The sequence below is a fragment of the Streptomyces sp. NPDC088197 genome, assembly GCF_044741185.1.
Taxonomy (GTDB): Bacteria; Actinomycetota; Actinomycetes; order Streptomycetales; family Streptomycetaceae; genus Actinacidiphila.
The window spans coordinates 56,059-112,485 of sequence record NZ_JBIUSD010000020.1 but is presented as its reverse complement, the minus strand read 5'-3'; the positions used below and the strand labels follow the sequence as shown (position 1 = coordinate 112,485).

Sequence of the window (56,427 nt, the reverse complement as noted above, 5' to 3'; positions counted from 1 at the left end):
GTCCAGGGTGTCGCTGACCACGACCCCGCCGTAACCCAGCTCGCCGCGCAGGATGCCGGTGACGGCCGGGCCGCTGAGCGTGGCGGGCAGACCGTCCTCGCCGGGTACCGGGGAGCGCCCCGCGGTGATCGCGCGGACACCGGCCGCGGCCCCCTCGGCGAAGGGCCGCAGGCTGCCCGTACCGGTGAACGGCCCCAGCGCGGCGGCCACTCCGTGCGTCTGGAGGTCGGTCACGAAGACCCGCGTCTCGTCGGCGCGGGTGCCGGGCCGTACAGCGAGGTGCAGATTGGCACCGGCCGCCATGAGTTCGGCCGCCGCGGCGCTGCCGCCACCCGGCCGGTGCGGCTCCGGGTGACCGGTGAGGGCGTCGGGGAGCGCCGCGCGCAGCGTGTCGGACGCCTTGCGCGCCGCCTGGCCGCGGGCGTGCACCGCGACGCCGGGGGTACCGCGTTCCAGGCCGCGCAGGATCCAGTCGGGAAGTCTCTCGTCCGCGCCGTCGACGGCGGGCAGCAGGCACGAGTCGACGAGCACGGCGAGCCGGTGCAGCGCGTTCACGTGGTGGTCCCCCTTCGGGGCGCGACAGAGGCGGATGTCCCGAGCCCCGGCGATATCCCGAGGCCCGCCGAATGGTACAGACCAATGCCCGGAGGCGGCAATCACCCCAGGTCCGCGTCCCCTCGGTGACCCCCGCGCCCACAGCCGGCCCCACGGCCGCGGACCGCTCAGCGGCCCCCGGACAGCAGCAGCGGCGCTCCGCCCGGAGCGGACGGCGGGCGGCCGTTGGCGGCGGGCACGGCGGACAGCGGCGACGGAAGGGCCTCCAGCAGACCGCGCGCGGCCAGTTCCGGCATCACGCCCTCGCCGAACCAGTACGCCTCCTCCAGGTGCGGATAGCCGGAGAAGATGAAGTGGTCGATGCCCAGCGCGTGGTACTCCTCGATCCGGTCGGCGACCTCCGCGTGGGCGCCGACCAGCGCCGTACCTGCGCCCCCGCGCACCAGCCCGACGCCCGCCCACAGATTCGGCGAGATCTCCAGCTTGTCCCGCTGCCCGCCGTGCAGCGCCAGCATCCGCTGCTGGCCCACCGACTCGCTGCGGCCGAGCGCCTGTTGGGCCGCGGCGACCGTGTCCTCGTCGAGGTCGGCCAGCAGCCGGTCCGCGGTCGCCCACGCGTCGCGCGCCGAGTCCCGCGCGATGACGTGCAGCCGGATGCCGAATCTGACCGTACGGCCCTCGGCCTCCGCCAGCCCCCTGATCCAGTCGATCTTCCGCTTCACCTGCTCGGGCGGCTCGCCCCAGGTCAGATAGACGTCGGCGTAGCGGGCTGCGACCGGCCCGGCGGCCTGAGAGGAACCGCCGAAGAAGATGTCGGGGCGGGGCTCGGGCGGCAGCGCCACCAGCCCGCCCGCCACCTGGTAGTGCTCGCCGTCGTAGTCGAACGGCTTGCCCTCCCACACCCCGCGCACCACCGACAGGAACTCCGCGGTGCGCGCGTACCGGCTGTCGTGGTCGAGATGGTCGCCGAACCGCTTCTGCTCGGTGGAGTCGCCGCCGGTCACCACGTTGAGCAGCAGCCGCCCCCGGCTGATCCGCTGATACGTGGCCGCCATCTGCGCCGCGAGCACCGGCGAGATCACCCCGGGCCTGAAGGCGACCAGGAACTTCAGCCGCTCGGTGTGCTGGGTCAGCGCCAGCGTCGTCAGCCACGCGTCCTCGCACCACGTACCGGTCGGCGTCAGCACCCCCTCGAACCCCAACTGGTCGGCGGCGCGCGCGATCTGAGCCAGATACTCGATGTCGGGGGCGCGGATGCCGGAGACCGGCGTGATCCGGGAGCGCTTCACGCCTCCGTCGGTGTAGACGTGGCGGTCCACCAGGGTGCGGCCGTCGCCGCCGGTGGGCAGGAACCAGTGCAGGTGTACGGACATCGGGCGGACGCCTTTCGATGGGCGGGATCCGGTGCGGTCCGGCGGGATCCCGGCGCGCGGCACGGGAGGTCCGCCGGATCACCGCGGGGACGTCCCGAGGGGACCGGCGGGGCCGGAACGCGAAGAAGAGCTACGGAAGCGCGGGGGAGGGGAAGCGGCGCGAAACGTCAGCGACCGCGACAACACGCGGCAGACGCCACCCGCAGGAGGTCGATGTGACCACGCGAGGTGAGCATGCAGGGACGCGGCATACAACGACGGTAGTCACGCGTCCGTCGGCAGGTCAACGCCGTCTCACCTCGCGGATGGCGGCGGATGGCCGCGGAAAGCGGCTGATCGCGGCGCAAGCCGCCCGCCGGGCCGGAGCCCGCCCCCCCGCCGCCGGGCACGGGGACCCCGGCGACCCGCCGCGCCGACACCCCCGCCGCCCCGCGGAATTGAGTGACCATGGACGTATGGCCGACAACCTCACCTCACGCGTCATCGACATCGCGACCGGCTCCAGCGAGACCGTCCACGACCTCACCGACGCCTGCGCGTCGTTCCTGCGCGAGGCGGCGGCCGGGCGCGACGGGCTGCTGAACGTCTTCGTGCCGCACGCCACCGCGGGCGTGGCCGTCATCGAGACGGGCGCGGGCAGCGACGACGACCTGCTCGCCGCGCTCCAGGACCTGCTCCCCGCCGACGACCGCTGGAGCCACCGCCACGGCAGCCGCGGGCACGGCCGCGACCACGTACTCCCCGCGCTCGTCCCGCCGCACGCCACCTTGCCGGTACTGGACGGCCGCCTGGAACTCGGCACCTGGCAGTCGGTCGTCCTGGTGGACACCAACGTCGACAATCCGCGCCGGCAGGTCCGGCTGAGCTTTCTGGGCTGACCGGCGGGCGCTCGCCGAGAAGCGCTGACCCGCACGCCGCGCCGCTCCGCCTGGAGCGCCGCCACATCCCGACGCCCCGACACACATCGCGCCAGTCATATCAGCCTTTTGCGGCGGATATGACTGGCGCGATTTCCGAAATACCGCGATGTGTTGTACCTGGGCGCTCCGCTTCTTCTGACGGGATATCACGTGTGGTGTTGACCGTTGGTGAAGGCATGCGGAAAACTCGGCACGGCTAATACGGGGCGAGTAATATACGAAGGCGGTAGAAAGCGGTGCGGCGGCGACGATTCCTGGGCTTAGCGGCGGTCGGTGGCTCGATGGTGCTGGCGGTGACCACCCTCGGCGCGTGCGGGAACACCTCACCGCGGAGCAAGGCCATCACCCTGCACGTGGTCGCCACCGACTACAGCGGTCTGAAGACCGCGAGTCCGGTGGCCCAGACCTGGAACAGCCTGGCCCGCTCGTTCGAGGAGCGGAATCCGAACATCACGATCGACGTGCAGTTCGTGCCCGTCGCCGACGCCGACGCGCAGGTCGCCACCATGGTCGAGGACGGCCAGGCGCCCGATCTCGCGCAGCTCGACTCCTTCAGCGCCTTCAGCGACGGCAAGCAGCTCTACAGCGCGGACGAACTGTTCCCGATCAGCATGCAGTCCGCCTTCGTCCCGTCGCTGACGGACGCCGGTTCCGTCAACCACGTGCAGTACGGCATCCCGTGGGTCGCCTCCACCCGGATGTTCTTCTACAACAAGAAGCTCTTCGCCCGCGCGGGCATCACCCGCGCCCCGGAGACCTGGGCCGACATCAGGCGCGACGCAGTCAAGCTCAAGGAGCACGGCGTCCCGGTGCCGTACGGACTGCCGCTCGGCCCGCAGGAAGCGGAAGCCGAGACCATGATGTGGATGATCGGCAACGACGGCGGCTACACCGACAACGTCGGCTCGTACAACCTGGACTCGGTGCGCAATGTCGACGCCTTCGTCTGGCTGAAGAAGAACCTCGTCGACGCCGGTCTCGTCGGCCCCAAGGACCCGGCCAGGACGAGTGTCAGCGATGCCTTCAGCGACTTCCTCGCGGGCCGCACGGGGATGCTCAACGGCCATCTGACGCTGCTTCCCTCCGCGAAGGCGGCCGGAATCGACATCGGAGTGGCGCCGCTTCCCGGAAGGACGGGCCCCAGTTCGCAAGCGCTCGGGAACGCCGACTGGATGATGGCCTTCCGGCAGAAGGGACACCGGGAGGCCGACGCCAAGTTCCTCCAGTACATATACAGCGAAGAGAATTTGTTGAAATTCCAACAGGAGTACAAGTTGCTCCCGGTCACGGTGAAAGTCGCGGAAACGGTCAGGATGGATCCGCGGTACCGCGATCTCGTGCCATTCATGAACCTGCTGTCGGACGCGGCGTTCTATCCCGTCGCCAAGGCGTCCTGGGCCCCGGTCAGCGCCGAACTGAAGAAGGACATCGGACAGGCCGTGCACCGCGACCCCAAGGTCGTACTGGCCGGCCTCCAGCGCGACGCCCAGCGCAGCGACGGCGCCAGGTAGTCCGAGGCGCGGACGAGGGCGCCGCCGCACGGCCGGTCAGGCGCCCAGCACCTCCGCCAGGTCGTACCCCACCGGCTCCTCCAACTGCGCGTACGTGCACTCCGCGGCCTCCCGGTCCGGGCGCCAGCGGCGGAACTGCGCGGTGTGGCGGAACCGGTCGCCCTGCATGTGGTCGTAGGCCACCTCGACCACCCGCTCGGGGCGCAGCGGGATCCACGACAGGTCCTTCTTGCCGGTCCACCGGCTGGGACCGCCCGGCAGCCGGTCGGCGGCCTGCGCCTCCTCGCTCGCCCACTCCTGCCACGGATGGCCCTCGACGGACGCCATCCGCAGCGGCTCCAGCTCCGTCATCAGCGCCTCGCGGCGGCGCATCGGGAAGGACGCGCAGACGCCGACGTGCTGAAGCATCCCCTCGGCGTCGTACAGACCGAGCAGCAGCGAGCCGACCACGGGACCGCTCTTGTGCAGCCGCATCCCGGCCACCACGCAGTCCGCGGTGCGCTCGTGCTTGACCTTGATCATGACGCGCTCGCCCGGCCGGTACGGCAGATGCAGGGGTTTGGCGACGACCCCGTCGAGACCGGCGCCCTCGAAGCGGGAGAACCACTCCTTGGCCGTGTCGATGTCCTGGGTGGCGGGCGCGGTGAACACCGGCGCCGTCGCCTCCCGCAACGCCTCCACCAGCACCTCGCGCCGGTCCCGCTGCGGCACCGGCAGCAGCGTCTCGTCGCCCACGGCCAGCAGGTCGAAGGCGACGAAGGACGCGGGCGTCACCTCCGCCAGATGGCGGACCCGGGACTCCGCCGGATGAATCCGCTCCAGCAGCGCGTCGAAGTCCAGCCGGCCGCCCCGCACGATGACGATCTCGCCGTCCAGCACGCAGCGCGGCGGAATCCGCTCCCGCAGCGCCTCGACCAGCTCGGGAAAGTACCGGGTCAGCGGCTTGCCCGAGCGGCTGCCCAGCTCGATCTCGTCGCCGTCGCGGAAGACGATCGCCCGGAAACCGTCCCACTTGGCCTCGTAGAGCATGCCGGGCGGGACGGCCGCGGCGGACTTCGCCAGCATCGGCCGCACAGGGGGCATCACCGGAAGGTCCATGCTGGTGATTGTGCGCGGCCCCGCCCGGGGGCGCCCGCCGACGGGCGCCGCCCGGCCGTACGGCCTAGCGTGGTCGCATGGCCGAGACGCTGGAACTGACCGTCGGCGAGCGGGCCGTCCGGGTGTCCCACCCGGACAAGGTCTACTTCCCGCAGCGCGGATTCACCAAGGCCGACCTGGTGAGGTACTACCTCAGCGTCGGCGACGGCATCCTGCGCGCGGTCAGGGACCGGCCGACCACACTGGAGCGCTACATCCACGGCGTGGAGGGCGAGTCCTTCTTCCAGAAGCGGGCCCCGAAGAATCTGCCCGACTGGATCCCCACCGCCCGGATCGCCTTCCCCAGCGGCCGGTACGCCGACGAGATCTGCCCCACCGAGACCGCCGCCGTCCTGTGGGCCGCCAACCTCGGCACCTTCACCTTCCACCCCTGGCCGGTGCGCCGCGCCGACACCGATCACCCCGACGAACTGCGCATCGACCTCGACCCGCAGCCCGGCACGGACTACGGCGACGCCGTACGCGCGGCGCTCATGCTGCGCGAGGTGCTGGACGGACTCGGCCTGACCGGCTGGCCGAAGACCTCCGGCGGACGCGGCCTGCACGTCTTCGTGCCGATCGCGCCGCAGTGGACCTTCACCCAGGTACGGCGCTCGGCCATCGCGATCGGCCGCGAACTGGAGCGCCGCGCGCCCGACCGGATCACCACCGCATGGTGGAAGGAGGAGCGCGGCGAGCGGATCTTCGTCGACTACAACCAGACCGCGCGCGACCGCACGATCGCCAGCGCCTACTCCGTACGGCCGTTCCCGCACGCCCCGGTCTCGGCGCCGCTGCGCTGGGACGAGGTGAGCAGCGCCGTGCCCGAGGACTTCGACCTGGGCACCATGCCGGGGCGGTTCGCGGAGGCCGGCGACGTGCACGCCGACATGGACGAGCACGCCTTCCGGCTGGACGCGGCGCTCGAACTGGCCGACAAGGACGAGCGCGAGCACGGCCTCGGCGACCTGCCCTACCCGCCGGAGCACCCCAAGATGAAGGGCGAGCCCAAGCGGGTGCAGCCGAGCCGCGCCAAGAAGGCCGCGTCGGACAGCGACGCGGACGGGTAGCGACGCGAAGCGGTGGCCTCCGGCCGCGCGATTCAGTCGAACGTCTCGACGTACTCCTCGGTCGGCCCCAGCTCCGGCCGGTCGCGCAGCTCGACGCGGTCGCCGAAACGCTCCAGCTCCAGCACCGTGACGGTGTTCTCGCCGGCCGTCAGCAGCGGCGCGGGCACGTAGAGGGTGACCTGCGGGCCGATCTCCCAGTACCGGCCGAGCAGCGTGCCGTTCACCCAGGCGAAGCCCTTGCCGAAGCCGGGAAAGGCCAGGAAGGTGTCGGCCGGGGCGTCCGCCGTGAACCGGGCGGTCGCGAAACCCGCGTCGCCGGACGGCGGGGCGACCGACGGCGCGCGCTCCACGACGGCAGCGGGCCATTCGTCCAGCGGCAGTCCGTGGACCGACCAGTTGTGCACCAGGCGGCGCTCGACGCGGACCCCGCCGAGGATGCCCTTGCCCTGGCCGAGCAGCGGACCGTAGTTGATCCGGCCCTGGTTCTCGACCAGGAGTTCCAGCAGTACGGGCTCGCCGGCGCCCTCGACGGTGAGCGAGCCGGTCTCCCGGTCGAGCACACCGGCGGGCGCGCCGTCCACGAAGACCTGGGCGCGGTCGTGCAGCCCGTGCACGGTGATCTCCCGCGGGCCGCGCGGCAGACGGGGGCGGGCGCGGTAGAGCACCAGCCCCGAGGGCTGTTCCAGCTCCTCGAAGCTCAGCGGATGCGGGGACGCCACCGGCCGCGACAGCGCGGTGAGCGCGTCCAGCAGACCGGCGCCCCGGACCACGGGCAGCGCGCGAGCGGTGAGCGGCGGCGCGGTCGCGGGCAGCGGCCGGGAGGCTTCGGCCGCGCCGGTCACCGCGAGCAGCCGGTCGCGCAGGGCGAAGAACTTCGGGCCGAGGCCGCCGTGTTCGGCGACCGGCGCGTCCGAGTCGTAGCTGGTCACGGTCGGCTGGAGCCTGTCGCCGTCGTGGTTGGCGCCCGCCCACAGACCGAAGTTGGTGCCGCCGTGCGCCATGTAGACACTCACCGAGCCGCCCTCGTCCAGGATCTCGGCGAGCGTGGCCTCCGCGCTGTCGACGGTCCGGATGTGGTGCTTCTCGCCCCAGTGGTCGAACCAGCCGTTCCAGAACTCGGCGCAGACGAACGGCTCGCCCGCTCTGCGCGAGCGCAGCAGTTCGGCGGCCTGCGCGGCGCGGGACCCGAAGGTCGCCGTGGTCAGCGTGCCCGGCAGGGCGCCGCCGTCGAGCATCAGGTCGGTCGGGCCGTCCGCGGTGTAGAGCAGTTCGGTGATGCCCCGCTCCACCAGCGCGTCGCGCACCCACGCCACATAGCCGTGGTCGTCGCCGTAGCTGCCGTACTCGTTCTCCACCTGCACGGCGACCACCGGCCCGCCGCGGGCCGCCTGGAGCGCGGCGACGCGCGGGATCAACGCGTCGAACCAGCGCGCCACTTCGTCGAGGAAGGGCCGGTGCGAGGAGCGCAGCCGCATGCCGGGCGTCCCGGTCAGCCACGCGGGCAGGCCGCCGTTGTCCCACTCGGCGCAGATGTACGGGCCGGGGCGCACGATCACGTCCAGGCCGGTGTCCCGCGCGAGCGCGACGAACCGCTCGATGTCGCGCGGGCCGTCGAAGGACGGCCGTCCCCGGCGCGCCTCGTGGAAATTCCACGGGACGTACGTGTCCACGGTGTTGAGCCCCATGGCCGCGAGGCGTTCCAGCCGGTCGGCCCACTGCTCGGGGTGGACCCGGAAGTAGTGCAGCGACCCTGCCAGGACGCGGTGCGGCTGCCCGCCGCGCAGGAACGTGCCGTGCGGATACGACAGCAGGGGCGCGGGTCGGCCGTTGGCGTCCGCGGGTGCGGTGGTGGTCGGAAGGCTCACAGCACCGAACTGTGGCACAGATTGTTATCGATGCCAACGCGGTGCCTTCAGCCGGTCCGGGGCGGGACCACGAGCTGGAGAGCGCCCCCTTTGGGCGGGTGCGACCGCTATCATCGGCGGCAGCGGATCAGCCGGAAGGGACCCATGAAGAACCAGAGCGCGCGCGACGCCTCCCGTCCGCCCGGCATGGCGGATGTCGCACGGGTCGCCGGGGTCTCCGCGCAGACCGTCTCGCGGGCCCTGGCCGGTCACCCCAATGTGCAGGACAAGACCCGCGCCAAGGTGCTCGCCGCCGTCGACCAGCTCGGTTACCGCAGGAACAACGCGGCGCGCATGCTCTCCTCCGGCCGCAGCCGCACCATCGGCGTGGTCACCCTCCAGACCAGCTTCTACTCCCGCACCGCCCTCACCCTCGGCATCGAACGGGCCGCTCAGGAGGCCGGTTACGCGGTCAGCACCGCCACCACCGCCTCGCTGGACACCTCCGCCATCGAGAGCTCGATGCTGCGGCTGGCCGACCAGCACGTCGAAGGCGTCGTGCTCGCCGTTCCGCTGATCCATGTGAGCCGCCAGATCGAGCAGCTCACCAGCGCCGTGCCCACCATCACCGTCGACGGTTCGCGCACGTCGGCGACCGAAGTGGTCGCCGTCGACCAGTCGGCGGCGGCGCGGCTGGCCACCCGGCACCTGCTGGACCTGGGCCACGAGACGGTCTGGCACGTCGCGGGACCCGGCGAGTGGCTGGACGCGGCGAGCCGGTCGCAGGGCTGGCGCGCGGTGCTCGAAGCGGAGGGCAGGACGGTGCCGCCGGAGCTGACGGGCGACTGGTCGCCCGCCTCCGGCTACCGCAACGGCCTCATCCTCGGCCGGATCCCCGACGTCACCTCGGTCTTCGTGGCCAGTGACGAGATGGCGTTCGGCGTGATCCGCGCCCTGCACGAACTGGGCCGCAGGGTGCCGGAGGACATCTCCGTCGTGGGCGTGGACGACATCGCGCTCGCCGAGTACTGCTCGCCCTCGCTGACCACGGTGGCCCAGCCCTTCGCCGAGATGGGGGCGCTCGCGGTCTCCCACCTCATGCGGTACATCGCGGACCCGGACGCCACCTTGGAACCGGCCTCCGTGGAGCCGACGCTGGTCGTCCGCGCCAGCACGGCGCCCGCCCGCCGCTGACGGTCAGGCGCCGGCCGACGGCCTGAGGGCGTCACCACGCGCGGGGGAGTACGTCCCCCTGCCGTCCGTGCCGACGCCTGTCCGCGTTCCCGGACCACACCGGCCGCACGACCGCCCGATGTCGGCCGCTATCACCTGTGCAAGAAGGTCTGTCGGGCTCTGGTGTTATCGATGCCATCGCCGCTACAGTCTCCACCACTCCCGACTCGCTCCCGGCTCTTCAAGGCCCTAGGTGGTACAGGAATGACCTCGCGCTCGCCCCGATCACCCCACCGTGGAAGGCGGCGGCGGCAGCGGTCCGCGACCGCCGCCGCCCTGCTCGCCTCGCTCGCCCTGCTGTCGGTCGGCGTCACTCCGGCGCTCGCCGCCCCGCCGCAGACGGCGGCCGACCCGGCCGCCGCCGCGGGCACCCCGATCGACCCCGCCCAGTACACGCTGGTCCAGGCAGACTCCGAGTCGCCCGCCTACCCCGCGCCCCCGGCCCTGGACGGCACGGCGCTCGCCGCGTTCGACAACGACCCGTCGACGCAGTGGACGGCCGCCTACGACGTGGTCGGCGGCGTCGGCGTCGCCAAGACCCCGATGCCGCACTGGATCACCCTCGACGTCGGCGGCTCCTTCACCCTCACCGGTGTCGACTACTCGGTGAAGAACCAGGCCAACGGCCCGGTCAAGGGCTACCGGATCTTCGTCACCGACGACGCGGCCGTCGCCAAGGACCCGAAGGGGAACTGGGGAGCGCCCGCCGCGACCGGCTCCTTCCACCAGCCGACGAGCAACACCGAGGTGCAGACCGTCGTCTTCGACAGGCCCGTCACCGGCCGCTATGTGAAGGTCGAGGCCGAGAGCGCCGTCAACGGGTCCGACAACGCCTCCGCCTCCGAGATCAGGGTCCGCGCCGTCGGCGACACCACGCCCGCGCCCGTCGACCCGCCGCCCCCGGCCGACCCCGCGACCCCCGTCGAGATCAGGCACGGCGCGCTCAAGGTCACGGTCGCCAAGGAATTCCCGCAGGTCATCTCGTACGCGCTGAACGGCGGCAGCCTCGCGGGCCAGGCGTCCGTCCTGCACACCTTCGACATCAACGGCGCCGCGCACACCGCGACCACGAAGATGTCCGCGCACGGCGACACCGCGACGTACACCTCGACCTTCGCCGACCTGCCGAACGTCACCATCACCTCGACGATCACCGCGACGGCGAAGAAGACCGTCGTCTTCGCCGTCCGGAAGATCACCGGCAGCGCCGCCCGTACCGTCAACCAGTTCTCGATCCCCGGCCAGTCGCTGCTGTCGGTCGACTCCTCCGACCCGCACGCGAGCCTGGCCCGTACGAAGATCTCCACGGACTCCACGACGACGGCCGACCAGTTCCTCACGATCAGCGCGGCGGCCAAGCCCGACAAGGCGTCCGTCGGCACCCCGTACGGCTTCGTCAGCAACTCCACGCTCGCGGGCGGGCTGATCACCGACGCGACCGACGACGCCGCGCAGGACAACAACGACAACGGCAACACCCGGCTGCAGTCGCGGATCGTGGACGCGGGCGGCGGCGCGCGCCGCGCGGAGCTGTCCGTCGGCACCTACACCTACGCGCCCAAGGGCGCCACGGACCGGCGGGTGGCGACGTACGCGCTGCCGCGGACCACGGTCGTGCTCTCCGGTGACGCCAACGGCGACAACAAGGTGACCTGGGAGGACGGCGCGCTCGCCTACCGCGCCGCGATGACGCGCCCGCTCGGCGCCGACCGGGTGCCCGAACGCGTCGTGCAGCACATCCCGTTCAACTTCGCGAGCCAGGCCACCAACCCGTTCCTCAAAACGCTCGACAACGTCAAGCGGATCTCGCTGGCCACCGACGACCTCGGCCAGTGGGTGCTGGAGAAGGGCTACGCCAACGAGGGCCACGACTCCGCGCACCCGGACTACGGCGGCGACTACAACGTCAGGGCAGGCGGCCTCACCGACCTCGACAAGCTGGCTTCCGTGGGCGCCGACTACAACTCCGACATCGCCGTCCACGTCAATGTGACCGAGGCGTACCCGCAGGCCAAGAACTTCAGCTCGGGGCTCATCCAGGGCCAGGTCAACGGCTGGGACTGGCTCAACCAGTCGTACCACATCGACCAGCGCACCGACCTCGGCAGCGGCGCCGTCCTCGACCGCTTCAAGGAACTGCGCAAGCAGGCGCCCGGCATCAAGACCGTCTACATCGACGCCTACTACTCCAGCGGCTGGCTCGCCGACGAACTGGCCCGCCAGCTCCACGCGATGGGCTTCGAGGTCGCCAGCGAGTGGGCCTACAAATTCGAGGGCGACTCGATCTGGTCGCACTGGGCGAGCGACAAGAACTACGGCGGCGCCACCAACAAGGGCATCAACTCCAACATCGTCCGCTTCATCGCCAACTCCGACCGCGACGTGTGGAACGTCGACCCGCTGCTCGGCGGCTCCGACATCAAGGAGTTCGAGGGCTGGACCGGCCAGGACGACTACGACGCCTTCTACCGGAACATCTGGACCGACAACCTGCCGACCAAATTCCTCCAGCACTACCAGGTCACCACCTGGGACTTCGGCGTCTCCGCCGACCTCACCGGCGGTGTCCACGTCGCGATGGCGGGCGGCAAGCGCCAGGTGACCATGGGCGGCGCGCTCGTCCTCGACGGCGACAGCTACCTGCTGCCGTGGGGCGAGGCCAAGCGCGGCAACGGCACGTCCTCGCCGAGCGACGCCGACAAGATGTACTACTTCAGCGCGTCCGGCGGCGCCCACACCTTCGACGTGACACGGCAGTTCGCGGGCACCAAGCGCTTCACCCTCTACAAGCTCACCGACCAGGGCCGGGTGAAGGCCGGTGACCTCACCCCGACCGGCGGCAAGGTCACGATCAGCGGCGACAAGAACCAGCCGTACGTGCTCGCCCCGCAGTCCGGCAAGGCGCCGCACACCAACGTCGACTTCGGGCAGGGCACCGGTCTGAACGACCCCGGCTTCAACGCCGGCGACCTCACGGCCTGGAACGCCCGCGGCGGCGCGACCGCCGTACGCACCGCCAACGGTGACAACGTCGCCCGGCTCGGCGCCGCGGCCTCGGGCATCTCGCAGCAGGTCAAGGGCCTGACGTCCGGCAAGACCTACACCCTCAGCGCCAACGTCGAGATCGCCAAGGGGCAGCGCAGGGCCACCACCCTCGCCGTCACCGGCGGCAAGCAGCCCGCCGCGAACACCTTCGACACCACGCCCGCCGCCAACCAGATGGCCGCGGACGCCAAGCAGGGCACGTACTCGCAGCGCGCGTCGGTGACCTTCACCGCGCCGTCCAACGGCAAGGTCACCGTCGCCGTCAGCGCGGTGGCGGGGGGCGCGGCCGTCACGCTGGACGACATACGCCTGATGGCCGACACGACGCTGCCGCTGCCCAAGAAGGCGGCCGGTTCTGGCGGGACCGTCCTCGCGCGCGACGACTTCGAGGGCAACCAGCCCGGCTGGGGACCCTTCGTCAAGGGCGACGCGGGCGGCGCCACCGACCCGCGCACCAGCATCAGCGACCTGCACGCCCCGTACAGCCAGAAGACCTGGAAGAACACCTACTCGCCGTACAACTCAGGGACCCTCAAGGGCCAGGCGGTGGACGACGTCATCGGCGGGAACCACTCGCTCAAGGCCCACGAGGAGAACAGCGGTCTGGTCTACCGGACGGTGCCCGCGACCGTGCCCTTCGTGGCGGGCCACACGTACGCGGTCTCCTTCCGCTACCAGACCAACCTCGACGGCCAGTGGGCCTGGGTGACCGGCGCGGACGTCGTCGGCGGCGGAAAGGTAGCCTCGAAGGACGTGACGCGCGACGTGCTCGCGCCCGCGCTCGACACGGCCACGTACTCCAAGGAGATCGTCGCGGGCTGCGGCGACACCTGGGTGGGGCTGCGCAAGCTCGGCGGCGCCAACGGCACGGACTTCGTGCTGGACGACTTCTCGGTGACCGACCTGGGCCCCGCCCCGGCGGGTCCGGCGTGCGCGAGTGTGACGACGCCGCCGACCGCCGAGCTGAGCCCCGGCGTGCCGAGCGAGTACGTGACCACCTTCACCAACAGCGAGCTGACCGACGCCACCGGCGTCGTCCAGCGGCTCGACGGTCTGCCCGCCGGGTGGACCGCGGCGGTGAAGACCGAGCACGGCAACAGCTTCGCCACCGTGAAGCCCGGCGCGTCGGTGAGCACCACCTGGCTGCTGACCCCGCCCGCGGGAGCGGCGGGGACCGCCGCCTCCTGGAAGGCCGTGGCGGGCTACACCGACGACGGGGCCACCAAGTCGGTGTCGGCGGACGCCAAGGCGACCGTCGCGACCCGCGCGCTGCTCTCGCCCAGTTCGATGACGGCGACCGCGGACTCCGAGAACCTCTCCTCGGGAGCCGCGGAAGGACCGGTCTCCAACGTGCTCGACGGTGACCCCGGCACCATCTGGCACACCGACTACACCAACTCCGAGGCGCCGTACCCCCATTGGGTGACCCTCAAGCTGGGCGGCCCCGCCGACCTCGACGGCTTCGGCTACCTCGACCGCCAGAGCGGCGGGCAGAACGGCCGGGTGGCCGGCTACGAGGTCGCCGTCTCCGACAACGGCACTACCTGGACGACCGTCGCCCGCGGCACCCTCGTGGACTCCCCGTCGACCCAGGTCATCGCCTTCGACCGGGTCCGCGCGAGCTATGTCCGCTTCACCGCGCTCAGCGCGCTCAACGGACTGCCGTTCGCGGCGGCAGCCGAGATGCGGGCCTACGGCAGTTACGCCGACACGCCCGTCGGTTATCCGCCGGATCCCGCACCGGGCGCCTGACCACGGCCCGAACGGGCACCACGCGGGGCGCGCCCCCCTCCCTGACCGGGGAGGGGGGCGCGCCCCGTCGTTCTCGGGTCAGTTGACCAGCGGGAGGAGCTGAAGGCGCTCGGCCGCCGAGATGAGCGGGTCCACGTCGACCGGCTCCTCCGTGACGTCGTCGATGACGGACACCCGCACCGCGGGCACGGGCGCCGTGTCGATGGTCGCCGCCAGGTCGAGCGCGAACAGCACGTTCACCGGCCGCGCCCCGCGCGAGTCCTCGTGGACGCCCGCGAACCGCAGGATGCGCCAGCCCTCGTCGTCCCAGTGGTCGAGCAGGGCGGAGCGGACGACGGGAGCCGTCGCCTGCCAGGCCAGGGAGTTCTCCAGCAGCTCCACGGACGCCGCGACCGGCACCCGTTCGCCGGAACCGCTCAGCGGATGCCCGAGGACCCGCAGCCGCAGCTTGCGCAACGGCCGCAGCCACCGCTGGTCGAGGTCGGAGGACAGACCGAGCAGCACCGCCGCGGCCACCACCAGGACGACGGCCGACGGCACCGGATCCCCGCCGATCCGCGACCACCACGTACGGTCGGCGGCCACGGCGGCCAGACCGCCCACGACGACCAGACCGGCACGGGTGAAGGACCGCCAGCCGACCGGCCCCTCGTCACGGGCGCTGCACCCGCAGGACGACTCGGGCGCCGTCGCCCGCGCGTACCCCAGATACGCGGTGAAGCCCGCGCCCAGCACCGCCGTTGCCACGGCGGGCGCCACGGCCTCGGGAACGGCGAGCAGCGCCGCCGCGATCAGCAGCTCGACCGCGCCCACCGCGCGCAGTGCCCGGGTGGCGCGGTGGCCGTTGCCCAGGACCCGCACCAGGACCGTGTTCGCGGCCAGTTGGGCCGTACGGCGGCCGAAGAGCTTCGGCGCGCCGGTCACGGCGAGCAGGACCCCGCACAGCAGCGGCGCCAGACTCGGGATGACGGAGATCATCGCGCTCCCTCCTAGTGGCCGACGGTCACGCGGGCGATGTCGACGGTGTCGTCCTCGGGACGCCAGGCGCCGAGGATCTGCGCCGACTGCCCGATCCGCACCCGCGACAGGTCCGAGGTGAGCGCGCCGCCCAGGTAGGAGGCGGTGGTCGTCTCGGTGACGATCCGGCCCACGACGGCGTGGTTGTTGCCGTGCGTGAGGTGCAGCCGGTCCTTGGCGATGCCCTGGATCTCGCAGAAGAGATTCACGATGTTGACCCACACCGCGTCGGCCGCGATGGTGCCGTCGGGCATGTCGACACCGCGCGCGTACAGGCCGTCGCCGACCTTGATCTCCGCCGCGGTGGTGGGGCGCAGCTTCCAGACGCTGGTGGCGTTGGTGAGCTGGATGAGGTGCTGGTCGCCGTAGGAGCCGGCGACCTCCAGCACGGTGCCGTTGATCGCGGTGATCCGGCCCTCGGCGAACGCCGACTTGGAGATCGCCGGGTCGAGCGACGGCATCGGCGCGGCGAAGGCGGCGTCCGCGTCGATGCCGCCGAGCGCGGTGGCGCCGACGATGGTCGCACCGCCGAGCGCGGCGGTGGTGAGGAAGCGCCGGCGGTCCATCCGGCCGCGGCCCGCGGGATTCTGGTCGTGGCTCATGTCGGTCCTCCTCACTCGTAGATGTAGACGGGGAGCTTGCCGGAGCTGAGATTGCCGATCGCGGAGAACGCGGCCGGGGTCAGGTCGATGACCCGGTTGGTGCGGCAGACGCCGTTGCAGCACGCGGACTCGCCGCAGAAGCTCTTGGTGCGCGGTCCGCAGTCGGAGACCGTGACGCAGACCGTCGCGCCGGAGCACTGGTGCTTGACGTTCATCACCGAGCCGCAGCCGCGGCGCGCGATGGTCTCACCGCACAGGTCGGGCCGGGTGATGTCGAAGCACGCCTGGGAGGCGTTCGGCCACGCCGCCTGGTGGGCGTTGGACTGGCAGGTGCCGCAGGCACCGGTGCCGGTGCTGCCGCAGGGGCCCCAGGCGCTGCCGCAGCAGAACCAGGTGGTCTCACCTGCCCAGAGACTGGTCGATCCGCAAGCCATGTCGATTCCCTTCGCTCGCGCGCAGGTGTTGTGACCTGCGCATGACAACACAAGGTGCGTGCCGCGCCATGCGTGACACGTGACACGGGGCCGCCGGTGGGGACGGCGGCGGTGCTGGGTGTTCGGCGTCCGGGATGCGCGCGCTCGCGGGGGAGGTGGGGCGACGGGCGGGGCCGCGAGGCGGTGGGGCGGTGTGGCGTGAATCGCGCGGATGTGCGAGGCGCGTGGTGCGCTCGATGCGTGCGGGGACAGTGGGGGGTTCGGGTGCTGCGAGTGCTGAGGGCGGCGCGGGTCCTGTGGGGGGTCCGGGGCATGTGGGGACGCCGGGAGAATTGCATGCCCATGACAAGGTGTGCGTCGGATGGGTCGGCAGTGATGGTGGAACACGGCCATGATGCGCGCTTCTACGCGCGTCCGCCAGAGGGCGGGAGACACGAGAGGCCCTTGGGGCGGGCGGCACGAGCCGTACGGTGCGGGGTACCGGGCGATGGCCTCGGGCATCACGGCCGCGGCGCGGCGCGCGGACGCGTGGGCCGTCTTCCGCGGGGTGCCCGGGATGTCGTGATCCAGCCAGCCGCGGCCACGGCGGCTCGCGTACGCCTACGATCTGCCGCCCGCGTATCGGGCGCGGTCGCTGGGGGTGTCGCCCGGCGGTGAAGGGCTACCGGGTCGCCCGCTGAGCGCCACCGCCTGATCCGTCGCCCGATCCGGCGCCGGGCCCCGGGACCCCGGCCGCCCTGCCGCCCGGTCCGCCCTGGCGTCGGGTCGCCGCGCTGCGGCCCACGGCCTCCACCAGCGGCAGCACGCGGTACGGGACCCGCTCGCGCAGGGCGATCTCCGTACGGGTGCGGACCACGCCCGGCAGTTGGATCAGCCGCTGGATGATGTCCTCCAGATGGGCGTTGTCGCGGGCCGCGACCCGGGTGAGCAGATCCCCGCCGCCGGTGATCGAGAGCGCCTCGATGATCTCCGGCACGGCCGCGAGCGCTTCGCCCACGTCGTCCAGGCGCCCCTGCGTCACCTCGATCCGCACGAAGGCCAGCACCGGGTGGCCCAGCGCGGCAGGCGACACGCGTGGTCCCGCCGTGGTGATCACCCCGTCCCGCTCCAGCCGGTCGAGCCGGGCCTGGAGGGTGCCGCGGGCCACGCCGAGTATGCGGGCGTACTCACGGACGCTGGTGCGCGGCTGCTCCAGCAGCAGCCGCAGGATGCGGGTGTCCAGTGCGTCGACGGCCATGGGCCACTGGTCTCCTCATGGTCGATGACAGGGCACCCTCACCGTACCAATGGCACAGCACCGAGCGACCAGTTTGAGCCACTGCCCGCTCGGGTGCTTTCCTGGTGGTGACGATGGCGTTGCGGTCCTCCGCAACGCCTTTGCCATGTCCGGCGCCGACCGCCGCCGGGCACCCGTACCGGACAGGGGTGGAACCGCACACGTGAAGAAGTTGTTCGTCGCACCGGATCCGGGCCGCGCGCGGCTGCGCCACGCCTCCCGCGCCGTCCTCGGCATCGCGCTCGCCGTCACCGCGGCGGGCCTGGCCGGATTTCCGCTGCCCGCGATGTGCGGCGGCGGTCTCGCCGCGCTGCTCGCCTTCTTCGTCGTCGCCGACGCCCGCGTCGGCCAGCAGGCGGTCACCACCGCCCTGATGCCCCTGACCGGACTGCCGGTGCTCACCGCCGCGGCCTGGCTGCACCCGTACCCGCTCGCCCGCGACGCCGCCTTCGTCGCCGTCGTCCTCGCCGGGGTCTACGTCCGCCGCTGGGGCGCCCGCGGCCACGCGCTCGGCGTCTTCGGCTTCATGATGTTCTTCATCGCGCAGTTCCTGCACGCCGTCCCGGCCGAACTCCCCGAGCTGTACGCGGCGATCGGCCTCAGCCTCGCCGTCGCCGCCACCGTCCGCTTCGGCCTGTGGTGCTACGAACGCGGCGCCGCTCCCGTACCGGCCATATCTCTTGTCCAACCGCCCGGTCTGCGCAGGCCGACCACCCGGCAGGCCGTCCAGGCCGCGACCGCCGCGGCCGGAGCCCTCGCGCTCGGCCAGGCACTGTCGGAGGACCGCTGGTACTGGGCGGTCGCCACCTCCTGGTGGATCTTCGTCAACACGGCGTCGCGCGGCGAGACCCTGGTGCGCGGCTTCCGCCGCGTGCTCGGCACCGCGCTCGGCATCGTGGCCGGATTCGCCCTCGCCCTTCCCCTGCACGGCGCCCCCGTACCGTCCGCCGTCCTCGTCGCGGTGTGCGTCTTCGGCATCTTCTACAGCGCGGCCGTCTCCTACTCCTGGATGACCTTCTTCGTCACCGTCATGGCCGGTTCCCTCTACGGGCTGCTCGGCGTCCTGCACCCGGCGCTGCTCCTGCTGCGCCTCGAGGAGACCGGGGCGGGCGCGCTCTGGGCGGCCCTCGCCGTGCTGCTGGTGCTGCCGGTCACCACGCACGCCGCCACCGACGCCTGGATCCAGCGCGCCCTGGAATCCGTACGCGACTTCACCGCGCAGGCCGCCCGGCACCTCGCCGGTGAACCCGGCGCCGACCTGGCGGGACGCGCCGCCGAACTGGACCTGGTACTCGGCCGGGTACGCGCCTGCCTGGCGCCGCTGGTGCACCCGCTGAGCCCCCTGCGGGCCCGCAGAGCGCGGGCCGGTCACGTACTGCGCCTCCTCGACGCCTGCGCCCACCAGGTGCGCGGCCTCGCCGAGGTCGTCGCCCACCCCGAAGCGGGCCACGACGAGCGGCTGTCGGCCGCCTGCCGACGGGTCGAGGACGCCGTGCGCCGCCTGGTCGTACGCGGTGTCGAGGCACCGGAACCGCGGCCGGAAACGCCCCGGGACGGCGCGGGACATCCGCACGCCGAACGCGCGCTCGGCCACCTGCGGGTCCTGGAAACGGCGCTCACCGACCTCGCGGCCCCCCTGCACGCCGACCCCCGGGCGCCGCTCGCCGCCTGACCAGTGGGACCCGGGGGCGACGCGGCCGCCGTCAGGTACTAATCTCAGCCGCCGTACAGACATCAGGCGGAAGAGGTACGGCAGTGGCCGGGCACGTTTACATCGGGTCGTTCACTTCGGCGGGCGGGCGAGGGCTCACCACGGCCGCCGTCGACCCGGACACGGGAGCGCTCACCGCGCTCGGCGACAACGCCGAGGTGCAGAATCCGTCCTTCCTCGCCCTGTCCGACGACGGGCGGACGCTCTACACGGTCGGCGAGACCGAGCCGGAGGGCACCGCCGCCGCGTTCTCGCTCGCGGACCCGGCCGCGCCCCGGCTGCTCGGCGCGCCCGTTCAGGTGCACGGCGGCTGGCCCACCCACCTCGCCGTCCACCGCGGCCACCTGCTCACGGCCAACTACGCGGAGCCCGGCAGCGTCAGCGTCCTGTCCATCGGCGAGGACGGCGCGCTCGGCGGACTGCGCTCACTGCTGGAGCACGAGGGCGACGGCCCCCACCCCGAGCGCCAGACCGGGCCGCACGCCCACGCCGTGCTGACCGACCCCAGCGGACGCTGGGCGGTCAGCGTCGACCTCGGCACCGACTCGGTGCGGGTCTGCGAACTGGACACCGACAGCGGCGAGCTGGAGATCGAGCGCGAGCTGGGACTGCGCTCCGGGATCGGCCCGCGCCACCTCACCTTCCACCCGGCCGGCCACCACGCCTATGTGATGAACGAACTCGACTCCGTCGTCACCGTCTGCCGCTGGGACCCCTCCATCGGCAGCCTGCGCCCGCTCGCCGAGGTCCGCGTGCTCCCCGACGGCACCGAAGGCGAGAACTACCCCTCGGAACTGGTCGTCTCGCCCGACGGCCGCTTCGCCTGGGCCGCCAACCGCGGCCACAACAGCATCGCGGTGCTCGCCCTGGACGAGACGGGGGAGCGGCTGGAACTGCTCGACACCGTGAGCTGCGGCGGCGACTGGCCGCGCCACCTGACCCTCGACCCGTCGGGCACCCGGCTGTACGCGGCCAACGAGCGCTCCGGCGACGTCACCTGGTTCGACGTCGACCCGGGCACCGGCATCCCCAAGCAGGCCGGTTCGCTGGCGCTGCCCGCCGTGTCCTGCGTGCTCTTCGCCCGGCCCTGACACTGCGGCGGCGGGCTCGCGCGGCCCGCACGACGAGGAAACGGCGCGGGCAGGCGGTCCTTCGACAGGACCGCCCGCCCGCGCCGTTGTCGTCGCCGTGTCGACGCGCCGCCTCGTTCAGTGCGAGGGCGCGCTCTCCTGCTGCTGCATCGCGATGCCCAGCGCGCCCGCGTAATGCGTGACCACCAGCTTGCCGACCGCCGGGTACGGGCCGAGCGCGTCGGCGCCCGAGCAGCCCGCCTCCGCCGCGGCGGTGTGCAGGAGCTGCGGCGCGATCTCCGGGCCGATCAGGCACGGGGCGAGCGCGAGCCGACCGGAGCCGGAGGAGCGCAACTGCTCCGCCGCCCGAGCGATGGAGCCGTCCTCGTCGAGCGCGGCGGCCAGCACCGGCACGGCGAGCCGCGCGGCCAGCAGCAGCCCGGTCACACCCGCGGCCTGCGCCGCCTCCTCGCCGCCGACGGTCGCCAGGATGATCCCGTCGGCCGCGGTCGCCACGGTGAACAGCCGGGCGCGGTCGGCGCGGGCCAGACCCGCCTCGGCGAGCCTGACGTGCAGCGCCTCGGCGAGCAGCGGGTGCGGACCGAGGACGTCGGTCAGCTCCACCTGCGCCTTGGTGTCGGCGATGGCCTGCCGAATCCTGCGCAGCACCGAAGCCTCGGGTCCCGCGAGCAGCGGGACGACGACGGCCGCGGTGTCCTCCCCCGACCGCTCGTCCGCGATCGCGGCCAGGACGCCCCGCAGCGCCGGGAATTCGGTCTCCGCGCCGTCCTCACCGTCGACGAAGCCGATCCGCGGATCGAGTCCCGACAGCTCGGAGCGGGCGATGCTCACGACCTCCTCCGCCAGACTGAGCGCGGCGGCGGTGGGAGTGCCGGGGACGGCCAGAACCAGCACCGGCGCGCCCTCGGGCGCGGCCAGCGCCTCCGGTCGGCGGTGACGTCCCGGCTGGCGCGGGCGCGGCATTCGAACGGGAAGGCCGGAGGCGGGCCCTGTGGCAGTGCTCATGGCGACGCATGCTAACGCCTTGGGGCGCCTGGATGTTCGGCCGGGTCGGAGCCGCGGCAGACCTGTCCTGATCTGTCCCTTTCACCGCTCACGTTCGGTCATCGAACGAGTCTGAGCTGTGCCGGAACGCGCCGCGTCGGCACCGGAACGAACCGGTGCGGTACGCGAACGGGCCGGTGCGGCACGGGAGACGAGCCGCAGCAGCGCGGGGTCGGCCGGAAGCGGCAGCGCGTCCCGGTGCAGCGCCCCCGCGATCAGCAGCGCGCCGTCCAGCGGATCCCCGGCCGCCGGTACGAGCCTGGCGTCCGGCAGCATCCGCCCGGCCCGCTCGCGCAGCGGCCCGAGCAGCGGCTCACCCATCTTGAACAGGCCACCGGTCAGCGCCACGTCCACCGCGGCGGCGTCCGGCCGTACGGCAGCCGCCGACTCCAGGATGTGCGTCGCGGCGGCCCGCAGGATGCCGGAGGCCACCGGGTCGCCCCCCGTGGCGCAGGCGGCCACGTCGGGCGCGAACGAGGCCAGTACGGCGGGCCGGTCGGGGCGCGGGTAGAGCCGTGCGGGCATCCCGTCGAGCGGCCCGAAACGGTCCTCCGCGCGGGCCAGCAGCGCCGTGGAGCCGCCCGCCCTGCCGTCGTGCGCGCGCATCGCCGCGTCCAGGCCCGCGCGGCCGATCCAGGACCCGCCGCCCGCGTCGCCCAGCAGATGGCCCCAGCCGTCCGCGCGCAGCCAGCCGCGGCCGTCGGCCGCGGTGCCGAGCGCGATCATGCCGGTCCCCGCGGCGACGACGACGCCCGGCCGCAGACCGAGCGCGCCCGCGTACGCGGTCACCGCGTCACCGGCCAGCGCCAGCGACTCCACCCCGAAGGCGGCGGCCAGGGCGTCGGGCAGCACGGCGCGCAGGTCGGTGCCGAGTGTGGCCATACCGGCCGCGCCGACGCATGCGGCGGCCAGCGTGCCGGCCCCGGCCTTGTCCAGCAGGCCGTTCACCAGGGGCACGACCTGGTCGAGCAGGCTCGCGGCGTCGATCCCGCGCTCGCCGGTCACGGCCGGGCGGGCCGAGACGGCGGGCGCGGACACCTCGGTGCCGTCGGCGCGGGCGACGGCCACCCGCACACCGGAACCGCCGGAGTCGATCCCGAGCACCCAGTCAGCGGAAGCGGGCACGGATCAGCCGAGCCCGCGCGAGTCCTGCTTGAGCGCGGTGTCCACGGTCAGCGCCGAGGCGACGACCATGCTCAGCAGCGGGTCGGCCAGCGGCCGGTGGATCTGGAGGACGTAGTTGTCCGCCGTGGTGAACATGGTCTTGGCCAGGCCCTCCCACGTCTTGGTGATCCGGCCGATCTCCGTCTCCGTGTGGTCCACGATGGCGAAGTTCCACGCCCGCCAGTTCTCGGCCTTGATGGCACCGATCTGCTGGCCGTTGTACATGAACGCGAACTTGATCTTGCCGAAGGCGTTCTGCTGCACGATCTCGCCGAGCGGCTCACCGTTCGAGCGGTGCACCAGCACCTTGGACTTGATGAACTTCGCGGGCCGGGTGAGCACCAACTGCGGCTGCCCGTGCGCGTCCCTGACCTCCAGCTTGTGGGTCAGGAACTGGTCCACGCTGGAGACGAAGCGCAGCACCTTCTTCGCCGTGCTCTGCCCGATCTCGACGACCGAGCCGAGGGTACGGCCCTGCTGGTCGAAGACGCTGTACTCGTTGACCAGCTCGATCAGCTTGGCCTTCTGGTTCACCACCAGGATCGGCTCGGTGAACAGGGTGCCGCCGCCGAACGAGGTCGGCGCTATCCCGGCCTGCTGCTGCACCTGGCGCTGGACCTTGGACGGGTCGGGGGCGCCGCTGACATTCACCTCCCACGCGTTGCCGCCGCCTTGCTGCTGCTGCGGAATCTGGCCGGGGTTCGTGTGCTCCGTCCACTGTTTGCCGTCCCAGTAGCGGAGCAGATTCGGAGTGCCTTGCGGGTCGGCGTACCAGCCCGCCGGAGTATTGGGATGCGTCGTCACCCGGGCAGAGTACCGTCAAGACATGTCAGGGAAGGAGCCAGTCGACCGGCTGCGCACCCTGCCGGACCAGCAGATCATTGGCGCGGCTGAAGGGCCGTGAGCCGAAGAAGCCGCGGTCGGCCGACATGGGGGAGGGGTGCGAGGACTCGATGGCGGGCAACTGCCCGAGCAGCGGCCGCAGATTGCGGGCGTCCCGGCCCCACAGCACGGAGACCAGCGGACGGCCCCGGGCGGCGAGCGCCCTGATCGCCTGCTCGGTGACCTCTTCCCAGCCCTTGCCGCGGTGCGCGGCGGGCCGCCGGGGCGCGGTGGTCAGCGCCCTGTTGAGCAGCAGCACACCCTGCCGGGTCCACGGCGTGAGATCCCCGTTGGACGGCCGCGGCAGCCCCAGGTCGGAGCCCAGCTCGCGGTAGATGTTCTCCAGACTGCCCGGCAGCGGCCGTACGTCCGGCGCGACGGAGAAACTGAGCCCCACCGCGTGCCCCGGGGTCGGATACGGGTCCTGCCCGACGATCAGCACCCGCACGTCGTCGAAGGGCTGCTGGAACGCGCGCAGTACGTTCGCACCGGAGGGAAGGTACGTACGCCCCGCGGCGATCTCGGCGCGGAGGAAGTCCCCCATCGCCGCGATCCGGTCCGCCACCGGTTCGAGCGCCTTCGCCCAGCCCGCTTCGACGATCTCGTTCAATGGTCGCGCTGTCACGGTCCGTCACTCTACTGGCTCAACGGCCGTGCCGCGGACGGGGATCGGACCCGCCCACGCAACGACGCCGCCGATGACCGCCGGGCAGGACCGGTCAGATACCGGCCCGGCGGAAGGCCCGCCCGTACTGCTGCGGCACCGCCACCTCGGAGCCCAGCTCACGGGCGGCGTGCAGCGGCCAGTTCGGCGTACGCAGCAGTTCGCGGCCGAGCAGGACGGCGTCGGCCTGGCCGGTGGACAGGATCGTCTCGGCCTGCCGGGGGTGGGTGATCTCGCCGACGGCCGCCACCGGCAGACCGGTCTCGGCCTTCACGCGGGCCGCGAAGGGCACCTGGTAGCCGGGGCCGAGCGGAATGCGTACGCCCGCGGCGTTCCCGCCCGTGGACACGTCGAGCAGGTCGACCCCGCGCACGAGCAGCTCCTTGGCGAAGCGGACCGTCTCGTCCGCCGTCCAGCCGCCGTCCTCCAGCCAGTCGGTGGCCGAGATGCGGAAGAACAGCGGCAGTTCCTCCGGCCAGACCTCGCGCACGGCGTCGACCGTCTCCAGCGCGAACCTGATCCGGTTCTCGAAGGCGCCGCCGTAGCCGTCGGTGCGGTGGTTGCTGTGCGGTGAGAGGAATTCGCCGATCAGATAGCCGTGCGCGCCGTGCAGTTCGAGCACCTCGAAGCCCGCCGCGAGCGCGCGCCGGGCCCCGGCCACGAACTGCCCGACGACATCCCTGATGTCCGCCTCCGACAGCTCGGTCGGCACCTTGGACTCGTCGGAGAACGCCACCGGGCTCGGCGCCACCGGCTGCCAGCCGCGCTCGTCCGCGCCCAGCGGGCCGCCACCCGCCCACGGCCGGTCCGTGGACGCCTTGCGTCCGGCGTGGCCGATCTGGATGCCGGGCACGGTGCCGTGGTCCTTGAGGAAGCGGGTGATCCGGCTGAAGGCCGCCACCTGGTGGTCGTTCCAGATCCCGAGGTCGGCGGGGCTGATCCGGCCCTCGGGGCTGACCGCGGTCGCCTCGACCAGGATCAGTCCGGCGCCGCCGACCGCCCGCGACGCGTAGTGCGCGAAGTGCCAGTCGCCGGGCGCTCCCTCGTCGGGCCCCTCGGTCGCCGCCGAGTACTGGCACATCGGCGCCATCCAGGCCCGGTTGGGAATGGTCACGGACCGCAGGGTGAAGGGCTCGAACAGCGCGCTCACGGCACTCTCCTCGTCGTCGGACTCCGTCGCGGGGCTCCACCGGTCGGGGCCTGTCGCCGCGCACTGGTGACGGCTTCTACGATAGACGCCGTAGTACGGCAGACGTCAAACTACGACGGGTATCGTAATATGACGTTCATGACACTCCCGATTCCGTCCCACGCGCCACCGCCACCGGCACCGGCACCGTCGTCGTCGGTGTCGGCTGCGGGCCCCGACGCCCCGGCCGCCGCCGGGCGCGCGCTGGAGCACCCCGGCACCGGGGAGATCCGGCTCGAAGAGGTGCTGCACGCGCTGTCCGACCCGATGCGGCTGATCGTGGTCCGCAATCTGGCCGCGGCCCACGGTGAAGTGGCCTGCTCCGACGTGCCGTTGCCGGTCAGCAAGTCCACGACCACGCACCACTTCCGGGTGCTGCGCGAGGCGGGCGTCATCAGCCAGATCTACCGCGGCACCTCCAAGATGAACGCGCTGCGCACGGACGACCTCGAAGCGCTCTTCCCCGGTCTGCTCGACCGCGTCCTCGACGCGGCGGCCCGCCAGGCGGCCCGGCTCGACGGCTGACCGTGGGGCGTCGGGCGCCCGGATCCAAGGTCTGTATCCGAGTGCCTGTATCCGAGTGCCTGTATCCGAGTCCCTGGATTCGAGTGCCCGGATTCGAGTGCCCGGATTTCGAGTGGCTGGATTCGACGCGCCTCGATCCGTCCCGTCCGTGACGGGGCGTCAGGCCGGTCCCTCGGCGGGTGGCGACGACGAGTGGCCCGCCGCCGTCAACAGCCCTTCCCAGTCGGGGATCTTGACCGTCCCCCGGTCCAGGGAACGGCCCCACTCCGCCTCCGCCGCCTCGATCGCCAGCCAGCCCGGCCAGGCGACCGGCCGTACGCCCGCGGCCCGCAGCCCGGCCAGCGGATCGGCCGACAGCTCTCGCGTCAGCAGACCCGGCGCGTCGGCGATCAGCGCCGCCGCGGTCTCCTTGGCGCACGGCCGGTTGGTGCCGATCACACCGGTCGGCCCGCGCTTGATCCAGCCCGCCACGTACTCGCCGGGGGAGGGCGTACCGTCGCGCAGCACGCGGCCCGCGTCGTTCGGCACCACCGCGCCCCGAGTGTCGAAGGGCAGGCCGGGCAGCGGCACCCCCTGGTAGCCGACCGAGCGCAGGACGAGTCCCGCGTCGATCTCCTCGCCGCCGCCTGTATCGGACACACCGCCGCGCCCGTCAGGACCCGTTCGGGTGAAACGGACCGCGCGCACCCGCCCGGCCTCGTCGGCGAGGAACGCGGTGGGGCGCAGGAAGAACCGCACATGGAGTCGGCGCGGCCGTCCCCGCGGCGGCTGCGCGGCCCACGAGCGCAGCACCTCCACATTGCGCCGGGCCGCAGTCGGCAGACCGGAGGAGTCGGCGTACGCCGGGTCGAGCGCCAACTCGTCCTCGCGCACGATCACATCGGTGTCGGCCAGCGCGCCCAGCTCACGCAGCTCCTTGGTGGTGAACTTCGCCTGCGAGGGTCCGCGCCGCCCCACCATGTGGATGTCGGTGACGCGGCTGTCGGCGAGCGCCCGCAGCGCCGCCTCCGGTACGTCGGTGCGCCGCAGTTCGTCCGCGCGCCGGGCCAGCACGCGCGCCACGTCGACCGCGACGTTCCCCACGCCGATGACCACGGCCGAGCGGGCCCGCAGCGCGAAGCCGTCCGGCGGCTCGTCGGGGTGCGCGCTGTACCAGGACACGAAGCGGGTCGCCGAGTAGCTGCCGGGCAACTCCTCGCCGGGCACGCCCAGTCTGCGGTCGGTCGCGGCGCCCACGCAGTAGACCACCGCGTGGTACAGGCCGAGCAGCCGCTCCGGCGTCAGCGGCGCGGGCCCCACGCCGACGTTGCCGAGGAAGCGGACCCGCGGATCCTCCAGCACCTTGCGCAGGCTGCCCTGGAGGGACTTGATCTTCTCGTGGTCGGGCGCGACACCGTATCTGACCAGGCCGTACGGGCACGGCAACCGGTCGAGCACGTCAACCGCGACATCCGGCACCGACTCCTGACGGGTGAGCGCGTCCGCGGTGTACACCCCGCTCGGACCCGAACCGACGACTGCGACGCGTAACACGACGGTGCTCCCTTCGGCGGGATGTCACCAGCATGCGCCCTCCGGACGCGTCGCGGCAGAGCGCCGCACCCGGCGGCCCGGTCGAGGCGCACGATTTCAGCCCACCGGTCGCCGGTCCCCGCCGTCCCCGCCGCCCCCGTCCCCGCCCGCGCCGGCCTTCGCGGGGGCCACCGCGCAGTCCTTCGGCGGCACCCCCAGCGTCCACTCCAGCCCGTACCGCTCGAAGAGTTCGGCCCGCAGCCGCGACAGCGGCATCGGAGCGCCCGGCAGCAGCAGCGCCACGGTCGCGCCCATCAGCAGCGCGCGCAGCAGCCGGTACTCCGCCTCCGGACCCTCGGGTCCCGACACGATTCCCGCGCCGTCCACCGCCTGGCTCAGCAGCGCCGCGAGCTTCTGCTGCTCCGGGCACTGGATGAAACCCTCCGCCTGGAGGATCGACGCCATGTGCGTACGCATCAAGGTGGTGTGCGTCTGCGTGAGGCCGAGGATCGCGTCGATGGCCCGCGCCATCCGTTCCTGGCCGTCCTCCGACCGCGGCTCGCGGTCCAGCGCGGCGGCCAGTTCCATGTGCATCAGCCGGTGCACGGCGGACTGCAACAGTTCGCGCTTTCCCGCGAAGTAGTACGAGACCAGGCCGCGTGCCGACCCGGCCCGCTGGGTGATGTCCGCCAGCGTGGTGGCCGCGTAGCCGCGTTCCTCCACCAGCTCCACGGTTGCCTGGAGCAACCGTTCCCGGGAACGCTGACGCATAGCTTCATTGACCGATGCGCTCCGAGGGGACATTATTTACTCCTGCGTTGACTGGCTGCGAGCCAATATACTCAGCGCAACCCGGCGGGCTTCGCCCTGTCCGGGAAACGGGGGATGGTGCCGGGCCCGGCGGCGCGGGGGATCGCCGGGACCGGCGCCGATCCCGAAAGCGCTTGTCATCGAGGCTCGTGTCCTGAAAGCGCCTGCCCCTTCAGCGGCCGGTTCATGAACGCTCGGCGCGTACGGTGCGCGGCGCCGCATCAGCCCAGTCGGTAGCCCAGTCGGTCCAGGACGCCGAGCAGCGCGTCGGGACGTGCCGTCACCGGCAGATGGTCCACCAGGAACACCGGGCAGCCCAGCGCGGCGGCGCCGCCGTCCGCCGCACGGCTGTCGCCCACCATCGCGACGTCCGCGGGCTCCAGCCCGAGCCCGTCGCAGGCGATCCGGAACAGCCGCTCGTCCGGCTTCTGGACGCCGTGCTCGAAGCTCAGCGCGAAGACGTCCACCAACTCGTCCAGCCCGTGCTCCCCGAAGACCGGCCGCAGATCCCATCCGATGTTGCTCACCACCGCCACCGGCACGCCCCGGTCCCGCAGGGCCCGCAACACGCGCTCGGTGTCGGGGTACGGATTCCACGCGGCGGGCGCCATGTGCCGGTCGTAGAGCGCGTCGTGCACATCCCAGGGGAGCGCGACGGTACGGGACAGGCCGCCGTACGCCGCCCGGTGCTCGGCCGCGCTGGTGTCGCGCCGGGCCCAGACCGCCGCCAATCGCGGCGGAATCCGCTCGGGCGGTCCGCCGCCGGGCAGCGCGCCCGCCCGCTCCAGCGTTCCGGCGTACGCGGAGACCTCGTCGTCGGTGGCCGTGACCCCCTCGGCGGTGAGCGCCGACCGCAGCCAGGACTCGGCCGCTTCGACCCGCATCAGGGTGCCGGAGAAGTCGAACATCACGCCTTTGACGGCCAGGTCCCCGCCTCTCCCGCCGCCGCTCAGGTCAGCGCGCCGAGGCCGGGGCCGAAAGCGATCAGCAGCGGGACCGCCGGGACCAGCAGCGCGAAGGCCGTCATCCGCACCCGTTGGCCGAGCGGCAGCCGGGGCGCGGGATCGAGCAGCCGGTGCACGCGGCCGGGCAGCGCGGCGAGCGGCGTGGGGCAGGGGCCGAAGACACCGCGTTCCGCGTTGAGTTCGACCAGCGCGAGGGCGGTGGTGAGGCGGCCGAAGCGGCGCGAGGCGGTGTCGTCGGCCGCCAGTTCCACCAGGTGGTGCACCTGGTCACGGAAGGCGGCGAAGACCGGCACCTGCGGGAAGCCGCCCGCGAGCGCGCCCGAGCAGTGCAGCAGCACGTCGTGCCTGGCGCGTACGTGTCCCTGCTCGTGGGCCAGCACGGCGTCCAGTTGGCGGCCCTTCAGGCGGCGCAGCGCGGCCGTGGTGATGACCAGTTGGGGCTCGGCGCCGGACAGCCACCAGGCGTCGGAGCGGGCGTCCTCCAGGACCACCAGGCGCTCGCCGGGCGTGACGGTCTCGCCGGGCAGCCGGGGCGCGCGCACGCGGAGTTCCGCGCGGCGCTGCTTGCGCCGCGACCGTGTGCCGCGCACCTCGCGGGTGAGCATCGCCGCGGTCCACACACCGCCGAGCGCGAGCAGGACGGCGATGGTCCCGGCCCAGCGGCCGTACTCGGACAGCGCGTAGGCGTCGACCACACCGCTCGGGGCGAACGCGAAGAGATTGCCGCGGACCGCGGCCCAGGCGGCCGAGGCGGAGAGCGCCATGGCCAGCACGCAGCACAGCAGTACGGCGGCGACCACACACTGCCAGACCCACAGGGCCAGCACCGGTTCGCGTTCCGGCCACTTGGCACGGGACAGCAGACGCGGCGCCATCGCCGCCGCAAGTGCGCCGAGAATCAGCAGCACGAACGGGACCGTCATGGTGATCAGCCTAGGAGGCGCGCGGTTCACGGGGGACGGACCACGACCCGATGTGACGCATGACTCACGGCAGCGAGTCGGTCACAGGGTCAGCAGCATCGCGAACATCCCCAGCGCCATCGCCACCCGGCAGGCCGCCGCGACCTCCGGCGCGTGCCGCAGCGGGACACGGTCCCGGTCGCCGCCCGCGCCTCCTTCCGCCTGGCCGGTGGATATCAGCGGGCCGCCGCCCGGCGCGCCGTGCGCCTGCGCCGGGAGCGCGACCAGGCTGGTGCCGCTGCGCAGGACGTAGCCCGCGAAGTAGAGCAGCAGCAGGCCGGTGAGCAGCGGGGTGCCCGCGCCGGTGGCCGCCATGTGCTCGGCGTGGCCGCCGTGCGCCGACGCCGCCCCGCCCATCGCCACGGCCATGTACACCATCGCGGCCGAGCACACGGAGTGGTGCAGATGGTGGCCGGGCCGCCGGACCAGCAGCAGCGCCCGTACCCCGGCCAGCGCGAAGACCACGCCGAGGACGACGGCGAACAGCGGCGTCCCCCACGGCCGCGGGTCGAGGACGGACATCGGGACGGCCATCACCGCCATGCCCGCCGCCATCACCGCCTCGTCGCGCGCTTCGCGGCGCAGCAGGCACGCGACCGCGGCGACGGTGCTGAGCGCCACGAGCAGCCAGGCCACCAGCGGTGGTCCGTGCATGCCGTCCTCCCCCTCATCCTCACGCCTCTTCGGCGCGCCCCGGTCCGTGCGGTGACCCTCGGCCGGTCCGGTCCGGTCCGGTCCGGTCCGGTCCGTTCCGGTCCGTTCAGGTCCGGTCCGTGACGACCGGCCCGGTCCAGTCCGTGACGACCGGACCGCCGGACGGTTGTTCGGCGGTCCCAGGAGAACTGCCCAGGTCCGAGGGCGCACACCCGAGCGCATCGGGGTAGTCGGGGGAGCGTGTCACCGCGGCGCGCGCCGTCGCGGATCGCCGTGTGCCACGATCTCGTGCGCGTCGCCCGACCGCAACGCCTCCGGGCCGGCGTCCGGCGCCTCGGCCCCGCGCGCCCGCGCCGCGGCCCGCGACCTGCGTACTTCCCGCGCCTGCCGGGCGCCGGAGCGCTGGGTGACGGCCACGCAGACCAGTACGGCGAGCGCCGCGGGCAGTGTGGCGCGGCCCAGGTGCTCACCGAGCAGCGCGGCGGACCACACCAACGTCAGCACGGGCTGGGCGAGTTGGAGCTGGCTGGCCCTGGTCACCCCGATCGCCGCCATGCCGCGGTACCAGACCATCAGGCCGAGGAACTGCGACACCACCGAGACCCACACCAGCCCGCCGACCGACTCGCCGGTCAGCCGTACCGGCTCCAGCGACAGCGACACGACCGCGGCGGGCAGCGTGAGCGGCAGCGTACCGACCAGCGCCCAGCCGACCACCTGCCAGCCCGGCAGCACCGACGCCAGCCGCCCGCCCTCCACGTAACCGGCGGCGCAGACCAGCAGCGAGGCGAAGAGGAAGCCGTCCCCGGCGGTCGGCGCGCCGCCGCTCTCGCCGAGCGAGAAGGCGGTGACCACCGCCGCGCCCGCGACGGCCGCGATCCAGAACGTACGGGACGGCCGCGCACCGGTGCGCACGGCCGCGAGCACCGCGGTGCACAGCGGGAGCGCGCCGACGACGACGGCGGCGTGCGAGGTGTCGGTGGTGCGCAGCGCGAGGGTGGTCAGCAGCGGGAAGCCGATGACGACACCGCAGGCGACCACGGCCAGTCCCGCCCAGTGCTCCCGGTCCGGCACCTTCGCCCGGCCCGCCGCGAGGAAGGCCCCGGCGACCGCGGTGGCCAGGACCGCCCGGACCGTCACCGCCGACCAGGCGCCGAATCCGCTCAGCGCCCAGTGGGTGGAAGGGAAGGTGAGCGAAAAGGCGGCCACACCGAGACAGGCGAGCGCGGTGCCCGCGACCGCTACTGAGGTGCGGGGAGTAGCGCTATTCTTATCCTTCATGAATGACGATAGCAGCGCCAGTGCGCTGGCAGAATCCCTCCGAGGAGAGCTGGACCGCTTCTCACCGGGAGCGAAACTGCCGTCGAGCCGGGCCCTGGTCGAGCGGTTCGGGGTCAGCCCGGTGACGGTCTCGCGGGCGCTGGCGACGCTCGCCGCGCAAGGACTGGTCGTCACCCGGCCCGGCGCGGGCACCTACCGGGCCGCCGAGGGCACGGCGACCACCACCGCCGTCGACACCTCCTGGCAGCAGGTCGCGCTCACCGCGGAGGACCCGGACGTGGCACCGCGCGTGGTCGACGCCTCCGGAGTGCTGGGCTGCCTGGTCGGCCCGCCGCAGGGCGTCATCCCCCTCAACGGCGGCTATCTGCACCCCGGCCTCCAGCCCGAGCGGGCGCTCGGCGCCGCGCTGGCCCGCGCCGCCCGCAGGCCCGGCGCCTGGGAACGGCCGCCGCTGGAAGGGCTCACCGCGCTGCGGAACTGGTTCGGCCGCGAGGCGGGAGTCCCTCCCGCCCAGGTGCTGATCACCTCCGGCGGGCAGGCCGCCCTCACCACGGCCCTGCGCGCGCTGGCCGCGCCGGGCTCCGCCGTACTCGTCGAATCACCCACCTACCCCGGCGCGCTCTCCGCCGCCCGCGCCGCGGGGCTGCGGCCGGTGCCGGTCCCGCTCGACGCGGACGGCGTCCGGCCCGATCTGCTCGCCGACGCCTTCGAGGCCAGCGGCGCGCGGGTCTTCTTCTGCCAGCCGCTCTTCCAGAATCCGACCGGCGCGGTGCTCGCCGCCGGGCGCCGCCGCCAGGTACTCGACATCGCGCGGGCGGCGGGCGCCTTCGTGGTCGAGGACGACTTCGCCCGGCGGCTCGGCCACGGCGACCCACTGCCGCCGCCCCTGGTCGCCGAGGACCCGTACGGCACCGTCGTCCACTTCGCGTCGCTCACCAAGCCGACCTCGCCCAATCTGCGCGTCGGCGCGCTGATCGCCCGCGGCCCGGTGATGGAACGGCTGCGCGCCATCCAGGTGGTCGACAGCTTCTTCGTGCCCAGGCCCCTCCAGGAGGCGACCCTGGAACTCGTCGGCGCGCCCTCCTGGCCGCGCCATCTGCGCGCCGTCACCACCGCACTGCGCGAGCGGCGCGACGCCATGCTCGCCGCGCTCCGGCACCGCCTGCCGGAACTGGTCCCCGACCCGGTGCCCACCGGCGGCTACCACCTGTGGCTGCGGCTGCCCGACGGCACCGACGAGACCGCGCTGACCGGCGCCGCGCTCCGCGCGGGCGTGGCCGTCGCCCCCGGCCGCCCCTATTTCCCCGCCGAGTCGCCCGCCCCGTACATACGGATCACCTTCGCCTACACCACGGGCGCCGTCGAGATCACCGAAGGCGTCCGGCGCTTCGAGCTGGCGCTGCGCGAGACCGCCCCCGCGCTGTGAGCACCAGCCCTGTCGCGAAGCCCTTCCGCGCGCAGCACATGTGTCCTTCCGCGCGCCGAGCACGCGCCCTTCCGCGCGCCGCACACGCGCCCTGCCCCACGTCGAACACGCGCCCCGTCGCGCGCCGACGCCGCCCGCCCGCGAAGACCTCGGCAGGACCCGTGAGCGCGGCCCGGACCTGGGGATAGCCTTGCCCGCATGGATATCGCCGCTCCCCGCTTCCGCGCCGCCACCCCCGACGACGTCCCCGTCCTGGTCGGGCTGATCGAGTCCGCCTACCGCGGCGACGCGAGCCGCGCGGGGTGGACGACGGAGGCGGACATCCTTCAGGGGCAGCGGACCGACCCCGAGGGCGTGCTGGCCGTCATCGAAGGCGCGGACAGCAGGCTGACGGTGGTGGAGTCCGGCGACGAGGTGGTGGCCTGCTGCCAGCTCGAACACCGCGGCGACCACGCGTACTTCGGGATGTTCGCCGTACGGCCCGCGCTCCAGGGCGCCGGGCTCGGCAAGGTGATCCTCGCCGAGGCCGAACGGTTCGCCCGCGAGGAGTGGGACGTCGCCGAGCTGCACATGACGGTGATCTCGGTCCGCAAGGACCTGATCGCCTGGTACGTCCGCCGCGGCTACCAGCGCACCGGGCAGACCAGCCCCTTCCCGTACGGCGAGGAGCGCTTCGGGCTGCCGACCAGGGACGACCTGGAGTTCGAGCTGCTCACGAAGAAGCTGGTCTGAGACCCGGACGCCCGCCACCCGCCCCACCCGGTACCCGGCGCCCCGAACCCGGTCGCCCGGCGCCGGCCGTCACAGCCGTCCCGCCTCCGTGATCCGGCGCAGGAAGTCCCGCGTGCGCTGCTCGGCCGGGGCGCCGAACACCTCGGCGGGAGTGCCGCGCTCCAGGATCACGCCCGCGTCCAGGAAGCAGACCTGATCGGCGACATCGCGGGCGAACGCCATCTCATGGGTGGCGATCACCATCGTCATGCCCTGCTCCTTCAGGTCGCGGACCACCGACAGCACCTCGCCGACGAGCTCCGGGTCGAGCGCCGCGGTCACCTCGTCGAGAAGCAGCAGCCGCGGCCTGGTCGCGACCGCCCGCAGGATCGCCACCCGTTGCTGCTGGCCGCCGCTGAGCCGGTCCGGATACTCCGCGGCCCGGTCGGCGAGCCCCAGCCGGGCCAGCAGCTCCCGTGCCCGCTCCTCCGCCTCGCCCCGCGGCACCCCGTGCACCCGGCGCGGCGCCAGCGTGATGTTGTCCAGCACCGTCATGTGCGGGAACAGGTTGTACGCCTGGAAGACGACGCCGATCCTGCGCCGTACCGCGTCCTGGTCGGCCCGCGGGTCGGTGATGTCCTCGCCGTCCAGGAAGATCGCGCCGTCGTCGATCTCCTCCAGCAGATTCGCGCAGCGCAGCAGCGTGGACTTCCCTGAGCCGGACGCGCCGATCAGCGCCGTGACCGTGTGCGCGGGCACGTCGAGCGCGATGTCCCGTAGAACGACGGAGGAGCCGTACGTCTTGCGGACCGACTCCAGCCGCAGCACGGGCGTGTCCCGGCTCCGGTCCGGATCGGCCAGGTCCCGCGCCTGGGGCGGTACGTCCTTGGCGAGCCGGTCCCCGCCCGTGCCGCTCATACGACGCCTCCCTGCGACTGCCGCCGGTTCATCCTGGCCGTCACCCAGTCGGTGAACCGCGTCATCGGGATGGTCAGCGCGACGAAGATCAGCCCCGCGACCACGTACGGCGTGTAGTTGAAGTCACGGCTGGCGATGATCTGCGCCGCGTAGACGGCGTCCACGGCGCCCGCGATCGACACCAGACCGGTGTCCTTCTGGAGCGACACCAGGTCGTTGAGCAGCGGCGGCACCACGCGGCGCACGGCCTGCGGCAGCACCACGTACCGCATCGTCTGCGCGCTGCTGAGGCCGAGCGAGCGGGCCGCGGCGCGCTGGCTCGGGTGGACGGTCTCGATCCCGGCCCTGAACACCTCGGCGACATAGGCGGTGTACGTCAGGCAGAGCGCCAGGCCGCCGAGGAGCACGGGGTCGTTGGTGACGCCGCTCAGCCGCAGCGCGGGCACGCCGAAGACCACCGCGAGCAGGCAGATGATCAGCGGCAGCCCGCGGAAGAAGTCCACGTACGCCGTCGCCAGGGCGCGCAGCGGGAAGAACACCGGGCCGCGCAGGGTGCGCACGACCGCCAGCAGCAGCCCCGCGACCAAGACGACGGCGCCGCACACCACCATCAGCCGCAGATTGAGCCAGAGGCCCTGGAGCACGTCCGGCAGCGCGAGCCGCGCGTAGTGCCCGTTGAGGAACGTCTCACGGGTGCGCTGCCAGCCGGGCGAACTGACGATCAGCCCGATCAGCACCCCGGCGGTCGCCAGGGTGCTGACGCTCGCCACCACCAGGGCGCGGCGGCCGCGGGCGCGTCGGTACAGCTCGCGCTCGATCCGCCGCGCGGACGGCTGGTACGTGTCGACCTGCGCGGGGTCGTCCCGCACGGTCATCCGAGCACCGGGGCGCCGACGGCGTCCGACAGCCACTGCTTCTCCAGGGCGGCCAGCGTCCCGTCGCCGTGCAGAGCGGTGACGGCCCGCGAGACGCACGCGGTCAGCTTGCTGCCCTTGTCGAGGACCAGCCCGAACTGCTCGGGCGAGGAGCCCGCCGCCGCGAACTGCCCGACCACCTTGGCGTCGGTGACCTCGGCCCCGGTGATGTAGAAGGCGGTCGGCAGGTCGACCACGATCCCGTCGACCTGGCCGTTCTTCAGCGCGGCCACGGCGAGGTCGTTGCGCTGGTAGACGGCGGGCTGTTTGGCGGGCTTCACCAGGTTGTCGATGACGTCCAGGCTGGTGGTGCCCACCTGGGCGCCGAGCTTGGCGTTCTTCAGGTCCGCGACGCTGTGCGCGTTCGCGATCTTCGAGGTCTTCAGCGCGACGACGGTCTGCCGTACGTCGTAGTAGCCGGGCGAGAAGTCGACGGCCTTCTTGCGCTCATCGTTGATCGAAACCTGGTTGATGTCGAAATCGAAGTTCTTGGCACCGGGCGCGAACGCCTTGTTGAAGGCCACGGTCTGCCAGAGGACCTGGTCCGGCGCGTAACCGAGCTGCTTGGCCACCGCGTACGCGACCGCCGACTCGTACCCCTTGCCGTTGGACGGCTTGTTGTCCGAGAACCAGGGGTCGTACGCCGGATTGTCGGTGCCGACGGTGAGCTTGCCGGGGGTACGGGTGGCGAGCGTGCCGGGCGCGCACGACGCCGTGGTGGCGGTGGTGGTGCCGGTCGCACCGGCCGACGCCGCGGAGGACGAGGGACCGGCGTCGGTCGTGTCGTCCTGGGGCGAGCAACCGGCCAGTGCGAGGGTGAGCAGGGCAGCCGCGGCGAGCGCGGCACGGCGCGGGGACAGCGAGATCGCGGGACGCATGGCGGGACCTTGGCACCGCGCGGGCGCGTCTGTCCACGCGATTCGGCCAGTTGTCCGGATGCCGGACCTTTGTGTCCGGCACATTGCGCGGGGCCGCGGGACCGCGGCGCGCCGGGATGACGCCGGTACGGGACCGCGGCGCTACGCGATGGCCGGTTCCTCGGGGAGGTCGGTGGCGGCGCCGTCCAGCCGCAGTGCGCGGGCCAGGGCCCACTCCTGCGCGGTGTTGACGGTCCAGGCCATGACGGCGATGCCCGCGGCCTGGCAGCGCTCGACGACGTCCAGGTTCACCTGCCGCAGTTCCAGGCTGACCAGGCGGGCGCCCACCGCCTGGGCGCGGGTGACGATCTCCGGGCCGAGGTCGCTGGCGACCAGCACCGTGCGCACGTCGGGCAGCAGCGTACGGATCTCGGCCAGCGCCTCGTCGTGGAAGGACAGCACACTGACCCGGTCCGTCGCGCCGTGCGCGCTCAGGGTGTCGGCCAGCGCCCGGGCCGCCGCCACGTCCTTGATCTCGGCCTGGATCGGCCGGCCAACCGCTTCGAGGACCTCCTCGAAGACCGGTACGCGCTCGCCGAGCCCGGCGTCCAGGCCGCGGATCTCGTCCAGCGTGAGGTCGCGGACCAGCCCGGCGCCGTCGGTGGTGCGGTCGACGTCGGCGTCGTGCATGACGATCAGCGCGCCGTCCTTGCTGAGGTGCAGATCCAGCTCGATCTGGTCCAGGCCCGCCTTTTCGGCTCGGCGGAAGGAGCGCAGGGTGTTCTCCGGCTCGACGCCCATGACCCCGCGGTGGCCGACGGTGAGGAAGCTCATACCGGCACCCTAGCGAGACCGGGCGACGGCGGGCCGAACACGCCGTGACGACTCGGGACCGCGTGCTCAAGCGGCCCCTATGCGCAAGTTTTAGTGACCCATCCCGGCAGACGACAGGAAGAACAGCGGCCTGTCGACCACCAGGCAGGACAATCTCCACCGGCTCCCCTTGATGGATCAACAAGGTCACGGATACGGTGTCCGGACGACAGTTTCTTTTGTGGAGGAGGGGTCATGGGCGAAGTTCTTTCGGCGAAGGTGGCGGACGGCGGCGGTACGTCCGGCGTGGGCATCGTCGGCCACCCCGCGTGGGCGGTGCTGAAGCAGGCCGTCGAAGCCATCAGGCCCTGGCAGCGCAAGGACGGCTCCATCGACTTCGAGGCCGAGGGCGCGCCCAGCAAGGACGACGCCGAGCGCACCGTGCGCCGGGTGACCGAGTCGGTCGAACAGCTCTCCCCGCTCCTCCCGCACGACGCCGAGTACCACCGCGCCCTGGTCGCCGACCTGCGCCGCTGGTCCGACGACGGCTTCGGCGTCCCGGACTTCCTCGACTCGCTGCTCGCCTTCCAGCCCGCGGCCGACCGCCGCGACGGCCTGCCGCACCTGGTCGTCTTCCCGATGTACACGCAGAACGGCAACCCGGACCGCAATCTGGAGGCCGTCGCGCTGCGCGTCGTCTGGCCCGACTGGCTGGCCGAGCTGGAGCGCAATCGGTACGACAACCCGCTGTTCGTACCGATCACCTTCGAGGACTTCACCCCCGGCTACGACACCAACTCCGCGGTGCTCTTCCCGGAGACCGTCGCCGTCCGCGAGGCCCCCGAGCGCTGGACCTGGGGCGCGATCTTCTGCGACCGCGAGGCCGCCCGCTTCCGCGCGGTGACCGCCGCCGCCGTCGACACCCTCGGCCTGGAACTGCCCGAGGAGGCGGCCCGGCTGATCGCCGACCAGGACCTGGCGCAGCAGACGTACGTCCTGTGGGACATGATCCACGACCGCACGCACAGCCACGGCGACCTGCCGTTCGACCCGTTCATGATCAAGCAGCGCGCGCCGTTCTGGATGTACGGGCTGGAGGAGCTGCGCTGCGACCTGACCACGTTCAGGGAGGCCGTGAAGCTCCAGGCCGAGGGCCACCCGATGGGCCTGGGCGTGCAGTACGCGATCCTCTTCGACCGGCTCTTCCGCTTCCCGGTCACCGGTGAACGCGTCCGCAACTACGACGGACTCGGCGGACAGCTCCTCTTCGCGTACCTGCACAAGCACGACGCCGTACGCTGGACAGACAACACCCTGCACATCGACTGGGAGCGCGCACCGCAGGTCACCAACCAGCTCTGCGCCGAGATCGAGACGCTCTACCGGGACGGCATCGACCGGCCCAAGCTCGTGCACTGGTTCGCCGCCTACGACCTGGTCGCCAGCTACCTCTCCCCGCATCCCGGCTCGGTCTGGGCGAAGGGCCCCGACGCCCTCGACCTGTCCCAGCCCCCGCGCAAACTCGTGGACGACGTGCTGGCGGACGAGTTTCCGCTCAGCATGTTCTACGAGGCCCTTGCGAAGAAGCTGCGGACGGTGATCACCTCGACCAAGGGAATCACCGGCGAGAGCTCACTTCGGGGCGCCGCGTGACCGGTGCGGCCGAGGAGGCGGACATGACGACCGACACGTACACGGGTGGTCTCGACGGAGCGGTGATCGCCGTGGCGGGCGCGGGCGGCCCCGCGGGGCGGGCGGTTTTGCAACGGCTCGCGCGCGAGGGCGGCCATGTGATCGCCGCCGACGCCGACCCCGAGCGGCTGGCCGAGGCCGTCGACGCGGCGCGCTACGACGCGGGCGGCGCCGACATCACCGGCGAGATCGTCGACCTGCTCGACCTGGAGGCGACCCAGGACTGGGCCGGCCGGATCGAGAAGGATCACGGCAGGGTCGACGGCCTGGTCCACCTCGTGGGCGGCTGGCGCGGCTCCGCGTCCTTCCCCGAGACCGACCTCGGCGACTGGGACGTGCTGCACAAGCTGCTGATCCGTACCGTGCAGAACACCTCGCTGGCCTTCCACGACGGCCTCATGCGCAGCCACGGCGGCCGGTACGTGCTGATCAGCGCGTCCGGCGCCACCACGCCGACCGCGGGCAACGCCGCCTACTCCGCGGCCAAGGCCGCGGCCGAGGCGTGGACGCTCGCGCTGGGCGACTCCTTCCGCAAGCTCGGCGGCGCCGACGGACCCACGGCCGCGGCCACTGTGCTGGTGATCAAGGCGTTGGTGCACGATGAGATGCGGGCCACGCGCCCGAACGCCAAATTCGCCGGCTTCACCGACGTGCGCGACCTCGCCGAGGCCATCGCGGACGTCTGGGACCAGAGCCCTACGGAAGTGAACGGGACCCGACAGTGGCTGACGCCCCGACCGTGACAGAACAGCTCGCCAGCGACGCCGTGCGCCGCCACGACCCGCAGGTGCGCGGCTTCGCCAGTGACAACTACGCCGGGGTGCACCCGGAGATCCTCACCGCGCTCGCCCTCGCCAACGGCGGCCATCAGCCCGCCTACGGAGGGGACGAGTACACCGGCCACCTCCAGGAGGTCTTCCGCGGCCACTTCGGCCCGCGCGCGGAGGTCTTCCCGGTCTTCAACGGCACCGGCGCCAACGTGACGGCGCTCCAGGCCGTCACCGAGCGCTGGGGCGCGGTGATCTGCGCCGAGTCCGCGCACATCCACGTGGACGAGTGCGGCGCCCCCGAGCGGGTCGGCGGCCTGAAGCTGCTCACCGTCCCGACCCCGGACGGCAAGCTCACCCCCGAGCTGATCGACCGGCAGGCGTACGGCTTCTCCGACGAGCACCGGGCCCAGCCGCAGGTCGTCTCGATCACCCAGACCACCGAACTGGGCACCTGCTACACGCCCGAGGAGATCAAGGCGATCTGCGACCACGCGCACCAGCTCGGCATGGCCGTGCACCTGGACGGCGCGCGGATCGCCAACGCGGCGGCCGGCCTCGACGTGCCGCTGGCCCGCTTCACCACCGAGGCGGGCGTGGACATCCTCTCCTTCGGCGGCACCAAGAACGGCCTGCTGCTCGGCGAGTGCGTGGTCGTCCTCAGCCCCGAGCGGGTGCGCGCCATCGACTACCTGCGCAAGCTGTCGATGCAGCTCGCCTCCAAGATGCGGTTCGTCTCCGTGCAGTTCGAGGCGCTGCTCTCGGGCGACCTGTGGCTGCGCAGCGCCGCCCACGCCAACGCGATGGCCCGCCGCCTGGAGCAGGCCGTACAGGGCGTGGACGGGGTCACCGTGCTGCGGCCCGTGCAGTCCAACGCCGTCTTCGCGCTGCTGCCGCGCGAGGTCAGCGAGCGGCTGCAGAAGCGTTACCGCTTCTACTTCTGGGACGAGTCGACGGGCGAGGTCCGCTGGATGTGCTCCTTCGACACGACCGAGTCGGACGTGGACGGCTTCGCCGCCGCGCTCGAGGAGGAGATGCGGGCCTAGGGCCTGTCCGGCGGCCCGGAGTCGGCCGCATGAGTATGCGGTTGGCGGTAATTCGATTGATCGAGTGGTCGGCGGTTTCCTAGGCTCCCGCATATGGAGCTGATCCTGGAGACCGCCGACCTCTCGGCGTATACGGCCGCCGACGACGTCATCGACCACGGCCACCCACGAGTGCGCGACACCGCGGCCGCGCTGCTGGCCCGTACCACCGGACCGCATGACTATGCGCGGGCTGCCTTCGTATTCGTCCGCGACACGATCCCGCACTCCTTCGACTCCGGCGACGACCGCGTCACCTGGCGGGCCTCCGACGTGCTGGAGCAGCGCACCGGCATCTGCTACGCCAAGTCGCACGCGCTGACGGCGCTGCTGCGCGCCGCGTCCATCCCCGCCGGGCTCTGCTACCAGCGGCTCACCGACGACGACGGTACGGACCCGGTGGTCCACGGCCTGATCGCCCTGCTGCTGCCGGGGCGCGGCCACTGGTCACGGCTGGACGCGCGCGGCAACAAACCCGGCGTCGACGCGCGCTTCTCGCTGGACGAGGAACGGCTCGCGTGGGCGGCGCGCCCGGAGATCGGCGAGGCCGACTATCCGCTCGTGCACGCGGCGCCGCCCACGGCCGTACTGGAGGCCCTGCGCGGCGCACGCGACCGGTCGGAACTGGCCAGGACGCTGCCCACCGAACTGCCGTGAGGGCGCCGTCGCGTCCCGCGTCCCGCGTCCGGAGGGGTCCCGCGCCCGGTTGGGGTCCCGCGCCCGCGTCCGGAGGGTCCCGCCTCAGCTCGGCTGGGGCTGCTGCTCGCGGTCCCTGGCCGCCGCTTCCTCCGGCGTCGGGGCGGTGCCGCCCAGATGCGCGGGCAGCCACCAGCGGTCGGCGGGGCCCGAGGGCCTGCCCGGATACGTACGCTGCGCGTCGTCCAGCAGCTCCTGCACCCGCAGCCGCAGCCGCCGGGTGAGCGCGCCCGCCTTCTCGTTCTCCTGCGGGCGCATCTGCTCGCCGATCCGCAGCGTGATCGGGAACTTGCTGCGGCCCAGATTGCGCGGGTGCCCCTTCGTCCAGAGCCGCTGAGTGCCCCACAGCGCCATCGGCAGCAGCGGCACACCGGCCTCCATCGCCAGCCGGGCCGCACCCGATTTGAACGACTTCAACGTGAACGACTGCGAGATGGTCGCCTCGGGGAAGACCCCGATGATCTCACCGCCGCGCAGCGCGTCCAAGGCGTGCGCGTACGCGTGCATGCCCTCGGAGCGGTCCACCGGAATGTGCTTCATGGCGCGCATCAGCGGACCCGACACCTTGTGCCGGAAAACCGATTCCTTCGCCATGAAGCGCACCAGGCGCTTGGCGGGCAGCGTCGTCAGACCGCAGAAGACGAAGTCCAGATAGCCGATGTGGTTGCTGACGAGCAGGGCGCCGCCTTGGCGGGGGACGTTCTCGGTGCCCCGGATGTCGAATTTGAGCCCCTGCACCTTGAACATGGTGCGGGCACAAGCGATCACCGGTGGGTAGACGAGTTCGGCCATGTCGGGGCACCTGCTCTCTCCGGGGCGGCGCTCCCGGCGGAAGTTACGCGCCCGTAAGTTGTTCGGCCGCTGAGCGATGGTGCCCCGCCGGCGGGCCCCCTGTCATCCCGGGGACCGGTGCCAAGGCGAGATTCTTCTCACGACCTGCGGCGGAACCCATCAGGCTGCTGCCCGTTTCAGCAGCAGATACACCTCGCACCCCAGGCAGTAGGCGAAAGCGGCGTTGAGGAAGGCGGCGGCGAGCGCGCACGCGGTGGCCGCCAGACCCAGCCACTGCGGGCCCACCAGATAGCCGATGACACCGATCACGGAGAAGCCGAAACCCACCGCCTGCGCGAACCGCGGCGGGGCCGCGTCCTCGGTGCCGGGCGGCGGCCCCAGCCTGGGCCGCACCAGGGTGCGGAAAACCCAGCCATACGGCGAATTCTGCACTCCGGCCACCGCTCCCACGGCGAAGACGGCGGCCTGAACGGCCAGCAGCCAGCCGCTGCCGGTGATCAGCACGGCCGCCAGCACCACCGTGGTCAGGGACGCACCGAAGCGGGGCCCTCGTACATCGATCTCCATGACTGAAATAATGGCCGACCAGCGACGGAACGCGACCGCGGGAATCATTGCGTTCGCATGAACGCTGCACGGATCGGAAAGACGCGGGCGGGAAGCCGCCGGACGTACGACCGTGTGTGTGACCGGACGTACGACGGTGTGTGACCGGACGTATGAGCAGGCGTATGAGACGTACGAGATGTGTGAGCGGACGAGGAGCACGGCGTTGACGGGACTGGTGGTCTGCCTGGCCGTACTGCTGGCCGCGAGCGCCTACGGGCTGGTGCACCGGCGCAGGGACGGGAGAATCCGGGTGCGGACGAAGGACGGCGACGAGCGGCTGACGGCCGCTGACCTCGGCGGGCCGCTGGGGGAGCGCGCCACCCTGGTGCAGTTCTCCAGCGCCTTCTGCGCGCCCTGCCGGGCCACCCGGCGCGTGCTCGACGAGGTGGCGGGCATGGTGGACGGCGTCCGGCACGTCGAGATCGACGCCGAGGCGCACCTGGAGCTGGTCAGGCGGCTGAGCGTCCTCAAGACCCCGACCGTGTTCGTCCTCGACGCGGACGGCGCGATCGTGCGCAGGGCCGCCGGTCAGCCGCGCAAGGCGGACGTGATCGCCGCGCTGGGCGCGGCTGTCTGACGAGCCGGGCGGGCCGGCCGATCTGAGGGGCTGTCAGCCTCCGGCGGAGCGCGGTGTGACGGAAATTCCATATTCCGGGCGGGTCTTGACGTGACCCCGTCCGAATCGTCACTCTGACGTTATGTCGCACGACCACTTTCTGTACGCGTATCTGTACGCGCGCGCCGATGTCGACTTCGGTCGGCACTCCAGCGCGCGTTGTCCGAGCTGCTGAGCGCCCACGACCCGCACTCCGCCGCTCGACCGCTTCAGAAGGATCTGACCGTGACTGCCATCAGCGATCACCCCGCCGCCTTTGACTCCTCGGCCTTCGACCCCGCGCCCGGCCCCGCTCTCGACCCCGCCGTCTTCCGTTCGGTCTTCCGCCGCCACGCGGCCGGAGTCGCCGTGATCACCGCCGCGGGCCCCGACCCCGTCGGCTTCACCGCCACCTCCCTGACCTCGGTGTCCGCCGAGCCACCGCTGCTCTCCTTCGGCATCAGCCTGGGGTCGTCGAGCTGGCCGACCGTCGCCGAGGCGTCGTTCGTCGGCGTCCACATACTCGGCGAGCACCAGGAAGTGCTGGCCGGCACGTTCGCCCGCAGCGGCGCCGACCGCTTCGGCCCCGCCACCGCCTGGGCGTCCGGCCCGCACGGCGTCCCGCTGCTCGACGAGGTACCGGCCTGGCTGGTGTGCCGCGTCGTGGCTCGCATCCCGGCGGGCGACCACCGGATCGTCATCGCCCAGGCCGTCGCCGGCGACCCCCAGGGTCCCGGCCGCCCGCTCCTCTACCACCAGGGCGGCTTCAACTCACTCGGCCACTGACGGCGGCGGCGTCGGCCACATCACAGTTCAAGGTCCTTGCTAACGGGGAACCAGCTCTGTGTACTGGCGAGTAATATTTCTGTCGAGGCAGTTGCTGCGTCCCGGCGGGGAGCCGCCGCCGCGGACGCCTATGCTGCCATTCCGGGGCGGATTCCGGGGCAGTTGGACGAAGACGTTGCAACGATGCAGTAGGTAGGAGAGCTGGCGTGAGTTTGAGGATCGTAGTCGCAGTGAAGTACGTGCCCGATGCCACGGGCGACCGTCACTTCGCCGAGGACCTGACCACTGACCGCGACGCGGTGGACGGCCTGCTCTCCGAGCTGGACGAGTACGCGGTCGAGCAGGCGCTGCAGATCGCCGACGCGGCGGACGACGCGGAGATCACGGTGCTGACCGTGGGTCCCGAGGACGCGAAGGACGCGTTGCGCAAGGCGCTGTCGATGGGCGCGGACAAGGCGATCCACGTCGAGGACGACGGCCTGCACGGCACGGACATCCTCGGCACGTCGCTGGTGCTCGCCAAGGCCATCGAGCGCGCGGGCTTCGACCTCGTCGTGACCGGCATGGCCTCGACCGACGGCACCGCGGGCGTGGTGCCCGCGCTGCTGGCCGAGCGGCTGGGCGTGCCGCAGGTGACGTTCCTGTCCGAGGTGTCGGTCGAGGACGGCAAGGTGACCGGCCGCCGCGACGGCGACGCGGCCAGCGAGCGGCTGGAGGCGTCGCTTCCGGCGCTGGTCTCGGTGACCGACCAGTCGGGCGAGGCCCGTTACCCCTCGTTCAAGGGGATCATGGCGGCGAAGAAGAAGCCGGTGGAGGCCCTGGACCTGTCGGATCTGGGTCTGGACGCGGCCGAGGTGGGCCTGGCGGGTGCGTGGACGGCCGTCGAGGACGCCACGCAGCGTCCGGCGCGGACGGCGGGCACGATCGTGAAGGACGAGGGCGAGGGCGGCAAGCAGCTCGCGGAGTACCTGGCGAGCCAGAAGTTCATCTGACCGGATGCCGGGCGCCCTCCCGGACGCTGTCCCGGGCCCGCTTCCGGCCGTTCCGGTCCGTATCCGCCCCGTCAAACTTTTTCGTAGGAGTGCATTTCCATGGGTGAAGTCCTCGTCTATGTCGACCACGTGGACGGTGCCGTCCGCAAGCCGACTCTCGAACTGCTGACGCTGGCCCGCCGGATCGGTGAGCCGGTCGCGGTCCACCTCGGCCCCGGCGCCGACGCCGCCGCCTCCGTGCTGGGCGAGCACGGCGCCGTGCGGGTTCTGGCCGCCGACGCGCCCGAGTTCGCCGACTACCTCGTCGTACCGAAGGTCGACGCGCTGGAGGCCGCCGCCAAGGCGGTGAGCCCGGTCGCGGTCCTGGTGCCGTCCTCCGCCGAGGGCAAGGAGATCGCCGCGCGGCTCGCGCTGCGCCTGGGCTCGGGCCTGATCACCGACGCGATCGACGTGGAGGCCGGCGCCGACGGCCCGGTGGCCACGCAGTCGGCGTTCGCCGCCGCCTTCACGACCCGCTCCCGGGTCAGCACGGGCGTCCCCGTCATCACGGTGAAGCCGAACTCCGCGCCGGTCGAGGCGGCTTCGGCGGCCGGGACGGTCGAGGCGCTGGAGGTGGCCTTCGGTGAACTGGCCACCGGCACCAAGGTCGTCTCGCGGACCCCGCGGGAGTCGACCGGGCGTCCTGAGCTGACCGAGGCCGCGATCGTGGTCTCCGGCGGTCGCGGTGTCAACGGCGCCGAGAACTTCTCCGTCATCGAGGCGCTGGCGGACTCCCTGGGCGCGGCCGTGGGCGCGTCGCGCGCGGCGGTGGACGCGGGCTGGTACCCGCACACCAACCAGGTCGGCCAGACCGGCAAGTCGGTGTCGCCGCAGCTCTACATCGCCAACGGCATCTCGGGCGCGATCCAGCACCGCGCGGGCATGCAGACGTCCAAGACGATCGTCGCGGTGAACAAGGACGCGGAGGCGCCGATCTTCGACCTCGTCGACTACGGCGTCGTCGGCGACCTCTTCCAGGTCGTCCCCCAGCTCACCGAGGAGATCAAGGCCCGCAAGGGCTGACCGACCCCTCCCGACGGCCCCCGCACGCCAGCCGCGTGCGGGGGCCGTCGTCCGTCCGGCGCCCCCCTGGTGGGGTGTTGACCTCGGCCTACGGCACGGCTAGCTTCACTTCAACGATTTGTTGAATTTCCGGGAGGGTGGCACATGGCGCAGGGCTCAGCGGGCGCGGCGGCGGCCGGTACGACACTGGCGGACGCGGTACGGGCGGACATCGGCGCCGGTCTGGCCGGCACCGACGCCGAACTGGCCCGCCGTTACCCCGGCGACCCCGGCACCCGGCAGCCCGTGCACACCGTCTACGTACCCGCCGACGCCTTCGGCCCCCGGACCGTACGCGACTGGGGCGACCAGGCGCTGGCCGCACTCGACGCCCACGCCCCGGACGCCGCCGCGCTCGCCGCCGTACTCGGCCTGCCCGCGGGGCCGTCCACCGGGCTGGCCGCCGAGGTCCACGACCGGGTGCGGGCCAAGCTGGAGCGCGAGCCCGTCGAGGACCTGCGGATCGACTTCGAGGACGGCTACGGGCCGCGCCCCGACACCGAGGAGGACGCGGCGGCCGTGGCCGCCGCCCGCACCGTGACGGCCGCCGTCGCGGACGGCAGCGCGCCGCCGTACGTCGGCATCCGGATGAAGTGCATGGAGGCGGCGGTCCGCGACCGGGGCATCCGTACGCTCGACCTCTTCCTGACCGCCCTGCTGGACGGGGGCGGTCTGCCCGACGGGCTGCTGCTGACACTGCCCAAGGTGACCTTCCCCGCGCAGGTCGCGGCGATGGCGCGGCTGTGCGAGGAGTTCGAGCGGACGGCCGGGCTGCCGCGGGGGCGGATCGGCTTCGAGATCCAGATCGAGACCACCCAGTCCATCCTCGGCCCCGACGGCACGGCGACCGTGCCGCGGCTGATCGACGCCGCCAAGGGCCGGGCCACCGGTCTGCACTACGGCACCTTCGACTACAGCGCCGCGTGCGGGGTCAGCGCCGCCCACCAGTCGATGGACCACCCGGCCGCCGACTACGCCAAGGCGGTCATGCAGGTCGCCGCGGCGGGCACCGGCGTCCGGCTGTCCGACGGCTCCACCAACGTGCTCCCCGTCGGCCCGGCCGAGCAGGTGCACGACGCCTGGCGCCTGCACTACGGCCTGGTCCGCCGCTCACTGGCCCGCGCGTACTACCAGGGCTGGGACATGCACCCCGCCCACCTGCCGACCCGCTACGCCGCCGTCTACGCCTTCTACCGGGAGGGCCTGGACGCCTGCGCCGCCCGCCTCGCCGCCTACGTCGCCAAGGCGGGCGGCGACGTCATGGACGAGCCCGCCACGGCCCGCGCCCTCAGCGGCTACCTGCTGCGCGGCCTCGACTGCGGCGCCATCGACGCCGAGGAGGTCACCGAGCGCACCGGCCTCGGCCGCGCGGAGCTGGACACGCTGGCGGGCCGCTAGGAGCCTGTCCCGCGGATCGCGAACGGCCCCTGACGCGGCGGGCGCATGCCCGCAGGACAAGGGCCGATGCCGTACGGGCCCGGCGGGTGCTCAGTCGGACGGGGGGATCTCGCCGGAGCCGCGGGCGATCAGGCGGGCGGGGAGCTCCAGCCGGGCGGGGGCGGCGTCCGCGCCGCCCTCCAGGCGGCGGAAGAGCAACTGCGCCGCGCTGCGTCCGAGCCCCGGCGAGTCCTGGGCCACGACGCTGACCGGCGGGTCGAGCAGATCGGCGAGTTCGAAGTCGTCGAAGCCGACCAGGGCGACCGGGCGCGGGTGGTGGGACAGCACGCGCACCGCGGTGACGGTGACGCGGTTGTTGCCCGCGAACAGCGCCGTCACCGGCTCGGGACCGGACAGCAGGGACGCCAGGACGGCGCGGACCCGCTCGGGGTTGGTCGGGCCCATCGAGTACCACTCGGGCCTGATCGTCAGCCCCGCGTCGGCCATCGCCTCGCGGTACCCGCGCAGTCGCTCGGCGGCGGTGTGAATGCCCGGCTGGTCACCGATGAAGCCGATCCTGCGGTGTCCGTGCGCGATCAGATGCGCGACACCGTCACGGGTGCCGCCCGCGTTGTCGGTCAGCACCATGTCCGCGTCGATCCGGCCCGCGGGACGGTCGACGAAGACCGTGGCCACCCCGGCCTCGATCTCCGGGACCAGATACCGGTGGTCGTCACCCGCGGGCACCACGATCAGCCCGTCCACCCGGCGGGCGCAGAACGCCAGCACCAACTCCTGCTCACGCCGCGGGTCCTCGGCGCTCGACCCGGTGAACAGCAGCGCGCCGTTGGCCCGCGCCACGTCCTCGACCGCCCTGCTGAGCGGGGCGTAGAACGGGTCGGCGAGGTCTTCGAGCACCAAGCCGACGCTGGCGGTGCGGCGGGTGCGCAGCAGTCGCGCGCTGTCGTTGCGCCGGAAGCCGAGCGCGTCGATCGCCGCCTGGACGCGGGCGACCGTGTCCGGGGTGACGCCGGGCTCCTCGTTCACCACCCGCGACACCGTCTTGAGGCCGACGCCCGCTCGGGCGGCGACATCTTTCATGGTGGGCCGGGGAACTCGTCCAGAACTGTGGGTCACGATCGTAGTATTCCCTGCGGGAAGAGTTGGACAACGTTGTCAGAGTTAGGCGAGACTATCTCTGGTGCCGTTTCCGCGGAACCCCGGGCGATTCGCCAGGATATTCGTCAGGAACGTCAGGAAAGAGGAGATCCCCGAGCGATGCACCCCCAAGGCGCTACCGGTCCACTCGTGGCCGCAATCGACATCGGCGGTACGAAGATCGCCGGGGCGCTCATCGACGCGGAGGGGCGACTGCTGGCGCGGGCGCTGCGGGCGACGCCCGCGGGGGAGGACGGCGAGACGGTGGTGCGGGCGGTCACCGACGTGGTCGCCGAGCTGCGGGCCACCGCCGTGTGGCCCCGCGTCGTCGCCGTCGGCATCGGCAGCGCGGGTCCCGTCGACGCCGCGCACGGCACCGTCAGCCCGGTCAACGTGCCAGGCTGGCGCGAATTCCCGCTCGTCGCGCGGGTGTCCGACGCGGTCGGCGGCCTGCCCGTCGTCCTCACCGGCGACGGCGTCGCCATGACCGCGGCCGAGCACTGGCAGGGAGCCGCCCGCGGTTACGACAACGCGCTGTGCATGGTCGTCTCCACCGGGGTCGGCGGCGGTCTGGTCCTCGGCGGCGCCCTCCTTCCCGGGCCCACCGGCAATGCCGGGCACATCGGTCACATCAGCGTCGACCTCGACGGTGATCTCTGCCCGTGCGGGTCGCGCGGCTGCGTCGAGCGGATCGCCAGCGGGCCGAACATCGCGCGCCGCGCGCTGGACGGGGGCTGGGTGCCGCCCGCCGGTGCCGCGCCCACGGCGGCGGCCGTCGCCGAGGCCGCGCGCGGCGGGGACGCCGTGGCGCTGGCCTCCTTCGACCGGGCCGCGCAGGCGCTCGCGGCCGGGATCGCGGCCACCGCGACGCTCGTCGAGATCCATGTCGCCGTCATCGGCGGGGGTGTCGCGGGGGCCGGGCCGATTCTCTTCGATCCTCTCCGGGAGCACCTCGCGCGGTACGCCACGCTCTCCTTCGCGGCCGGGGTCGATGTCGTGCCCGCCAAGCTCGGGACGGATGCCGGGTTGGTCGGGGCGGCGGCGGCTGCGGCGCAGGCGCTGCGGTTGGACGCCTTTACGACGACGATCTGACGGGGCGGCTCGCCGCCGGGTCCGCGTCCGCGAGGGCGGTTCCTGTGGGGGCGGGGGCCCGCGGCGTGCTCGGCTTTTGTCGGGCCGGTGGCCCGACAATCCGAAGAGGTGACCGCCTCGCGGGGGCCGGCTGCGGTCCGCGGCTGCGCGCTGGCTGGGCGCGCAGTTCCCCGCGCCCCTCAAAAGACCTGGCGTGCCCTCTGGCGATTGGTGACGGCGGCGCACCGTGCGCGCCGAGATCTCGGTGCGCTCTCTTCCGCGAGGTGAGGGCGTCTGGGGGCGGGCCTCGAGACCTTGGCCTCCGCGCGGTGTGCTTCGCGTCGTGGACGCCACCGCGTGCCGTGTCTCGTCAGGGGGCGCGCACTCCGGTGCCGCGCAGCCGATGACGGCGCTGATCGCCTTCAGGGCCTTTCAGGGGCTCGGCGCGGGCGGTCTCGCCGTGGGCGCCTTCTGGCTGATCGGCGCGCCGGTGCCCCCGCGGCGAGCGGGGCCGCTACCAGGGCATGACCGCCTTGGTCATGGCGCTCGGCACCATCGGCGGCCCGTTGCTCGGCGGGCTTCGTCACCGGCCACCTCGGCGGGCGCTGGGCCTTCTCCGTCAATCTGCCGCTCGGCCTGCTCGCGCTGGTGTGGTGCCAGGTGATGCTGCGGCTGCCCGCCTCCCGCGGCAAGGCCGGGACCGACTGGCTCGGCATCGTCCTCATGACCTTCGCCCTCTCCTCGGTTGTGCTCGCCGGGGCCTGGGCGGGCAACTGTTTACGCCGGGGCCTCCTGGCGGATCGGCGTGCTGGCCGTCGCCGCCGCGCTCGGCCTGGCCGCCTTTGTCGCCTCGCAGCGCCGCGCGGCCGACCCGTCCTGCCGTTGCGGGTGTTCGAAACCCGGAACGTCCGGCTCTCGTCGATGATGATCTTCGCGGTGGGCGCCGCGATGTTCGGTGCCACGCTCGATCCGCCGCTGTACCGGCAGAGCTTCCAGGGCGCGTCGGCCACCAGCTCCGGCCTCTTGTTGCTGCCGATGATGATCCCGGTCGTGGTTCTTTCGCAGGTCGCGGGCAAGGCCATGTCGAAAACCGGCCGTTACAAGGTCTTCCCGATCGTGGGCGCCGCGCTGATGACGGCGGGCATGCTGCTCCTTGCCACCATGGACGTGCACACCTCCCGCACGGCGACGCGTTGCTCCATGGTGGTGGCCGGTGCGGGGCTCGGCTTGCTGACGCGGATGCCCACGACGATCGCCCAGAACAGCGTCGGGAAGCGGGACATGGGCGCCGCGCCGAGGCCCGCCCCTGCCGCCGCCGTGGCGGAGTCCCGCTGAGGGGCGGGGCGTTTCCGAGGACAGGGAGGGGGAGCGATCCGTACCCTCCACCGCATCGCGTGCGGCGCCCGGCTCGACGCGGCGGGCGCTGCCCGGTCCGCGGTGAGCACAGGGTGGCGGCCGCGGAGGCGGAGACGCGGCCCGGGCCGCGCTCCGACGGTCCGCACCGCGACGGTCCGGTGTCCGTCACGCTGGCCTCCCCGCGCCGACCGCTGCGGCCGGTACGCGCCGCCGCGGGCCACGGCGCGTTTGCCGCCCACGATGATCCGGGCAATTCGTAGGGGTCTACGGAAAAGGGGGCACCGTGATCATCTGGGTGAACGGGGCGTTCGGCGCGGGGAAGACCAGCGCCGCACTGGAGATGCTGGAGCTGATACCGGAAAGCACCCTGTACGACCCCGAGGTACTCGGCGGCTGTCTGCGCCAACTGCTGCCGGAAAAACGGCTCCAAGAAGTGACCGACTATCAGGACCTGGCCATATGGCGGCGATTGGTGGTCGAGACCGCCGCCGCTCTCCTCAATGAGGTGGGCGGCGTTCTGGTGGCCCCGATGACCCTGCTGCGGCAGGACTACCGCGACGAGATCTTCGGTGGCCTCGCGTCCCGTGGCATCGAGGTCCGGCACGTACTGCTGGAACCAGGAGAAACGATCCTGCGTGAACGCATCGCCACCAGGGACGACCACCCTGACCGCACCGGAACGAACGACCGGGCCCGCCGCTGGGCGCTGGACCGCATCGCCGACTACGAGAACGCCCTGCCGTGGCTCGCCCTGGACGCGCACATCCTGTCCACCGCGGGCCTGACCCCCCGTCAGATCGCGCTGCGGGTCACCGAGGCCGTCGGGCGCGGCGCCGGGGCCTGCGGGATCGTCCAGACCCCCGAACCGACCGCGGAGACCGTGGCGTCCGGCGTCCTGCTCTTCGACGACGCCGACCGCGTCCTGCTGGTCGACCCGACCTACAAACCCGGCTGGGAGTTCCCCGGCGGGGTCGTCGAACGCGGCGAGTCGCCCGCGCGCGCCGGACACCGCGAGGTCGCCGAGGAGCTGGGGCTCGAACTCGCCCGCGGCCTCGAACTCCTCGTGGTCGACTGGGAACCGCCACGCCCGCCCGGCTACGGCGGGCTCCGCCTGATCTTCGACGGCGGCCGGGTCGCGGAAGCGGACATCGGCCGCCTGCTGCTGCCCGGCGCCGAACTGCGCGGCTGGCGCTTCGTCACCGAGGACGAGGCCGCGGGACTGCTCCCACCGGCCCGCCTCGACCGGCTGCGCTGGGCGCTGCGCGCCCGCGAACAGGGCCGCCCGCTCAACCTGGAGGCCGGTCACCCGGCCGAATGACCCCGCCCCGCCCGGCCGCCGCTGCCCCCGCCGCCGCCCACCCGGCGTGGACGGCGGTGACGGCGGCCGGGTCCCGCGGGTCGGTCAGGCCGCGCCGCCCGCGGACTTGGAGGCCGCGTAGTGGCCCAGGAACAGTGCCTCCGCCAGCGACAGCCGCTCCAGCTCCTGCGGCGACACGCTCTCGTTGACCGCGTGGATCTGCGCCTCCGGCTCGCTGAGGCCGATCAGCAGGATCTCGGCTCGCGGATACAGGGTCGCCAGGGTGTTGCACAGCGGGATCGAACCGCCCTGCCCGGCCACCGCCAACTCCTCCCCGTACGCCTCCCGCATCGCGTCCGCCATCGCCGTGTACGCCGGGCTCCCGGTGTCCGCGCGGAACGGCTGACCGCTGCCGCGCTGCGTCACCTCCACCTTCGCGCCCCACGGAGCCGCCGCCCGCAGATGCGCGGTCAGCGCCTCGGCCGCCTGCTCGGCCGCGGTGCCCGGCGGGACCCGGACGCTCACCAGCGCGCCCGCGGTGGCCTGTACGGACGGGGTCGCGCCGACGACCGGCGGCGCGTCGATGCCCAGCACCGTCACCGAGGGACGCGCCCAGATCCGGTCCGCGACACTGCCCTTGCCGACCAGCTCCACACCGTCCAGCACCTTGGCGTCGCGCCGGAAGTCTTCCTCCGGGTAGCGCAGCCCCGGCCACTCGCCCGAGGCGTCGAGACCGTCGATCGTGGTCGAACCGTCCGCGTCCCGCAGCGACGCCAGGATCTGGATCAGCGCCCCGAGCGCGTCCGGCGCCGCCCCGCCGAACTGCCCCGAGTGCAGGTTGCCTTCGAGCGTCGAGACGCGGACCTCCGCCAGCACCATGCCGCGCAGCGTCGAGGTCACCGTGGGCAGCCCCACCCGGAAGTTGCCCGCGTCGCCGATCACGATCGCGTCGGCGGCCAGCAGCTCCGGGTGCTCCTCGGCGTAGCGCTCAAGACCGCCGGTGCCCTGCTCCTCGGAACCCTCCACGATCACCTTGATGTTCACCGGAGCGCCGCCGTGCTCGCGCAGCGCCCGCAGCGCGGTGAGGTGCATCAGCACGCCGCCCTTGCAGTCGGCCGCGCCACGCCCGTACCAGCGGCCGTCCCGCTCGGTCAGCTCGAAGGGCGGGGACAGCCACGCCGATTCGTCCAGCGGCGGCTGCACGTCGTAGTGCGCGTACAGCAGCACCGTCGGCGCGCCCTCGGGCCCCGGCAGCCAGCCGTACACCGACTGCGTGCCGTCGGGGGTGTCCAGCAGGGCCACCTCCTGGAAGCCCTCCGCCCGCAGCGCGTCGGCCACCCAGACGGCCGCCTTCTCGCACTCGCTCTTCGGGAACTGTCGTTCATCGGCCACCGACGCGTACGACACCAGCTCGGCCAGCTCCGTCCGGGCACGGGGAAGCAGGGCGGCGACGGTATCGGCGAGCGGGGTGCTGGACATAGGTGCTCCTAGCAGGAATCAGGTGGCAACATCGGTCGTTGGTGCACACAACGGGGTCGCTGCCGATGGTGCCACAGCGAGATGTTCCGGACGGGCGCAATAGGATGCGGCTGAACAGGGGCAACACAGCCGGACAGGCCGAGCGGGAGCGAAACAGACGTGAGCGGTGAGCAGGCGGCGCAGGACAGCGGCGCGAACGACGGCGAGGCGCTCGCGGTCTGGGACGTCGTGGTGATCGGCGCGGGCCCCGCGGGGGCCACCGCGGCCCACGCCGCGGCCGTGACGGGCCGTCGGGTCCTCCTCTTGGAGAAGTCCGAACTGCCGAGGTACAAGACCTGCGGCGGCGGCATCATCGGGTCCTCACGGGACGCCCTGCCGCCGGGATTCGAACTGCCCCTGCGCGACCGGGTGCACGCGGTCACCTTCAGCCTCAACGGCAAGCTGACGCGCACCAAGCGCTCCCGGCAGATGCTCTTCGGGCTGATCAACCGGCCCGAATTCGACAACGCCCTCGTGGAGGCCGCCTGCGAGGCGGGCGCCGAGCTGCGCACCGGAGTGACCGTCTCCCGCGTGGAGCAGCACGGTCCCGGTGTCCCCGACCGTCGCACCGTCGCCGTCGTGCTCAACGGCAGCGGCGGCCCGGCGGGCAAGGGCGTCGAGGAGACCGTCTACGCCCGCGCCGTCGTCGGCGCCGACGGCAGTGCGAGCCGGATAGGCGCTCATGTCGGCGTCAAGCTCGACCAGGTCGACCTCGGCCTGGAGGCGGAGATCCCGGTCCCCACGTCCGTCGCGGAGGACTGGGCGGGACGGGTGCTGATCGACTGGGGCCCGCTGCCCGGCAGTTACGGCTGGGTCTTCCCCAAGGGCGACTCCCTCACCGTGGGCGTGATCTCCGCCCGCGGCGACGGCAGCGCCACCAAGCGCTACCTGGACGACTTCATCGCCCGCCTCGGTCTGGCCGGGTTCGAACCCAGCGTCTCCTCCGGCCACCTCACCCGCTGCCGCGCCGACGACTCCCCGCTCTCCCGGGGCCGCGTCCTGGTCTGCGGCGACGCCGCGGGCCTGCTCGAACCCTGGACGCGCGAGGGCATCTCCTACGCGCTGCGCTCCGGGCGTCTGGCGGGGGAGTGGGCCGTGCGCATCGCCGAGTCCCACGACGCGGTGGACGCCAGGCGTCAGGCCCTCAACTACACCTTCGCGGTGAAGGCCGGGCTCGGCGTCGAGATGGGGGTCGGCCGCCGCATGCTGACCCTCTTCGAACGGCGCCCCGGAATGCTGCACGCCGTGCTCACCACATTCCCGCCCGCCTGGCGCGCCTTCGCGGGCATCACCCGCGGAAAGAGCTCGCTCGCCGAACTCGTCCGCACCCACCCGCTCGCCCGCAAGGCGCTGGAAGCCGTCGACCGGGCCTGACATCGGCCCCGGCCCGGCTCCGGGCCCTGTGCCGTACTCCCGCGCCTCACTTCCCGTCGGTGGCGTGGACCTGGAAGATCGGGTGGTTGGGCGCTATCGCGCGCAGCTCCTCGTCGGTCGAATCCGGGCCCACGCCGTCGAAGAAGGCTCCGACCTCGGCCTTCCAGCGCTTGAGGTAGGCGCGCAGGATGGCGGGCTTGTCGTCGTCGGCCACCTCGGTGGCGGTGAACTCCTCGACCTTCTTGCCGAGGTGCAGTTCGCCGCCGCCGGCCACCCGCATGTTGTAGGTCCACTGGACG

50 protein-coding genes and 1 pseudogene (2 of these 51 cut by a window edge) are annotated in these 56,427 nt (G+C 72.7%); 23 read left to right on the top strand and 28 right to left on the bottom strand.

Going from position 1 to position 56,427, the window contains the following annotated elements:
* Together ACIOC1_RS32245 and ACIOC1_RS32240 are read right to left on the bottom strand one after the other, a co-directional pair.
* A protein-coding gene (locus ACIOC1_RS32245) for a glycoside hydrolase family 3 N-terminal domain-containing protein (RefSeq protein WP_355343705.1) crosses the window boundary here: on the bottom strand, positions 1-555 show its 5' portion. Its footprint begins 279 nt before the window's first position; only the first 555 of its 834 coding nucleotides appear in the window; the start codon lies at positions 553-555; its stop codon lies beyond the left edge, outside the window.
* A gap of 167 nt (positions 556-722) precedes the next feature.
* On the bottom strand, positions 723-1,928 hold the full coding sequence (locus ACIOC1_RS32240) for an LLM class flavin-dependent oxidoreductase (RefSeq protein WP_355343708.1): 1,206 nt from the start codon (positions 1,926-1,928) through the stop codon (positions 723-725).
* Positions 1,929-2,383: 455 nt separating this feature from the next.
* Here ACIOC1_RS32240 and ACIOC1_RS32235 point away from each other — a divergent pair, with 455 nt between their 5' ends.
* A complete protein-coding gene (locus ACIOC1_RS32235; protein ID WP_355343711.1) occupies positions 2,384-2,806 on the top strand; it encodes a secondary thiamine-phosphate synthase enzyme YjbQ in 423 nt (140 codons plus the stop codon).
* A 323-nt stretch (positions 2,807-3,129) separates the two neighbouring features.
* The gene (locus tag ACIOC1_RS32230; protein ID WP_355343714.1) at positions 3,130-4,359 is read left to right on the top strand and encodes an extracellular solute-binding protein; all 1,230 of its coding nucleotides are present in this window, start codon (positions 3,130-3,132) and stop codon (positions 4,357-4,359) included.
* Between the two features lie 36 nt (positions 4,360-4,395).
* Here the strand turns inward: ACIOC1_RS32230 and ACIOC1_RS32225 are convergent, their stop codons facing one another.
* The gene (locus ACIOC1_RS32225) at positions 4,396-5,457 is read right to left on the bottom strand and encodes an ATP-dependent DNA ligase (protein ID WP_355343717.1); all 1,062 of its coding nucleotides are present in this window, start codon (positions 5,455-5,457) and stop codon (positions 4,396-4,398) included.
* A 77-nt stretch (positions 5,458-5,534) separates the two neighbouring features.
* Between ACIOC1_RS32225 and ligD the strand changes: the two genes are divergently transcribed.
* Complete coding sequence (gene ligD, locus ACIOC1_RS32220) at positions 5,535-6,566, top strand: non-homologous end-joining DNA ligase (RefSeq protein ID WP_355343720.1); 1,032 nt, start codon at positions 5,535-5,537, stop codon at positions 6,564-6,566.
* Positions 6,567-6,598: 32 nt separating this feature from the next.
* On the opposite strand, the gene ACIOC1_RS32215 is transcribed toward ligD, so the two are convergent.
* Positions 6,599-8,431, bottom strand: a complete 1,833-nt coding sequence (locus ACIOC1_RS32215) for a glycoside hydrolase family 35 protein (protein WP_401857653.1) — start codon at positions 8,429-8,431, stop codon at positions 6,599-6,601.
* 144 nt (positions 8,432-8,575) lie between these two features.
* Between ACIOC1_RS32215 and ACIOC1_RS32210 the strand changes: the two genes are divergently transcribed.
* Positions 8,576-9,604 carry a LacI family DNA-binding transcriptional regulator gene (locus tag ACIOC1_RS32210; RefSeq protein ID WP_401857650.1) on the top strand — a complete coding sequence of 343 codons (1,029 nt, stop codon included), beginning with the start codon at positions 8,576-8,578 and terminating at the stop codon, positions 9,602-9,604.
* Positions 9,605-9,847: 243 nt separating this feature from the next.
* Positions 9,848-14,440 carry an endo-alpha-N-acetylgalactosaminidase family protein gene (locus tag ACIOC1_RS32205; protein WP_401857647.1) on the top strand — a complete coding sequence of 1,531 codons (4,593 nt, stop codon included), beginning with the start codon at positions 9,848-9,850 and terminating at the stop codon, positions 14,438-14,440.
* Positions 14,441-14,518: 78 nt separating this feature from the next.
* Here the strand turns inward: ACIOC1_RS32205 and ACIOC1_RS32200 are convergent, their stop codons facing one another.
* The 4 genes from ACIOC1_RS32200 to ACIOC1_RS32185 form a co-directional block, all read right to left on the bottom strand.
* Positions 14,519-15,418: a MauE/DoxX family redox-associated membrane protein gene (locus ACIOC1_RS32200; protein WP_355343733.1), complete on the bottom strand. Its 900-nt coding sequence runs from the start codon at positions 15,416-15,418 to the stop codon at positions 14,519-14,521.
* Between the two features lie 11 nt (positions 15,419-15,429).
* The gene (locus ACIOC1_RS32195; protein WP_355343736.1) at positions 15,430-16,059 is read right to left on the bottom strand and encodes a cell wall protein; all 630 of its coding nucleotides are present in this window, start codon (positions 16,057-16,059) and stop codon (positions 15,430-15,432) included.
* Positions 16,060-16,070: 11 nt separating this feature from the next.
* Positions 16,071-16,493: a hypothetical protein gene (locus ACIOC1_RS32190; protein WP_188284393.1), complete on the bottom strand. Its 423-nt coding sequence runs from the start codon at positions 16,491-16,493 to the stop codon at positions 16,071-16,073.
* Between the two features lie 661 nt (positions 16,494-17,154).
* Complete coding sequence (locus tag ACIOC1_RS32185; protein ID WP_391164102.1) at positions 17,155-17,730, bottom strand: Lrp/AsnC ligand binding domain-containing protein; 576 nt, start codon at positions 17,728-17,730, stop codon at positions 17,155-17,157.
* Between the two features lie 145 nt (positions 17,731-17,875).
* On the opposite strand from ACIOC1_RS32185, the gene ACIOC1_RS32180 reads away from it, so the two are divergent.
* Both ACIOC1_RS32180 and ACIOC1_RS32175 read left to right on the top strand, forming a co-directional pair.
* Positions 17,876-19,441 carry an FUSC family protein gene (locus ACIOC1_RS32180; protein WP_401857642.1) on the top strand — a complete coding sequence of 522 codons (1,566 nt, stop codon included), beginning with the start codon at positions 17,876-17,878 and terminating at the stop codon, positions 19,439-19,441.
* An 83-nt stretch (positions 19,442-19,524) separates the two neighbouring features.
* The gene (locus tag ACIOC1_RS32175) at positions 19,525-20,571 is read left to right on the top strand and encodes a beta-propeller fold lactonase family protein (protein ID WP_391050247.1); all 1,047 of its coding nucleotides are present in this window, start codon (positions 19,525-19,527) and stop codon (positions 20,569-20,571) included.
* A 117-nt stretch (positions 20,572-20,688) separates the two neighbouring features.
* On the opposite strand, the gene ACIOC1_RS32170 is transcribed toward ACIOC1_RS32175, so the two are convergent.
* The 5 genes from ACIOC1_RS32170 to ACIOC1_RS32150 form a co-directional block, all read right to left on the bottom strand.
* The gene (locus ACIOC1_RS32170) at positions 20,689-21,576 is read right to left on the bottom strand and encodes a hypothetical protein (protein ID WP_355343749.1); all 888 of its coding nucleotides are present in this window, start codon (positions 21,574-21,576) and stop codon (positions 20,689-20,691) included.
* Positions 21,577-21,657: 81 nt separating this feature from the next.
* Entirely contained in the window at positions 21,658-22,740 is a 1,083-nt protein-coding gene (locus ACIOC1_RS32165; protein ID WP_401857639.1) for an N-acetylglucosamine kinase, read from the bottom strand.
* 3 nt (positions 22,741-22,743) lie between these two features.
* The gene (locus ACIOC1_RS32160; RefSeq protein WP_355343755.1) at positions 22,744-23,583 is read right to left on the bottom strand and encodes a phospholipid scramblase-related protein; all 840 of its coding nucleotides are present in this window, start codon (positions 23,581-23,583) and stop codon (positions 22,744-22,746) included.
* Positions 23,584-23,608: 25 nt separating this feature from the next.
* Positions 23,609-24,286 carry a uracil-DNA glycosylase gene (locus ACIOC1_RS32155; RefSeq protein WP_188280927.1) on the bottom strand — a complete coding sequence of 226 codons (678 nt, stop codon included), beginning with the start codon at positions 24,284-24,286 and terminating at the stop codon, positions 23,609-23,611.
* A 94-nt stretch (positions 24,287-24,380) separates the two neighbouring features.
* Entirely contained in the window at positions 24,381-25,475 is a 1,095-nt protein-coding gene (locus ACIOC1_RS32150) for an NADH:flavin oxidoreductase/NADH oxidase (protein WP_401314042.1), read from the bottom strand.
* 138 nt (positions 25,476-25,613) lie between these two features.
* On the opposite strand from ACIOC1_RS32150, the gene ACIOC1_RS32145 reads away from it, so the two are divergent.
* Positions 25,614-26,039, top strand: a complete 426-nt coding sequence (locus ACIOC1_RS32145; RefSeq protein ID WP_401857635.1) for an ArsR/SmtB family transcription factor — start codon at positions 25,614-25,616, stop codon at positions 26,037-26,039.
* 159 nt (positions 26,040-26,198) lie between these two features.
* Here ACIOC1_RS32145 and ACIOC1_RS32140 read toward each other — a convergent pair whose 3' ends face one another.
* The 6 genes and pseudogenes from ACIOC1_RS32140 to ACIOC1_RS32115 form a co-directional block, all read right to left on the bottom strand.
* Positions 26,199-27,572, bottom strand: coding sequence for an FAD-dependent oxidoreductase (locus tag ACIOC1_RS32140; protein WP_401857632.1), 1,374 nt, complete (start codon positions 27,570-27,572; stop codon positions 26,199-26,201).
* Positions 27,573-27,668: 96 nt separating this feature from the next.
* On the bottom strand, positions 27,669-28,355 hold the full coding sequence (locus ACIOC1_RS32135; RefSeq protein WP_355343768.1) for a TetR/AcrR family transcriptional regulator: 687 nt from the start codon (positions 28,353-28,355) through the stop codon (positions 27,669-27,671).
* Positions 28,356-28,582: 227 nt separating this feature from the next.
* Positions 28,583-29,269, bottom strand: a complete 687-nt coding sequence (locus ACIOC1_RS32130; protein ID WP_401857628.1) for an HAD family hydrolase — start codon at positions 29,267-29,269, stop codon at positions 28,583-28,585.
* A 41-nt stretch (positions 29,270-29,310) separates the two neighbouring features.
* Positions 29,311-30,249 carry a M56 family metallopeptidase gene (locus ACIOC1_RS32125; protein ID WP_355343774.1) on the bottom strand — a complete coding sequence of 313 codons (939 nt, stop codon included), beginning with the start codon at positions 30,247-30,249 and terminating at the stop codon, positions 29,311-29,313.
* 81 nt (positions 30,250-30,330) lie between these two features.
* Entirely contained in the window at positions 30,331-30,942 is a 612-nt protein-coding gene (locus ACIOC1_RS32120) for a DUF5134 domain-containing protein (RefSeq protein WP_401857625.1), read from the bottom strand.
* Positions 30,943-31,338: 396 nt separating this feature from the next.
* Positions 31,339-32,223: pseudogene (locus tag ACIOC1_RS32115) on the bottom strand (DMT family transporter); the annotation flags it as partial.
* Between ACIOC1_RS32115 and ACIOC1_RS32110 the strand changes: the two are divergent.
* Together ACIOC1_RS32110 and ACIOC1_RS32105 are read left to right on the top strand one after the other, a co-directional pair.
* Complete coding sequence (locus ACIOC1_RS32110) at positions 32,222-33,649, top strand: PLP-dependent aminotransferase family protein (RefSeq protein ID WP_401857622.1); 1,428 nt, start codon at positions 32,222-32,224, stop codon at positions 33,647-33,649. The pseudogene ACIOC1_RS32115 and the gene ACIOC1_RS32110 overlap by 2 nt on opposite strands.
* A 198-nt stretch (positions 33,650-33,847) precedes the next feature.
* Positions 33,848-34,381, top strand: a complete 534-nt coding sequence (locus tag ACIOC1_RS32105) for a GNAT family N-acetyltransferase (RefSeq protein ID WP_401857619.1) — start codon at positions 33,848-33,850, stop codon at positions 34,379-34,381.
* A gap of 69 nt (positions 34,382-34,450) precedes the next feature.
* Here the strand turns inward: ACIOC1_RS32105 and ACIOC1_RS32100 are convergent, their stop codons facing one another.
* The 4 genes from ACIOC1_RS32100 to ACIOC1_RS32085 form a co-directional block, all read right to left on the bottom strand.
* Entirely contained in the window at positions 34,451-35,278 is an 828-nt protein-coding gene (locus ACIOC1_RS32100) for an ATP-binding cassette domain-containing protein (RefSeq protein ID WP_391164113.1), read from the bottom strand.
* A complete protein-coding gene (locus tag ACIOC1_RS32095; RefSeq protein WP_355343789.1) occupies positions 35,275-36,153 on the bottom strand; it encodes an amino acid ABC transporter permease in 879 nt (292 codons plus the stop codon). The genes ACIOC1_RS32100 and ACIOC1_RS32095 overlap by 4 nt, the downstream gene beginning before the upstream one ends.
* Positions 36,150-37,070, bottom strand: coding sequence for an ABC transporter substrate-binding protein (locus ACIOC1_RS32090; RefSeq protein ID WP_401857615.1), 921 nt, complete (start codon positions 37,068-37,070; stop codon positions 36,150-36,152). Before ACIOC1_RS32090 ends, ACIOC1_RS32095 begins: the two co-directional genes overlap by 4 nt.
* A gap of 141 nt (positions 37,071-37,211) precedes the next feature.
* On the bottom strand, positions 37,212-37,883 hold the full coding sequence (locus ACIOC1_RS32085) for a glycerophosphodiester phosphodiesterase family protein (RefSeq protein WP_355343795.1): 672 nt from the start codon (positions 37,881-37,883) through the stop codon (positions 37,212-37,214).
* A 234-nt stretch (positions 37,884-38,117) separates the two neighbouring features.
* Between ACIOC1_RS32085 and ACIOC1_RS32080 the strand changes: the two genes are divergently transcribed.
* The 4 genes from ACIOC1_RS32080 (at position 38,118) to ACIOC1_RS32065 (ending at position 42,063) form a co-directional block, all read left to right on the top strand.
* Positions 38,118-39,515, top strand: coding sequence for a DUF6421 family protein (locus ACIOC1_RS32080; RefSeq protein ID WP_355343798.1), 1,398 nt, complete (start codon positions 38,118-38,120; stop codon positions 39,513-39,515).
* A 23-nt stretch (positions 39,516-39,538) separates the two neighbouring features.
* Positions 39,539-40,297, top strand: a complete 759-nt coding sequence (locus ACIOC1_RS32075) for an SDR family oxidoreductase (protein ID WP_355343801.1) — start codon at positions 39,539-39,541, stop codon at positions 40,295-40,297.
* On the top strand, positions 40,276-41,367 hold the full coding sequence (locus tag ACIOC1_RS32070) for a low specificity L-threonine aldolase (protein WP_355343804.1): 1,092 nt from the start codon (positions 40,276-40,278) through the stop codon (positions 41,365-41,367). Before ACIOC1_RS32075 ends, ACIOC1_RS32070 begins: the two co-directional genes overlap by 22 nt.
* A 93-nt stretch (positions 41,368-41,460) precedes the next feature.
* On the top strand, positions 41,461-42,063 hold the full coding sequence (locus ACIOC1_RS32065; RefSeq protein ID WP_401314023.1) for a transglutaminase family protein: 603 nt from the start codon (positions 41,461-41,463) through the stop codon (positions 42,061-42,063).
* 84 nt (positions 42,064-42,147) lie between these two features.
* On the opposite strand, the gene ACIOC1_RS32060 is transcribed toward ACIOC1_RS32065, so the two are convergent.
* Both ACIOC1_RS32060 and ACIOC1_RS32055 read right to left on the bottom strand, forming a co-directional pair.
* Positions 42,148-42,894: a lysophospholipid acyltransferase family protein gene (locus tag ACIOC1_RS32060; RefSeq protein ID WP_355343810.1), complete on the bottom strand. Its 747-nt coding sequence runs from the start codon at positions 42,892-42,894 to the stop codon at positions 42,148-42,150.
* 159 nt (positions 42,895-43,053) lie between these two features.
* Positions 43,054-43,461: a DUF4395 domain-containing protein gene (locus ACIOC1_RS32055; RefSeq protein ID WP_401857609.1), complete on the bottom strand. Its 408-nt coding sequence runs from the start codon at positions 43,459-43,461 to the stop codon at positions 43,054-43,056.
* A 205-nt stretch (positions 43,462-43,666) separates the two neighbouring features.
* On the opposite strand from ACIOC1_RS32055, the gene ACIOC1_RS32050 reads away from it, so the two are divergent.
* The 5 genes from ACIOC1_RS32050 to ACIOC1_RS32030 all read left to right on the top strand — a co-directional run bounded on the left by ACIOC1_RS32050 (position 43,667) and on the right by ACIOC1_RS32030 (position 48,375).
* On the top strand, positions 43,667-44,080 hold the full coding sequence (locus tag ACIOC1_RS32050; RefSeq protein WP_391050214.1) for a thioredoxin domain-containing protein: 414 nt from the start codon (positions 43,667-43,669) through the stop codon (positions 44,078-44,080).
* A gap of 273 nt (positions 44,081-44,353) precedes the next feature.
* The gene (locus ACIOC1_RS32045) at positions 44,354-44,884 is read left to right on the top strand and encodes a flavin reductase (RefSeq protein WP_391119284.1); all 531 of its coding nucleotides are present in this window, start codon (positions 44,354-44,356) and stop codon (positions 44,882-44,884) included.
* Between the two features lie 206 nt (positions 44,885-45,090).
* The gene (locus ACIOC1_RS32040) at positions 45,091-45,876 is read left to right on the top strand and encodes an electron transfer flavoprotein subunit beta/FixA family protein (RefSeq protein WP_355343822.1); all 786 of its coding nucleotides are present in this window, start codon (positions 45,091-45,093) and stop codon (positions 45,874-45,876) included.
* A 99-nt stretch (positions 45,877-45,975) separates the two neighbouring features.
* Positions 45,976-46,938 carry an electron transfer flavoprotein subunit alpha/FixB family protein gene (locus ACIOC1_RS32035; protein WP_355343825.1) on the top strand — a complete coding sequence of 321 codons (963 nt, stop codon included), beginning with the start codon at positions 45,976-45,978 and terminating at the stop codon, positions 46,936-46,938.
* A gap of 144 nt (positions 46,939-47,082) precedes the next feature.
* On the top strand, positions 47,083-48,375 hold the full coding sequence (locus ACIOC1_RS32030; protein WP_401857605.1) for a DUF6986 family protein: 1,293 nt from the start codon (positions 47,083-47,085) through the stop codon (positions 48,373-48,375).
* A gap of 90 nt (positions 48,376-48,465) precedes the next feature.
* On the opposite strand, the gene ACIOC1_RS32025 is transcribed toward ACIOC1_RS32030, so the two are convergent.
* Complete coding sequence (locus ACIOC1_RS32025; protein WP_355343831.1) at positions 48,466-49,455, bottom strand: LacI family DNA-binding transcriptional regulator; 990 nt, start codon at positions 49,453-49,455, stop codon at positions 48,466-48,468.
* Between the two features lie 177 nt (positions 49,456-49,632).
* Here ACIOC1_RS32025 and ACIOC1_RS32020 point away from each other — a divergent pair, with 177 nt between their 5' ends.
* From ACIOC1_RS32020 to ACIOC1_RS32010, 3 genes are all read left to right on the top strand, one after another.
* Positions 49,633-50,604, top strand: a complete 972-nt coding sequence (locus ACIOC1_RS32020; protein WP_401857602.1) for an ROK family protein — start codon at positions 49,633-49,635, stop codon at positions 50,602-50,604.
* Positions 50,605-51,207: 603 nt separating this feature from the next.
* Positions 51,208-51,918, top strand: a complete 711-nt coding sequence (locus ACIOC1_RS32015) for an MFS transporter (RefSeq protein WP_401857672.1) — start codon at positions 51,208-51,210, stop codon at positions 51,916-51,918.
* 304 nt (positions 51,919-52,222) lie between these two features.
* Complete coding sequence (locus ACIOC1_RS32010) at positions 52,223-53,257, top strand: NUDIX domain-containing protein (RefSeq protein ID WP_391164119.1); 1,035 nt, start codon at positions 52,223-52,225, stop codon at positions 53,255-53,257.
* Between the two features lie 84 nt (positions 53,258-53,341).
* Here the strand turns inward: ACIOC1_RS32010 and ACIOC1_RS32005 are convergent, their stop codons facing one another.
* The gene (locus ACIOC1_RS32005; protein WP_401857599.1) at positions 53,342-54,715 is read right to left on the bottom strand and encodes a dipeptidase; all 1,374 of its coding nucleotides are present in this window, start codon (positions 54,713-54,715) and stop codon (positions 53,342-53,344) included.
* Positions 54,716-54,874: 159 nt separating this feature from the next.
* On the opposite strand from ACIOC1_RS32005, the gene ACIOC1_RS32000 reads away from it, so the two are divergent.
* Positions 54,875-56,128, top strand: coding sequence for a geranylgeranyl reductase family protein (locus ACIOC1_RS32000; RefSeq protein ID WP_355343843.1), 1,254 nt, complete (start codon positions 54,875-54,877; stop codon positions 56,126-56,128).
* Positions 56,129-56,174: 46 nt separating this feature from the next.
* Here ACIOC1_RS32000 and ACIOC1_RS31995 read toward each other — a convergent pair whose 3' ends face one another.
* On the bottom strand, positions 56,175-56,427 hold the 3' portion of the coding sequence (locus ACIOC1_RS31995; RefSeq protein WP_401314003.1) for a nitroreductase family deazaflavin-dependent oxidoreductase. 212 nt of this gene lie beyond the right edge of the window; 253 of the gene's 465 nt are visible here — the last part of the coding sequence; its start codon lies beyond the right edge, outside the window — the gene reads right to left on this strand; the stop codon is at positions 56,175-56,177.

Excerpts from the sequence above, each read along its gene's own strand:
- ACIOC1_RS32240 (WP_355343708.1), bottom strand. The coding sequence starts at position 1,928 with ATGTCCGTACACCTGCACTGGTTCCTGCCCACCGGCGGCGACGGCCGC.
- ACIOC1_RS32235 (WP_355343711.1), top strand. The coding sequence starts at position 2,384 with ATGGCCGACAACCTCACCTCACGCGTCATCGACATCGCGACCGGCTCC.
- ACIOC1_RS32230 (WP_355343714.1), top strand. The coding sequence starts at position 3,130 with ATGGTGCTGGCGGTGACCACCCTCGGCGCGTGCGGGAACACCTCACCG.
- ACIOC1_RS32225 (WP_355343717.1), bottom strand. The coding sequence starts at position 5,457 with ATGGACCTTCCGGTGATGCCCCCTGTGCGGCCGATGCTGGCGAAGTCC.
- ligD (WP_355343720.1), top strand. The coding sequence starts at position 5,535 with ATGGCCGAGACGCTGGAACTGACCGTCGGCGAGCGGGCCGTCCGGGTG.
- ACIOC1_RS32210 (WP_401857650.1), top strand. The coding sequence starts at position 8,576 with ATGAAGAACCAGAGCGCGCGCGACGCCTCCCGTCCGCCCGGCATGGCG.
- ACIOC1_RS32205 (WP_401857647.1), top strand. The coding sequence starts at position 9,848 with ATGACCTCGCGCTCGCCCCGATCACCCCACCGTGGAAGGCGGCGGCGG.
- ACIOC1_RS32200 (WP_355343733.1), bottom strand. The coding sequence starts at position 15,418 with ATGATCTCCGTCATCCCGAGTCTGGCGCCGCTGCTGTGCGGGGTCCTG.
- ACIOC1_RS32195 (WP_355343736.1), bottom strand. The coding sequence starts at position 16,059 with ATGAGCCACGACCAGAATCCCGCGGGCCGCGGCCGGATGGACCGCCGG.
- ACIOC1_RS32190 (WP_188284393.1), bottom strand. The coding sequence starts at position 16,493 with ATGGCTTGCGGATCGACCAGTCTCTGGGCAGGTGAGACCACCTGGTTC.
- ACIOC1_RS32185 (WP_391164102.1), bottom strand. The coding sequence starts at position 17,730 with ATGGCCGTCGACGCACTGGACACCCGCATCCTGCGGCTGCTGCTGGAG.
- ACIOC1_RS32180 (WP_401857642.1), top strand. The coding sequence starts at position 17,876 with ATGTCCGGCGCCGACCGCCGCCGGGCACCCGTACCGGACAGGGGTGGA.
- ACIOC1_RS32170 (WP_355343749.1), bottom strand. The coding sequence starts at position 21,576 with ATGAGCACTGCCACAGGGCCCGCCTCCGGCCTTCCCGTTCGAATGCCG.
- ACIOC1_RS32145 (WP_401857635.1), top strand. The coding sequence starts at position 25,614 with ATGACACTCCCGATTCCGTCCCACGCGCCACCGCCACCGGCACCGGCA.
- ACIOC1_RS32135 (WP_355343768.1), bottom strand. The coding sequence starts at position 28,355 with ATGTCCCCTCGGAGCGCATCGGTCAATGAAGCTATGCGTCAGCGTTCC.
- ACIOC1_RS32130 (WP_401857628.1), bottom strand. The coding sequence starts at position 29,269 with ATGTTCGACTTCTCCGGCACCCTGATGCGGGTCGAAGCGGCCGAGTCC.
- ACIOC1_RS32125 (WP_355343774.1), bottom strand. The coding sequence starts at position 30,249 with ATGACGGTCCCGTTCGTGCTGCTGATTCTCGGCGCACTTGCGGCGGCG.
- ACIOC1_RS32120 (WP_401857625.1), bottom strand. The coding sequence starts at position 30,942 with ATGCACGGACCACCGCTGGTGGCCTGGCTGCTCGTGGCGCTCAGCACC.
- ACIOC1_RS32110 (WP_401857622.1), top strand. The coding sequence starts at position 32,222 with ATGAATGACGATAGCAGCGCCAGTGCGCTGGCAGAATCCCTCCGAGGA.
- ACIOC1_RS32105 (WP_401857619.1), top strand. The coding sequence starts at position 33,848 with ATGGATATCGCCGCTCCCCGCTTCCGCGCCGCCACCCCCGACGACGTC.
- ACIOC1_RS32100 (WP_391164113.1), bottom strand. The coding sequence starts at position 35,278 with ATGAGCGGCACGGGCGGGGACCGGCTCGCCAAGGACGTACCGCCCCAG.
- ACIOC1_RS32095 (WP_355343789.1), bottom strand. The coding sequence starts at position 36,153 with ATGACCGTGCGGGACGACCCCGCGCAGGTCGACACGTACCAGCCGTCC.
- ACIOC1_RS32090 (WP_401857615.1), bottom strand. The coding sequence starts at position 37,070 with ATGCGTCCCGCGATCTCGCTGTCCCCGCGCCGTGCCGCGCTCGCCGCG.
- ACIOC1_RS32085 (WP_355343795.1), bottom strand. The coding sequence starts at position 37,883 with ATGAGCTTCCTCACCGTCGGCCACCGCGGGGTCATGGGCGTCGAGCCG.
- ACIOC1_RS32080 (WP_355343798.1), top strand. The coding sequence starts at position 38,118 with ATGGGCGAAGTTCTTTCGGCGAAGGTGGCGGACGGCGGCGGTACGTCC.
- ACIOC1_RS32075 (WP_355343801.1), top strand. The coding sequence starts at position 39,539 with ATGACGACCGACACGTACACGGGTGGTCTCGACGGAGCGGTGATCGCC.
- ACIOC1_RS32065 (WP_401314023.1), top strand. The coding sequence starts at position 41,461 with ATGGAGCTGATCCTGGAGACCGCCGACCTCTCGGCGTATACGGCCGCC.
- ACIOC1_RS32060 (WP_355343810.1), bottom strand. The coding sequence starts at position 42,894 with ATGGCCGAACTCGTCTACCCACCGGTGATCGCTTGTGCCCGCACCATG.
- ACIOC1_RS32055 (WP_401857609.1), bottom strand. The coding sequence starts at position 43,461 with ATGGAGATCGATGTACGAGGGCCCCGCTTCGGTGCGTCCCTGACCACG.
- ACIOC1_RS32035 (WP_355343825.1), top strand. The coding sequence starts at position 45,976 with ATGGGTGAAGTCCTCGTCTATGTCGACCACGTGGACGGTGCCGTCCGC.
- ACIOC1_RS32030 (WP_401857605.1), top strand. The coding sequence starts at position 47,083 with ATGGCGCAGGGCTCAGCGGGCGCGGCGGCGGCCGGTACGACACTGGCG.
- ACIOC1_RS32025 (WP_355343831.1), bottom strand. The coding sequence starts at position 49,455 with ATGAAAGATGTCGCCGCCCGAGCGGGCGTCGGCCTCAAGACGGTGTCG.
- ACIOC1_RS32020 (WP_401857602.1), top strand. The coding sequence starts at position 49,633 with ATGCACCCCCAAGGCGCTACCGGTCCACTCGTGGCCGCAATCGACATC.
- ACIOC1_RS32005 (WP_401857599.1), bottom strand. The coding sequence starts at position 54,715 with ATGTCCAGCACCCCGCTCGCCGATACCGTCGCCGCCCTGCTTCCCCGT.